General features: G+C 56.1%; 27 protein-coding genes and 1 pseudogene. 18 read left to right on the top strand and 10 right to left on the bottom strand.

Annotated features, from left to right (window positions below):
* The 3 genes and pseudogenes from G491_RS0121255 to G491_RS0121240 all read left to right on the top strand — a co-directional run.
* A pseudogene (locus G491_RS0121255) lies at positions 1–319 on the top strand (IS4 family transposase); the annotation flags it as partial.
* 438 nt (positions 320–757) lie between these two features.
* Positions 758–3,229, top strand: coding sequence for a pyruvate formate lyase family protein (locus G491_RS0121245; protein WP_028316004.1), 2,472 nt, complete (start codon positions 758–760; stop codon positions 3,227–3,229).
* A gap of 205 nt (positions 3,230–3,434) precedes the next feature.
* Positions 3,435–3,746, top strand: a complete 312-nt coding sequence (locus G491_RS0121240; protein ID WP_028316003.1) for a hypothetical protein — start codon at positions 3,435–3,437, stop codon at positions 3,744–3,746.
* A 59-nt stretch (positions 3,747–3,805) separates the two neighbouring features.
* On the opposite strand, the gene rlmD is transcribed toward G491_RS0121240, so the two are convergent.
* Positions 3,806–5,197: a 23S rRNA (uracil(1939)-C(5))-methyltransferase RlmD gene (rlmD, locus tag G491_RS0121235; RefSeq protein WP_028316002.1), complete on the bottom strand. Its 1,392-nt coding sequence runs from the start codon at positions 5,195–5,197 to the stop codon at positions 3,806–3,808.
* 105 nt (positions 5,198–5,302) lie between these two features.
* Between rlmD and G491_RS0121230 the strand changes: the two genes are divergently transcribed.
* From G491_RS0121230 to G491_RS0121210, 5 genes are all read left to right on the top strand, one after another.
* Positions 5,303–6,034 (top strand): alpha/beta hydrolase family protein, encoded by a 732-nt coding sequence (locus G491_RS0121230; protein ID WP_035219699.1) that lies wholly within the window; start codon positions 5,303–5,305, stop codon positions 6,032–6,034.
* A 392-nt stretch (positions 6,035–6,426) separates the two neighbouring features.
* Complete coding sequence (locus G491_RS0121225) at positions 6,427–7,773, top strand: TolC family protein (protein ID WP_028316000.1); 1,347 nt, start codon at positions 6,427–6,429, stop codon at positions 7,771–7,773.
* Positions 7,774–7,775: 2 nt separating this feature from the next.
* Positions 7,776–8,984: an efflux RND transporter periplasmic adaptor subunit gene (locus G491_RS0121220; RefSeq protein ID WP_028315999.1), complete on the top strand. Its 1,209-nt coding sequence runs from the start codon at positions 7,776–7,778 to the stop codon at positions 8,982–8,984.
* A gap of 54 nt (positions 8,985–9,038) precedes the next feature.
* Positions 9,039–9,782, top strand: a complete 744-nt coding sequence (locus G491_RS0121215; RefSeq protein ID WP_028315998.1) for an ABC transporter ATP-binding protein — start codon at positions 9,039–9,041, stop codon at positions 9,780–9,782.
* The gene (locus G491_RS0121210; protein ID WP_028315997.1) at positions 9,779–10,996 is read left to right on the top strand and encodes an ABC transporter permease; all 1,218 of its coding nucleotides are present in this window, start codon (positions 9,779–9,781) and stop codon (positions 10,994–10,996) included. The genes G491_RS0121215 and G491_RS0121210 overlap by 4 nt, the downstream gene beginning before the upstream one ends.
* A 128-nt stretch (positions 10,997–11,124) precedes the next feature.
* Here the strand turns inward: G491_RS0121210 and G491_RS31840 are convergent, their stop codons facing one another.
* Positions 11,125–12,687, bottom strand: a complete 1,563-nt coding sequence (locus G491_RS31840) for a class I adenylate-forming enzyme family protein (RefSeq protein ID WP_051327429.1) — start codon at positions 12,685–12,687, stop codon at positions 11,125–11,127.
* A 421-nt stretch (positions 12,688–13,108) separates the two neighbouring features.
* Between G491_RS31840 and G491_RS31835 the strand changes: the two genes are divergently transcribed.
* The 4 genes from G491_RS31835 (at position 13,109) to G491_RS0121180 (ending at position 18,692) form a co-directional block, all read left to right on the top strand.
* Positions 13,109–14,713 carry a sigma-54 interaction domain-containing protein gene (locus G491_RS31835; protein ID WP_169829490.1) on the top strand — a complete coding sequence of 535 codons (1,605 nt, stop codon included), beginning with the start codon at positions 13,109–13,111 and terminating at the stop codon, positions 14,711–14,713.
* A gap of 259 nt (positions 14,714–14,972) precedes the next feature.
* On the top strand, positions 14,973–15,842 hold the full coding sequence (locus G491_RS0121190; RefSeq protein WP_028315996.1) for a MaoC family dehydratase: 870 nt from the start codon (positions 14,973–14,975) through the stop codon (positions 15,840–15,842).
* Positions 15,843–15,901: 59 nt separating this feature from the next.
* A complete protein-coding gene (locus G491_RS0121185; protein WP_035219698.1) occupies positions 15,902–17,341 on the top strand; it encodes a 3-oxoacyl-ACP reductase in 1,440 nt (479 codons plus the stop codon).
* Between the two features lie 40 nt (positions 17,342–17,381).
* Positions 17,382–18,692, top strand: a complete 1,311-nt coding sequence (locus G491_RS0121180; protein WP_028315994.1) for an acetyl-CoA C-acyltransferase — start codon at positions 17,382–17,384, stop codon at positions 18,690–18,692.
* A 402-nt stretch (positions 18,693–19,094) separates the two neighbouring features.
* Here the strand turns inward: G491_RS0121180 and G491_RS0121175 are convergent, their stop codons facing one another.
* The 7 genes from G491_RS0121175 to G491_RS0121145 form a co-directional block, all read right to left on the bottom strand.
* Entirely contained in the window at positions 19,095–19,637 is a 543-nt protein-coding gene (locus tag G491_RS0121175; RefSeq protein ID WP_169829489.1) for a hypothetical protein, read from the bottom strand.
* Positions 19,627–20,439, bottom strand: a complete 813-nt coding sequence (locus G491_RS0121170) for an alpha/beta hydrolase (RefSeq protein WP_028315992.1) — start codon at positions 20,437–20,439, stop codon at positions 19,627–19,629. The genes G491_RS0121175 and G491_RS0121170 overlap by 11 nt, the downstream gene beginning before the upstream one ends.
* A complete protein-coding gene (locus tag G491_RS0121165; RefSeq protein WP_028315991.1) occupies positions 20,436–24,641 on the bottom strand; it encodes an acyl-CoA dehydratase activase in 4,206 nt (1,401 codons plus the stop codon). The genes G491_RS0121170 and G491_RS0121165 overlap by 4 nt, the downstream gene beginning before the upstream one ends.
* A gap of 174 nt (positions 24,642–24,815) precedes the next feature.
* The gene (locus tag G491_RS35600) at positions 24,816–25,046 is read right to left on the bottom strand and encodes a hypothetical protein (RefSeq protein ID WP_028315990.1); all 231 of its coding nucleotides are present in this window, start codon (positions 25,044–25,046) and stop codon (positions 24,816–24,818) included.
* Between the two features lie 255 nt (positions 25,047–25,301).
* A complete protein-coding gene (locus G491_RS0121155) occupies positions 25,302–27,149 on the bottom strand; it encodes an acyl-CoA dehydrogenase (RefSeq protein WP_028315989.1) in 1,848 nt (615 codons plus the stop codon).
* 409 nt (positions 27,150–27,558) lie between these two features.
* Positions 27,559–29,565: an NAD(P)/FAD-dependent oxidoreductase gene (locus G491_RS0121150; RefSeq protein WP_028315988.1), complete on the bottom strand. Its 2,007-nt coding sequence runs from the start codon at positions 29,563–29,565 to the stop codon at positions 27,559–27,561.
* Between the two features lie 75 nt (positions 29,566–29,640).
* Positions 29,641–30,255: a TetR/AcrR family transcriptional regulator gene (locus G491_RS0121145; RefSeq protein ID WP_028315987.1), complete on the bottom strand. Its 615-nt coding sequence runs from the start codon at positions 30,253–30,255 to the stop codon at positions 29,641–29,643.
* A gap of 330 nt (positions 30,256–30,585) precedes the next feature.
* Between G491_RS0121145 and G491_RS31830 the strand changes: the two genes are divergently transcribed.
* From G491_RS31830 to G491_RS31825, 6 genes are all read left to right on the top strand, one after another.
* Positions 30,586–33,504 carry a DUF2339 domain-containing protein gene (locus G491_RS31830; RefSeq protein ID WP_157468458.1) on the top strand — a complete coding sequence of 973 codons (2,919 nt, stop codon included), beginning with the start codon at positions 30,586–30,588 and terminating at the stop codon, positions 33,502–33,504.
* Positions 33,501–34,913, top strand: a complete 1,413-nt coding sequence (locus tag G491_RS0121135; RefSeq protein WP_028315986.1) for a DUF3999 domain-containing protein — start codon at positions 33,501–33,503, stop codon at positions 34,911–34,913. The genes G491_RS31830 and G491_RS0121135 overlap by 4 nt, the downstream gene beginning before the upstream one ends.
* 12 nt (positions 34,914–34,925) lie before the next feature.
* Positions 34,926–36,044 carry an acyl-CoA dehydrogenase family protein gene (locus G491_RS0121130; protein ID WP_028315985.1) on the top strand — a complete coding sequence of 373 codons (1,119 nt, stop codon included), beginning with the start codon at positions 34,926–34,928 and terminating at the stop codon, positions 36,042–36,044.
* A 41-nt stretch (positions 36,045–36,085) separates the two neighbouring features.
* Positions 36,086–36,487: a DUF8058 family membrane protein gene (locus G491_RS0121125; protein WP_028315984.1), complete on the top strand. Its 402-nt coding sequence runs from the start codon at positions 36,086–36,088 to the stop codon at positions 36,485–36,487.
* 479 nt (positions 36,488–36,966) lie between these two features.
* On the top strand, positions 36,967–38,784 hold the full coding sequence (locus G491_RS0121120) for a 4Fe-4S dicluster domain-containing protein (RefSeq protein WP_157468455.1): 1,818 nt from the start codon (positions 36,967–36,969) through the stop codon (positions 38,782–38,784).
* Positions 38,781–39,590 carry a CoB--CoM heterodisulfide reductase iron-sulfur subunit B family protein gene (locus G491_RS31825; protein ID WP_051327426.1) on the top strand — a complete coding sequence of 270 codons (810 nt, stop codon included), beginning with the start codon at positions 38,781–38,783 and terminating at the stop codon, positions 39,588–39,590. Before G491_RS0121120 ends, G491_RS31825 begins: the two co-directional genes overlap by 4 nt.
* 37 nt (positions 39,591–39,627) lie before the next feature.
* Here G491_RS31825 and G491_RS34350 read toward each other — a convergent pair whose 3' ends face one another.
* Complete coding sequence (locus G491_RS34350) at positions 39,628–40,833, bottom strand: P-loop NTPase (protein ID WP_015949553.1); 1,206 nt, start codon at positions 40,831–40,833, stop codon at positions 39,628–39,630.
* Positions 40,834–41,088: the final 255 nt, after the last annotated feature.

The raw sequence follows: 41,088 nt of genomic DNA, 5'->3' as shown, positions 1-41,088 counted from the left end.
CATGGCGAAGGAGCAGAGCAATAATTTTGATGCATTGATCGCTTGTCATTCTCTGGTCATGATCCGTTATCTTCTGCTCGTGTACATTTTGGGCAAACGACAAATGAGCGGCCCAGTGGGGCCGCTTTTCAGGGAATTGTCCGATGATCAGAATGTATTGGTTGTCGCCCAGTCTTTATGGGAAAAGGTCAAGGAATTGCTTTTGGGATCAAGGCAGGTTCTTTGTTACGGAATTGAGCCTGAAGTCATGAATTACATCCTTGACATTATTGAAAAAACAATAATTGACCAGATGTCTATAGCATCTGCGAAACTTTAGGTCCTAAATCTCCCGGGCCAGCCGCGGCATGCAATGCCGGGGGCCGTAGGGCCAATAAGGCGACCCCGGCGCCTCATAATTCCATTGCACTATGGCGAACCAACGCCATTCCTTATGCCCGAATTCCAAAGGCGTCTCTGGGACGCATGGACATATTGGGTTCCAATCAGTTCCAAGGACGCCCTTATTGCGCTCACGCGCCCCGGCAGGAAAAAGCCCTGCCGCGGCTGGCCTCTCCTTAGGCGCCCTGGCGGATGCAAAACTTTCACCGCAGCAGGCATGAACAATATCCAACCCTCTCCATACCGCACGGCATAAAACCCGGTTTTAAAAAAGAATGTTGTGAGGTTCCAGCGGTTTTGCTACATTAAAAGACAAAGAACAGCCAATGCAAACCCGCGTCGGAAGAGCGGCGCGCCGGGAAATGAGGGAGGAATCATGGGAAAAACCGCGTCTCCCAATTCAGCCATTCAGGAAGCCAATCCTTATTTGGAAAATCCATGCCTGTTTCCCCAGGCCAGCGACCGTATTTTGGCCATCAAGGCGGAATTAATGGCCGAGCCGTACTCCATCTGCCTGGAGCGGCCCAGCCTGTTGTTTGAATTCCGGGAGTCCAAAAACGGCAAGGCCGCCAAAAACCTGCATCCGGCCGAGGCCCGGGCCTTGATGCTGGCCCATATCATGCGCCGCCGCAGGCCCCGCATATACAATCACGAGCTGATTATTGGCAACATGAGCTCCAAGCGCATTGGGGCGAATTTTTATCCGGAAGGCGGCTCCCTCAATATTTTGGAGGATTTGCTCCACCTGGAAAACCGGCAAATCCCCTTTAAACTGGCGCCCATGGAAAAAGCAGAGCTTTTGCGGCTGGGCCTAAAAAGCATTCCGGTCAGCATTGGGGGCAAAGCCCTTTTAAAGCCGGGCAGGTTTTCCCATTTTTTGGATTTCTTTCGCGCCAAACGCTATTTTGTCACCGAAGAAGCCGGCATCAGCCATCAGGCGGGCAATTACAGTGAAGTTGTCAGCCATGGTCTGGTCAAGGCGGATTTGTACGCACGGGACCGGCTGGAAGCCGACGCCCTTGAGGACGGAACCCGGCTGAACGCCGACCAGCGGGCTTTTTACAAAAGCGTACGCACGATCATCCTGGGCATTCGCAACATGGCGTCCAACCTGGCGGCGGAGGCGGAAAAAAAGGCTGCAGCGCAAGGCGTGGCCCTGGAACGCCGCAAGGAGCTTCTGGAGGCCGCCGAAGCCTGTTTGCACGCGCCTTATTATCCGGCGCGGACCTTTAAGGAAGGCCTCCAGGCCTGCTGGCTGGTTCATATGGCCATGAACCTGGAGGATTTCGAACAAGGCTTGTCTTTCGGCCGGCTGGACCGGATTTTACTTCCCCTCTATAAAGCAGACCTGAAAAAAGGCCTATTGACCTACGAAAAGGCCGTGGAAATCATGGCCAGCTTTCAGTTGAAAACCTGCGAGACCATCCCCATTTATTCCGAAAGGATTGACCAGTATTTCTCGGGAAACGGCGTGGCCCAGGGCATTACCGTGGGCGGCGTCAACGGCGGAGGCCGCGATTGCACCAACGAGCTCTCGGGGCTGGTGCTGGACGCCTTCTCCCAAATAAAAACCCGGGAGCCGGCCCTGCACGTTCGGGTGCATAAAAAAACGCCGCCATGGTTTCTGGAAAAAGCTGCGGCAGTGGCCGCCCTGGGATGCGGCAAGCCGTCCTTTTTCGGGGATAAGGCGGTCATCAAGGCATTGGAAAACACAGGCATGAGCAAACCTCACGCCCGGGATTACGCGGTGATCGGCTGCGTGGAAATGGCCAGCCAGGGCCGCACCTACAACTCGTCCGATGCGGCTTTGTTCAATCTGCCCTTGTGCCTGGAACTGGCCTTGAACCAGGGATACCGGTTTGGGTCCCGGCGCATTCCCGCGCTTCGGTTCGGAGCGCCCACCCCGCCCGCGGAAGAGCTGCGCACTTTCGACCACGTCTTAAAAGCCTTTAAAACCCAGGTGCGGGATTCGGTCAATGAAATGGCCAAGGTCATCACCATGATGGAGCAGGCCTATCGCGTGCATCGCACCACGCCGGTCAATTCCGTCATAACCCAAGGATGCCTGGAATGCGGCAAGGACGTGACCTGGGGCGGCGCCATGTACGACCTGACTTCCGTGCAGGTCGCCGGGCTGGCCGACGCCGGGGATTCCTTGTACGCCTTGAAACGGGTGGTGTTTGACGAAAAACGCATGAGCCTGAAGGCTTTTGTTGATATCCTGAAAAGCAACTGGAAAGATCAGGAGAAGCTAAGGCAGGAGGTTTCGCAAAAATTCCCCCGATACGGAAACGGGGATCAGGACGCCGACCGCATGACCCAGATTGCGGCGGACGTCTACACGGAAGCGGTCACGGCCCATAAAAATTCCCGGGGCGGTCAATACATTGCCGGAATCTACTCCATGACCTGCCACCACGGATTCGGCAAGGCCACGGGCGCTCTGCCCAACGGCAGGCCGGCGGGTTATCGCCTGTCCAACGGGTTGTCTCCGGTGGACGGCGTGGACAAAAAAGGCCCCACGGCCGTGCTGCAATCCGCAGCCTCTTTGGACAGCTCCCAATGGGGCAATTGCTGCGCCCTCAACATAAAATTTGACGGAAACCAGTTTAAGGGGACCAAGGGCGCCAAGATTCTATCCGGCCTGATAACCGCGTACATGAACATGGGTGGCATGCAGATTCAGCCCAACATCCTGGACGCCGAAACATTGCGAGAGGCCAAGGAAGATCCCGGCGCCCATCCGGGAATCGTGGTGCGAGTGGCGGGCTATTGCGCGTATTTCAACGATCTCCAACCCATAGTCCAGGACGAAGTTATCAGCCGCACCACCCATATTATTCACTAAATGTTTGTTTTGATAATGTAGAGCAAAAAAATTGACAGGGATGGACGGCCGCATTATTTTGGAATCGTAATACTTATTTTTTTTAGTCTGTTGACGTCAGGTTTTACCCATGAATCAGGTTGATGACGGCTAAAATGGGCGCTTGCATTGAGGCTTCGCCATTTTCAGCCGAAGGCATTCAACCTTCCCCCCAAAGGAGGTAGAAATGGACGTAAAAGACTTTTGCAATGGAATGAGTGCGGAACTGACGGCATGGAAGGCCAAAATGTGGGACGCTATGTCCAAGGTAGATAAACTGGGCACGCCCGAAAGAGAAAAAGTGCTGCCCAATATTGAGGACATTCGCATCATTATGACGGAACTGGAAGACAAGGTGAATTCACTGAACCATGAATGCCCTTCCGACTGGTCCGGGTTGAAGCAGGATATCGAAAAGGGCGCCACGGACGTTCGTTCAAAGTACGAAGAAACCATGGAGTACATAGGCAAGGCAGCTCCCGTTTCGGTTCCAGGATAGCTTCGAATTCCATGTTATGAATGTAAAGCCGGACGCCCCGGAAAAAGGCGTCCGGCTTTTTATTTTTTCACCAGCCTCGCCACGGCCTCGATATGGTGGGTGTGGGGGAACATATCGATAGGCTGGACTTCCTCCACGGAATAGGTCTCGGACAGCAATTCCAGGTCCCGGGCCAGGGTGGTGGGGTTGCATGAGATGTAAACCATCTTGGGCGGGGCCATGGCCAACACCTTTTTGACCACCTTTCCGTGCATGCCCGACCTGGGCGGATCGATCACCAGCACGTCGGGCTTGTGCGCCACTTCGTCCAAAGTCTCCAGGATGTCGCCTACCAAAAACGTGCAGTTGTTCACCTTGTTGCGTTCGCAATTGTCCCTGGCGTCGGCGACGGCCACTTCCACGATTTCAATGCCAAGCACTTCGCCCGCCTTGGGGGACAGCCAAATGGGGATGGCGCCGGCGCCGCTGTACAGGTCCAGGACTCTTTCGCCGCCTTTCAGGTCTGCGTAATCCTCCATGGTCTGATACAAATTTTTGGCCTGGCGGGTGTTTGTCTGGAAGAATGAATTGGCCGAAACCTTGTATTCCCAGGGGCCGATGCTGTCCATAACGTAATCCAGACCCTTCAGGCAAATTTCCTTGTCGCCCACGGCCACGCCGGACTTGCGATCCGTGATGTTGTTGACGATTGCCGTTATCTTGGGAAATTTTTCGGCCAACGCATCGGCCAAGGGCTGGACCGCCGGGAGTTCCTCCCAGGAAGTGACGATATTAATCAGGTACTCGTCCCGGGCCACGGAATGGCGGATGACCGCAAAGCGCCAGAATCCTTCGTGGCTTTTCAAGCCGTAAGCCGGCAAGGGCGAATCTTTCATATAGGCGTGAACCGCCTGCAGGATGTCATTGGCGTCATCGGTCTGCAGCAGGCATTTTTCAATGTCCATGACCTTGTGAAAGGTTCCGGGAACGTGCAGCCCCAAGGCGAAGCTGCGGTCCACTTCCTCTTCCAAAGCGATTTCATCAGGAAGCAGCCACCGGTGGTCGGAGCAGGAGAATTCCATCTTATTTCGGTATCCGTATATCAACTCCGACCCCATGGTCGGATGTACGGGGACGTTTTCCAGCCCGCCGATATGATGCAGGGATTCGGCAACCTGCTCGCCCTTATATTCAAGCTGCTTTTTGTAGTCGATGAACTGCCACTTGCAGCCGCCGCACATGCCGCTGTACGGGCAAGGGGCCTGAACGCGGACGGGCGAGGGCTCCAGGATTTCCTCCACCCGGGCCAGGGCGAAGCTCTTTTTCTTGCGGATAATCCGGGCTTTTACCTTATCGCCGGGGGCCGTTTTCTCCACAAAGACGGCCAAGCCGTCCACGCGGCATAATCCTTGGCCTCCAAAAATTGTCTTTTCTATGCTAAGGTCCAGTATCTGACCCTTTTTAACTGACATATTCGCCTCCGCGGCATGTGGCATATTTCCTGATTTATTGAAAACTTAGGGGAGGATGGGCGTAAGCCGCCCGGATAAACGGCCTCCCCGGACAAAAGGAGTATTATGGCACAAGAAGACTTGCGAGAAAACGAGAAAATTGTTCACTTTCACGTGGACGGACTTTTGCTCCAGGGAACTTTTCACGATCCCGGCGCCGCCAATCCGCCTGTCATCATAGGTTGTCACGGTCTTTTCGCTGATCGCCAGTCGCCCAAGCAGACGGCTCTGGCGCGGGCTTTATGCAAGAACGGCGCAGCCTTTCTTAGGATAGACCACCGGGGATGCGGAGGCAGCCAGGGAAACTTCAAACAGGAAACCACCCTGGCCAATCGATGCCGGGACCTCATGGCGGCCATGGATTTCGTCAAAAACAAAATCGGCCTGAAAAAAAGAATGGGCCTGTTCGGATCCAGCATGGGCGGCGCGGTCTGCTTAAAGACGGCCTTGCAAAATTCCGTGGACTGCATGGTGGTCAATGCCGCGCCCATGGATTTTTCGTCAGTCATCGATGTGTTAAAGAAGGCCAACCAGGACCAATTGTTGAGCAAGGCCTTTTACGAGGAAAACCCCGTGCTGGCGAAGGACGAAGAGCTTCCCATATCCAAGATTTTGATTTTTCACGGCAATCAGGACGAAACCGTGCCCGTGGCCCACGCCCTTGCCTTGCACGCCATGTGCCAGGAGCCCAAGAAGCTGCGCCTGTTCAAAAACGGAGATCACCGCATGTCCAGCTCCCGCGACCAGGGCATTTTCATTGAAGAATCGGTGGATTGGTATAGGGAGCATCTTTTTTAAATTCAGTTGCTCATAGGCATTGGGCGACGCATGCCGCAAACCAAAAAATCCACAAGAATCCACTTCCTGTTTACGCCGCCTCTCTTCGTCATCCCCGTGGAGGGTGCGGCGGGATGATTGCGGCTTTTATGCAATCATCATGACGCACTCCTCGAAACTGGGGCCAATCTTCCTTTTAGAATCCCGCCCATCAAAATGTGACCTTTTTGTCCGCACCTGCGACTGTACTATAGGATTTTTGTCGACTTTCCGGGCCGATTCATCGTCTACTAAATTGACGCGGGTTAATGGAGAAAGTGAAATTTTCCATGGTTAGGCGTTATCAACCCCAAAACGGGAAAGCCGACCAAACATGGGCGCCCGGAAGCGAACCTGGTTTCAGGAGTTTTTAAATGATACATCTAAACGGAAAAATTGGGCGCATTTTGGCTGTGACGGCGGCGCTGGTTCTATGCCTGGCCCCGGCCTTCGCCCAGGATGCCGAGCCTTTGACCCTGAAAAAAGCGGTGGCTCTTGCCTTGGAGCATAACCAGGATCTGCGCATGGCGCAAAACAGCGTAAAAAGTGCGGAGATCACGGTCAAACAGGACAAGGACGACTTCCTGCCCAGCTTGTCGGCCAGTTCTTCCTGGTCCGCCAGTGCGGACCGGACGGACTCCACGGAGGACGACACGTTTCAATCCTTGAACGCCGCCATATCCACGAATCTGAATTTGTTCAACGGGTACGGGGATCAGGCGTCCCTGGAGAAATCCAGGTATTCCCTGTCCGCCGAGGAAAACACCCGGAACAGAACCATGCAAAGCGTGATTTACAATACCATGGAAGCCTTCTTCCAGGCGTATACGGCCCGGGAAAAAATCAAGGTTGCGGAAAACAACCTGGAGGATAACGCCCGGCAGTTGGATGAAATCCAGGCCTTTTACGACGCCGGCAGCAAACCCGTGACCGACCTGTACCAGCAAAAGGCCCAAACCTCCTCCGCCCAGTTGGACTTGCTCACCGCCCAAAGGGATTACTCGGTCAACAAAATCCAGTTGATGGAGGCCATTGGCATGCCGGCAAGCGCGAACTTTGAAATCGCCCCCCCCAGCCTGAGCCGGGATCTGCTGCCGACCGGCGTCACTACGGAGGAGGCCCTGAACCAGGCTCTGGCCCAGCGGCCCGACATCCAGACCCAAAACGAAACCATTTCCGCGGCCCAGGCCTCGATCAGGGAAAACAGGGCAGGATTTCTGCCCAGCCTGGATCTGACCGGCGAAGTGGGCACGAATTATTCCAGCGGCAGCGACTTAGGCTTTGAGGATCAGTTCTGGGATCAAAGCATGGACGCCCGCGTGGGCTTGTCCTTGAGCATTCCCATCTTTGACCGAAACATCACCAGAAACAACGTGGCCAAAGCCCGCATCAGTCTGAACAATGCGGAGTTGGCGCTGGAAAAGATCAAAAGGCAGGTGGAAGTGGAAGTCGGCCAAGCTGTCGCCGACTATCAGACGGCCGAAAAAAAGGTTCAGGTCACCCGCGATCAATTGGAATACGCAACCCAGGCCCTGGATTCCAGCTCACAACGCTATACGGTCGGCGCATCCACCCTGACGGAACTCACCCAGGCCCGCACGACCTTTGTGGAGGCCCAATACGACCAGATTGAAGCGGAAGTCAACTTGCGGATTCAAGCCATGGCCCTGGCGTTCTACTCCGGGACCCTGGACGCCAAAGATATGTCCGCGGAGGATTAGTAATGACGTTTTTAAAATGGATATGGAAAATATTGAGGGTTCTGCTGATGGTTTGCGGAGCGGCTTTCATTGTGTTTGCAGCGCGCAATTTCCTGAGCGCGCCTAAACCTCCTTCGCAGGAAAGGTCTCCCTTCCAAACCGCTATGGTGAATAAAGGCGCCGTGGAAACCCTGGTTTCCAGCACAGGAACCCTGGCGGCCGTGGGCACAGTGGAAGTGGGCACCCAGGTTTCAGGAACCATAGACCGGGTTTTGGCGGACTATAACGACAAAGTGACAAAGGGGCAAATCCTGGCCGAAATGGACACGTCCCTGTTTGAAGCGTCCATCAAGCAGGCGGATGCGGCCCTGGCCCAGGCCAAGGCCAAGCTCAGGCAGGCCAAGGCGGAGTACGACCGCAACAAGCCCTTGTTTGAGAAAGGCCATCTGTCGGCCCAGGAGTTCTTGACTTACGAGACGGAAAAAGAAACGGCTGCGGCCTCCGTGCTCTCCTCCCAGGCCGCCCTGGACACCGCCAAAACCAATCTACGCAATGCGGTCATCAAATCCCCCATTGACGGCACGGTCATAGAGAGGGCCATCGAGGAAGGGCAGACCGTGGCGGCCAGTTACAGCACGCCGACCCTGTTTTTGATTGCTGAGGACCTTTCCGACATGCAGATCGAAGCGGCCGTGGATGAAAGCGACATAGGCCAGATTCGCGAAGGCATGCCCGTGCGCTTTACGGTCCAGGCCTATCCGGACGACGAATTCACGGGCGTGGTCCTGCAAATCCGCCTGAACCCGGAAGTGGTTTCCAACGTGGTCACCTATACCGTGGTGATTGAGGCGCCCAACGAAACCGGCACGCTGCTGCCCGGCATGACGGCCACCATCGAATTTATCGTCCAGCAAATCAAAGACCAGCTTTTGGTTCCCAACTCAGCCTTGTCCTTTGCAAAATCGGAAATGGCGGGACCGGATGCCGGCGCCAGCGACGGTCCGGCCGTGATGATCTCCAATAACGGGAGTATGCCCAGGCGGGTTTCGCTGGAAACGGGAATCACCGACGGGGCCAACACCGTTGTCTTGGCCGGCGCCATTCAGGAAGGCGACAGGGTCGTCACCGGGATAAAAAAGGAGCAAAGCGCCTCCAAGCAAAGCATCTTGTCCAGGCTCATGCCCAGGCCGTCCCGCCGCTCGGGCGGCGGCGGACCGCCTCCCGGCCCCTAAAGGGCCGCGAACCGGTAAGGAAATGTTGGAATTACCCATTGCAAGGATTTAAAAATGGAAACCATATTGCTTAAAGACGCCCAAAAGATATTCACCCTGGGCGGGGAGAAGGTGCACGCCCTGGACGGGGTCTCCCTGTCCATCATGCCCGGGGACTTTGTCGCGGTCATGGGCGCTTCAGGCTCCGGCAAGTCCACGCTCATGAACATTTTCGGCTGCCTGGACACCCTGACTTCCGGGGAGTATCTTCTGGAAGGCCGAAATGTGAGCGGCATGGACAAAAAACATCTGGCGGACATCCGCAATCAGCGCATCGGTTTTGTTTTCCAGGGCTTTAACCTCCTACCCCGGACCAGCGCTTTGGAAAACGTGCAGCTACCCCTGTTTTACAATCGCAATAAAAAAGGATTGAATCCCAAAAAACTGGCGGCCGAAGCCCTGGACAGGGTGGGCCTGGCCAATCGCATGAGCCACGAGCCCAGCCAGCTTTCCGGCGGCCAGCAGCAGCGCGTGGCAATCGCCCGGGCCCTGGTGAACGACCCGGCCATCATCCTGGCGGACGAGCCCACGGGCAACCTGGACTCCAAGACCACCCTGGACGTCCTGACCTTGTTCAAGGACCTCAACCAGCAGGGAATCACCATTGTGCTGGTCACCCACGAAGCGGACGTGGGCGAGCACGCCCGGAGGGTGATCGTTATGCGGGACGGCCGGGTTATCAGCGATGATTGGAACGTAGGGAGCAAGCCCCCAATCCAGGCTGCGGCGCCCCCGGACAGCCGGGAGGCGGCTTCATGAAATGGTTTAAGTTCATCAAAGTCGCGCTCCAAAGCATTCTAAAAAACCGGATGCGCAGCCTGTTGACCATGCTGGGCGTCATCATCGGCGTCGGATCGGTCATCACTCTCATGGCATTGGGCGAAGGCTCCCAAAAGGACATCAAGGCGCAAATTTCCTCCATGGGAACCAACCTGCTCATGATCCACTCCGGCGCTGGCCGGAGCGGCGGCGTGCGCTTGGGATCGGGGTCTCTGGCCACCATCACCATGGACGACGTCAAGGCCCTGCGGGAAAAATCCACCACCCTGATGGCGGTTTCCCCCAATATCCGCGTGTCCGAGCAGGTGATAGCGGGCAACGCCAACTGGAGCACCTCCGTGGAGGGGGTGTCGCCGGATTATCTTACTATTCGGAATTACGAAATCGCCAGCGGGACGTTCTTTACGGAGCGGGACGTGAAAACCCGCGCCAAGGCGGCGGTCCTGGGCCAGACCGTGGCGCAGGAGCTTTTCGGGGACAGGGATCCCCTGGGGGCGAGAATCCGGGTGCGGAACGTGCCGTTTAAAGTGATCGGCGTATTGGCGGAAAAAGGCCAAAGCTCCATGGGCAACGACCAGGACGACGTCATTTTTACGCCGTCCACAACTGCTTTATACCGGCTGTCAGACGGCAAGACCCTTCGGGTGATCATGGCCAGCGCCGTTTCCGAAGAAAAAATGGACGCTGCGGAAAAGGAAATCACCCAAATTCTCCGGGCTCAGCATAAATTGAGCGCCAGCGAGGAGGACGATTTTAACATCCGCAGCCAGACGGAGATCATCAACATGGCCTCCCAGATGACCGGCGCCTTGACCGCGCTGTTGAGCGCCATCGCCGGAGTGTCCCTGCTGGTGGGCGGCATCGGCATCATGAACATCATGCTGGTTTCCGTCACGGAGCGCACCCGGGAGATCGGCATTCGCATGGCCGTGGGCGCCCGGGGCAGCGACATCATGGCCCAGTTTCTGGTGGAAGCCATCATCCTGAGCCTGATCGGAGGGGTGTTCGGCATCGTCCTGGGGCTGGGCCTGGCCTTTGGGCTGGGCGCAATCCTGGGATGCTCCGTAGTGACCAATTTGGCAGTGATCTTGACGGCCGTGGCCTTCACCGCTGGCGTGGGCGTGTTCTTCGGCTTCTACCCCGCACGCAAAGCCGCCGGGCTGCACCCCATTGAGGCGTTGCGGTATGAGTGATTTTTCCCCGATAGAAAACTTTTAGGTATTGATTCACCCCGCACGGCCGTCGCACCGGCCGCCCCCCGTCGACGTTCCGGGACGCCTATCGTCCCGGAACGCATCAAATCCAACAAAAAACCTCGCTGCTACTTCCCCTCCCCCTGCCAAAGGGGCTCGCGAAGGACTTTCTTGAGCAGTTTACCCAGGGCGTTCCGCGGTAAGGGCTGACTCCGGATTTCCACGGCGCTCACACGCTGATGTTTAGCCGAAACCCGCTCGTTGATCCAGGCCTTGATGCCTTCCCCGTCAGCATCGGAGCCCTCACGCAGCACCACAATGGCCACGGGCGTCTCGATCCATTTTTCGTGAGGCGCTGCAATCACCGCGACTTCAGCAACGTCCGGATGGGCCAGGGCCACTTCTTCGATGTCATTGGCGAACACATTGATGCCGCCGGTTACGATCATGTCCTTTTTCCTGTCCATGATGTATAGAAAGCCGTCTTCATCAAACCGGCCCACGTCTCCGGTGCGAATGTAGGTCCGGCCCGCTTTGTCGCGCCAAACGACCTCCTCGGTGGCCTCAGGCCGGTTGTGGTAATGCTTCATCAGTGCGCCGCCCCACCCCACGATCTCCCCGATCTCTCCCCAGGGCAATTCATTGCCGTCATCATCAATTATTTTCAGGTTGCTGCCGCTGATGGCGCTGCCTACAGAGCCGGTTTTTTCCATGACCTGCTCGGGTTTGAGGGTCGTCCCAATGCCTTCGGTCAGACCGTACAATTCAAACAGGCCCGGCCCCATCTTTTCCAGAATATCCTTTTTCCAGGCCAGAGGCAGCACGGACCCCATGGAGACCATGGCCTGCAGGCTGCTTAAATCATAAGCGGCGAACTCAGGCGCGGTGAGCACCGCATGAAACATGGTGGGAACTAAAAACGTATGGGTGATTTTGTGCTTTTGCACCAGATTCAAAAAGCCCTGGGGTGAAAACAGATCCATCAGCAGTACTTCCGCCCCGGCGGAGACGGCTCCCAACAGCATTAACCAGGTGGCGTTAGTGAAAAGCGGCGTGGCGATCAGCATGGTGGATGCGTCTGTAACCCGGAACTCGATGGCGGCGGCGAAGCCGGTCAGGTTACGGGCTTGATGTGTGTGAACAATGCCTTTGGGAACTCCGGTGGTGCCCGAGGAGTAAATAATGACGCACTCGTCTTCGTCGCAAACATCCGCGGGAATGAGATCCTCCGAGCCGCTGGCAATAAAATCCTCATACTCCAGCCAACCCTCCGACCCGAATCCCGCACCGATGCGGTTTTCAACCGGAATGCCCTCCAATTGGCCTTCCAAAGCCGGAATGAGCGAGTTTAGCGGAGAAACGATAAAAAGGAACCTGGCGTCCGCGTCTTTTAGTAAGGCCGCGATCAGGTTCGGGGTTTGCAGCGCGGACAAGGGAACGATAACCCCGCCCGCCCGAATAACCCCGTACATGATTTCCAGGGTGGAAATGCTGTTAAGGGCCAGCAAACCCACCTTATCCCCTTTTTTCAGCCCGGCTTTAACCAGGGAGTCATGCACTTTGGACGCCCTGGCGTCGAATTCCCCCCAGGTCGTTTTGTCGTCTCCAAAAATGAACGCTGTTTTTTTCGGTCTGGCCTGGCTATGAAACCACGGGAAAGCGCCAAGGTGTAATCCGGGAGTCCTTAACATTGAGACGTCTCCTTTCAGAAGTCAGTTGTTGAACAGAATCAATTCGATTGTGAAGAAACAGTGCGTCCCCGGTTGAACGAAAGGCTTTTTGCAGGCTGCTTTATGCGGCGGCCTTTTTCCTTGCTGGTGCGGCATGGCGCCAGCTGATTTCCGGAAAGCTCCCATCCCCTCCGTTAAAATTATAGAGCAACAATCGGACCAAAATTTTAACTAACTGATTTTAATAAATTTTACTATATGATTAAGGTTTTGATGCAAAAGAATCCTTGCATGACGCAAGATATTTTTGCATAATGCAAGAATCCCCCGCTTCCCTTTACTTTAAAGAAAGGCTGCCTCCATGATCCATGCTCAGGAATCCTTCCTCAGACTTGTTGCGAACCCTTTGATTCTTATGGATCATGGCGGAAATGTTCACTTTATGAACGATTCCGCGGCGTCCATGCTGGCTTCCGCAGGCCATGCCTTCGCCCATAAAATTGACAAAATCGATTATTCTTTTGATCCAGGCTCTCTAGGCCAATCCGCCGGGGCGGCTGGAAAGATTCAGGTGGGAGAAAAATGCTGGCGAGCCAGCGTCTTTCCTTTTCTGCTGAATGACGGCCAGGAGGGATTTCTATTCCTTCCTGAGGCGGAAGATATCCTGAAATTGGTGGATTTCGACACATTTCTGAACAGTATCGACGCGGCAATTGTAATTACTGACCAAAACGGGATGCTGGAGCATATAAATGACTCGTTATCCAGGCTCCTTGGCGTGGGCGTCCGGGAATGGGTTGGCCGCAATGTGCAGGAGTGCATTGATCAGAAGGTTCTGACGGATTCCGTGTCGCTAAAAGTCCTGCGGGCCAAAAAGCCCATAAGCATGAACGTAAGTTACGGCGCGGGGGTGACAATCCACTACAAAAGCGTTCCGATCATGGACGGCCATGGCGAAGTTCGGAAAGTCATCAGCACGGGCCGGGACGTCACGCGTCTTATCAACCTGGAAAAGGATCTGTCCAGTTCGGAAACCCTGAAGGATCAGTATTACCAGCGACTGAACACCCTGGAGGTGCTGCTTGGAGGGGAACGGATCGTCTACTCCAGCGAGCCCATGAGAAAAGTGGTCCAGGTGGCCATCAAGGCCGGCAAATTCGACACCCCCGTTTTTCTGTGGGGGGAGTCGGGCGTGGGAAAGGAAATGGCGGCCAGGCTGATTCACCAATCGGGAATCCGGAGCCCGGGGCCTTTTGTGGGCGTCAATTGTTCGGCCGTTCCCTCCGAACTCCTTGAGTCCGAGTTTTTCGGCTATGCTGACGGCGCTTTCACCGGCGCCAGGAAGGGCGGCCAAAAGGGATTGTTCGACGAGGCCGAGGGAGGAACCTTGTTTCTTGACGAAATTACGGAGCTTTCTCTGACCATGCAAAGCAAGCTCCTCAGGGTGATTCAAGAGCATGAGTTCATGCGCGTGGGCGGCCGGAAAAGCATCCGAACAGACGCCCGGATCATCGCCTCCACAAACCTCTCCTGGGAGGAATTGACGGAAGGGTCGGGATTCCGCCGGGATCTGTTTTACCGGCTGAGCGTGATCCCTATTCAAATCCCCCCCCTGCGGGACAGGCGCGACGACATATTGCCATTGATTCGATTCTTTCTGAAAACACTGAACCAAAAATACAAAACCAATATCAAGCTCGCCCACTCCTTGCTCCCGCGATTGTACAATTACGCTTGGCCGGGGAACGTTCGCGAATTGAAAAACGTCATAGAGAGACTCATCGTGGTTGCCGGTGCGGACGAAGTGGGAGAAGAAGAATTAGAACTGCTGAACCAGCTTGACGTCGTCAAGCCTTCGGATCTAAAGGAAGACGTCTCCGTCAATCGCCTGATGCCTTTGCAGGAGGCCAGGGAAAAATTGGAGCAAATACTCTTTAAACGGGCCTACCAGGAGGGCGGAAGCATTGAAAAGGCTGCTGAACTGCTCCAAATAAACCCGTCCACTATTTATCGCAAAATCAAGAAAGGCAGGCTTCAGCCGCCCTGATCTCTAACATCTTTTTTACTTTCTTGCCCCCAAGAAAAAAAGGCTGACTTTGCTTCAACAAAAGGATCGATCCGTTTATTTTAGGCGCAAGTATCTTTATTTATATCATAAAAATATATCTATTCTTATCTTAAAAATTCCCAAAATCAGCAATTACCCATAAACTTCCCTCTTGACAATGCCTAGTTGAGTAATTAGACTGACATGTCAGTTTAAGCAACCGTAGATTTTTATAACCCCCAAAAGGAGCGCGCGCCCCATGCGAGTATCCCCCCTGTATGCAAGACACCAATTCCCGGTGATCATGGCCCTGCTGAAAACCGCGGCGGGACCCGTTTTGAAAAAGGTCAGCCTGAACAACAGCGGACAAACAACCGTGGTGGAGGCGGTGCTGCCGCCGCGGCCCCAAGGTCTGATAGAGGATTATCTCCGGCACGTTGGCGGCGAGCCTTCGTGGTACAAGGGGACGGTGCCCCCCAGCCTGTTTCCTCAATGGGGATTTCCCCTCATGGCTAAAACCCTGACCGGCCTGCCCTACAACCTGACCAAGGTGCTGAACGGCGGGGCTTCCTTTGTGGCGCACGCGCCTATTCCAGGGGACCGGCCTTTGAAGGTTCGGGCGGAACTGGCCCAGGTGGACGAAACCGAATCGCGGGTTGTGCTGCTGCAAAAGATGGTCACGGGCGTGGAGGATAATCCCGAGTGCCTGGAATGCAGGGTCAACGCTATCATCCCCAAAAAGTCGGACAAAAAGGGCGGCAAGCAAAAGGCCCTGATTCCCCAATCAGCGCAGGAAATCGCAACCCTTAACCTGGCTTTGGATTCGGGCATTGATTTCGCCCTGTTGACCGGAGACTTCAACCCCATCCATTGGATTCCATCCTACGCCCGAATGGCGGGATTTCCCAACACGATCCTCCACGGATTTTCAAGCATGGCCCGCACCATCGAGGCTTTAAACCGCAACGTCCTGGCCCAAAACCCTTACGCCTTAAAGAGCTTTGAATGCCGGTTCGTCAGGCCTTTGGTTTTACCTGCGGCGCCGGGCGTTTTCGTGGACAAGGGCGCCGTGTTTTTAGGCGCTGCAACGGGGAGCGCGCCTTACCTTTCAGGCGCATACACCGTCTAAAATGTTATTGAATCACGGAAGATGCGCCGGATTCATCGGCTGCAAAAGGAGAAGGAAAAATGGGAGACATTTTGTTGGAACTGGGAAAAAAAGACGCGGCCAGAAAAGTGGTCAAAAACCTGGGGCTTCCCCTACCGCTGCCCCAGGAGCTTAGCCGCCCCAAGGGGCCGTGGGAGGAAATGCCGCTGCTGGACGTCAACGCGGCCGTGGGGCATTTGCCGGGCTCGGAGCTTGCCCCTCAGATCGCCCAGGCTTTGGGCGGCATGGGCGCGATGGTCCATGCGGCCGCTGACTCCAAAAAATTCAGTCATTACCAAAAGCAAGGGACCGCGCGGGGCAGACTGGCCAAGGCCCTGGACATGGACGCCAAGCCCGAGGGCTTGAATTTTCGGGTATTGATCTTTGATGCGACCGGCGTTTCCGATCCGGCTGAACTGGAAATGATGTACGAGTTCTTTAATACGAAAATCCGCTCCCTAAGCCCTTGCGGCAGGCTCATCGTTCTGGGCCGCCCCGCGGATGAGTTGGAGGACATATCCCAGGCTGCGGCGTCCCGGGCCTTGCTGGGCTTTGTAAAGAGCGCGGGCAAGGAAATCGGCAAGAAAGGCGCAACATCCCAGGCCATTTACGTGGAAAAGGGAGCAGAGGACAGGCTGGAGCCTGTGCTGCGCTTCTTTCTGTCCGACCGCTCCGCTTACGTCTCCGGCCAAATGGTGCGCGTTTCCGCCAAGGTCAAGGCGCCTGAGTCTTTCACCAACATCCGGCCCCTGGACGTCAAAATCGCCCTGGTGACCGGCGCGGCAAGGGGCATTGGGGAGCAGATCGCCCGGACCATGGCCGGAGAAGGCGCCAGGGTGATTGTCATGGATCGCCCCGGCGAGGAGGACCTGACCTCCAAACTGGCCAGGAAAATCAATGGATCCGCTCTGAATTGCGACATCACGGCCTCGGACGCGCCCAAGGCCATTAAGGACCACATTGCGGAGAATTACGGTAAAAAGGGCCTGGACGTGATCGTCCATAACGCCGGCGTGACCAGGGACAAGATGCTGGCGAACATGGATGCGGATCGCTGGAACATGGTCATGAACATCAATCTCCTGGCGCTGATTGCGAGCACCAAGGAGCTTTTGAAGATCATGCCGGACAACGGCCGCATCGTTTGCCTTTCGTCCATTGCAGGCATTGCCGGCAACGTGGGCCAGACCAATTACGCCGCCTCCAAAGCCGGGGTGATCGGGTTTGTGGAAGCCCTGGCGCCCACGGTTGCGGACCGGGGAATCACCGTGAACGCCGTGGCGCCCGGATTCATCGAAACCCAGATGACCGCAGCCATTCCCTTTGCAACCCGCGAGGCCGGACGCCGGCTCGCCAGCCTTTCTCAGGGAGGATTGCCTCAGGACGTGGCCCAGGTCGTGACCTTTTTGGCAAGCCCCCAGGCCAGCGGAGTCACCGGCGGCGTGCTGCGGATCTGCGGCCAAAATTTCATCGGAGCCTGATCGAATTTTCAACGTTTTAATACAAGGGAGACAAAAACCGATGCCAGCAAAGAAGAACACCGCCAAGCCCCGCCGCGCAGTCATCGTGGGCGGCGTGCGCACCCCGTTTATCCGGGCTTTCGGGCCTTTCACCCAACTGGACACCATCGCCCTGGGAACCGCCTGCGTCAAAGGGCTGCTCAATCAATTTCCCGTGGAATGGAAGGAACTGGACAGCTTGGTCTGGGGCGGCACCATCCTGCCCGGCGGCATCGCCGTGAATATCGGCAGGGAGATCATTTTCGACGTGGGCCTGCCCGACACGTTGGAATCCTACACGGTCACCCGGGCCTGCACCACCAGCATGCTAAGCACGACCCTGGCCGCCGCGTCCATTGAACGGGGCGACGCGGAAGTGATCATTGCAGGCGGCAGCGACTCCACCTCCAACGTGGAGGTTCGCATGCCCCCTACCCTGGTGCATAAGGCCGCGCCCGTCGTTATGAGCGCTAAGTCCACGCCTGTGGATTATCTTAAGCTGCTCACGAAAATTCATCCGAAAAATGATATTGTACCTTCCCGCCCCAGCATCCGTGAGAGGACTACCGGCGAACTCATGGGCGAGTCCGCGGAAAAAATGGCGGGCATGCATGGGATAAGCCGCGAGGATCAGGACGCCTTCGCCGTGCAATCCCACTCCCGGGCCGCCAAAGCCCTGGCTGCGGGCCGATTCGCCAAGGAAATCATCCCCGTGGAGACGCCCAACGGAGAAACCGTCTATGCTGACAACATCCTCCGGGGCGATACTTCGGTGGATAAAATGGCCAGGTTAAAGCCCGCTTTTAAGGAAGACGGCACGTTGACCGCCGGCAATTCCAGCGCGCTCACCGACGGCGCCTCCGCCGTGCTCATGATGAGCGAGGAAAAAGCCAAGGCTCTGGGCTTCACTCCACTGGCGGCGGTGACAAGCTGGTCCTACGACGCCGTGGATCCCAACGATCAGTTGCTTATCGGCCCGGCCTTATCCATGCCCAAGGCAGCGGCCAAGGCGGGCATGACCGCGGACGACATCGATATTTTCGACATTCATGAGGCTTTCGCAGCCCAGGTGTTGTGCGTGATCAAAATGCTCGGAAACGACGAGTTCTGCCAGCAGCGCCTTGGCCTGGACAAGGCCTTCAAAAAGCTCGATCCCCAGGACATCAACCTCCTGGGCGGATCGTTGGCCTTTGGGCATCCCTTCGCCGCCACAGGAACCCGGATGATTTCCACCATGGCCAACGAATTGCACGAATCCGGCAAACAATCGGCCCTGCTGGGCATTTGCGCCGGCGGCGCCCTATCCGGCGCTATGGTGCTTGAAGCGGTTTAATAGTTGTCGTGGATGATCTTGGATTTACTCCCCCAAAGAAGCTGGATACCGGCTTATGGCCTGGACATCCAGGGCGGCCCAGGCAGCGTAGTTTGGCTGCCTGGGTTGCTTCAGCAACAAAAGGTGCGGCCGTAAAAGAATGTCGAAGTTGGGGAAGGTCGGCGGGCGTAAGGACTGGATTGAATCCTTGATCTTCAAGTTCTATAGGTCCTTAATGGAACCGAGGACTCGATTTCGGCAACAGTTTAGAATCATTTAATGTTTACGGCTTTTGATGCCTAAAGGTTGAACTACATGTGCTCACGCACCCGGGCAGGATACTACTCTGCCCGGGCTACCCTCTTTCCGTCATTCCCATGAAAGGGTGCGGCGGTATGATTGCGGCAGGAGTAAAAAACTCCTCTAATCAGCCGGAATCTTTACTTCCAATAGTTTGCAATGAACCTGCAGGTGGTTGGCGGAAGGGTAGAAATTAAAGGCGTCCCCGTCGCCGTAGGGATAGGCTAAAATTTGAATTTTGCCTTGAAAACGCGCGTTGGCCGGGGCTTGGTTCACGGTCTGGGCCGCCGCGTCCGGGGTGTAGTCTTTAGGATCGATCCCCACCAAATGCTTGTCCTGGGTGTGGAACAAAAACGTCACAAGAGGATAATTGGGATCGTCTATTCTTTCCTCGCCCCGGCATGTCAGAACAAGCTGATTTTCCGACTCCGATTTTACAAACACGCATGCACCGTCAGCCGCAATCTCCAAGTCCGGGTAGTAGACGTGCTCCAAAATTTCAAAGGCCTTGGCCTGAAGGCGCTCCCGGCACACCCGGCATTCCTCGCCATGGGCTTCGGCCAGCAGATCCAGGGCTTCCTGCTTGGGGTCTTCGGCATAAACCTGAAAAACTCCCCCCAAAAAAAGAAACAGCATCGCCCAACAGGTAACAACTCTAACTCTCATTTTTTCCCATATGCATCTTGATGAACGCGTCCACCGCGTCGGTGTACAAGCGGCCGGATTTCATAAACCCGTCGTTGTGGGAGCCGGAAATCTCTACAAAGGCTTTGGGCTCAGGCGCGGCGTCAAAAAGGGCTTCGCCCTGGTTGAACGGAATAACCTCATCCTGTTTGCTATGGAAAAAGCAGACCGGCGCCTGCACATTGGGAATGCGGGACAGGCTGTCGTATTTCCAGCTATAGAGCAAAAAGCCGGGCGCCCAGGGATAATGGGCTTTGGCCACGTCCTTGGTGGAGGTGAACGAGGAGTCCACAAACAAAAGGCCGGGCTTTACCTGGGTCGCCAACTCAATGGCCACGGCGCCGCCCAGGGACTTGCCGAAGACGATTATCCTGTCCGGCGGAAAGCCTTTTTCCTGAACCAAATAATCCCATGCCGCCCGGGCGTCGTCAAAGGTGCCCTGTTCCGAAGGCCGGCCCTGGCTTTGTCCAAAGCCCTGATAGTCAAAAAGCAGGGCGGACAGCTCCAATTTATGGAACATCCAGGCCTGGGAAACGCGTTCGGAAATGTTCCCTGCGTTGCCGTGGCAAAAAAGAACCACCGCCCGGGCGTTTTCGCAAGGAAAAAACCAGGCGTTGATCTTTTTCCCGTTAGCGCTCGCTATATACAGGTCCTCATGCTCCAGGCCGAGCTCCTGGGGCGTGAAGGAAATTTCCTTGTCAGGATGATAGACAAGGCTGGAGAGGCAGCCGTAAAAAACCAGCGCCAATAGGATCAGGACCGCCGCTTCAACCCATCTTTTCAAAAACTCCTCCTGGTCTCCCGGAGGGATTCGGCCTTTTGCGTTTTGGGGTATTTCAAATACGGAATAATCGCGTCGTTCTTGCTGCCGCCGGTGCCGTCGTACGTAACGGAAACAAAAGGCACACCGGTGATTTTTTCGATCCTGTGCGCCAGGGCTTCCGTCACCATGGAAGGGCAGCAGAAGGCCGGCGAGGTATGGACGATCAAGGCCAGGTCCGGGTACTGTTTTTTCAGGTACCAGGCTTTAACGATATTGTCCATGGTTTCGCCGGTGTTTTCCTTGATTGCGCCGTATTTGGGCAGGATATCCTCGAAAGAATCCTCAAAATTTTCGTTCACGCCGCCCAGCAAGGGGCTGAACAAGCGGTGGTATTTCTTTTCGATCTGCATGGCTGCCGTGAGGAATGCCTTGGAGGATATGGCGCTCATATACATGCCTTCCTTGAACCAACGGCGAAAATAGGCGCCGGCCACCATTTTCAGGTGCGAGCTGTAGGGCGTGGTAACCGCCTCGCCGCCGGCAGCCTCGATCACGCGGACCAGGTTCTGGTTCATGACGTGGTTATCCACCACGTACACGTCGCCCATAAGAGCCGCTTTGGGGCGGCTTTCCGAGCGGTCGACGGGAATGTTCTTGAACCATTCAACCACTTCGGCGGCGGCCTCGTATTCCCCGCCGCCTTCATAAAAGGCCTTGGCGAGAAGGCTGAGGGATTTTTCCATGACGGCGTCGGTCCGGCCTTTTTCAAATTCATAGGGCCGAATGGAGCACGCCGCCCGATTGATGAACCCGCCCAGCATGTAGCACAAGTACACGGATAGAGGCATTTTCACCGAAATGTCCAGGAACGAGGCGTTCCCGGCGTAGACTCCGGCCTTTTCCAGCCCTCCGCCCATGCTGTTGATTGCGTCTTTAAGGAACAGGGGGAACACGCCCAGGTTGCAGGCCCATTTGCCGTCCGGCGCCCAAAGCAGGGTCTGGGCAGGGTCCAGGTTGTGGCGGATGACGTATTCCCTGAATTCCTCGGCGATCACGTTCATGGGCACGCATTGGCCGGAGTTGTGGCGCATGCTTTTCATAATCACGGGTTCGCTTTCCTCCAAAAGCCGGGCGTCAACGCCCCGGCCCCGAAGCGCGGCCGCAACCAAAGGCATGGCAATGGGGTCCCAATTCGGGATGACCAGGGTCTTGTCCCCGACCTTGTCCTCCCGGGGCGCGGACAAAGGAGGCAGAAGCACGGATATCTGCTCGCGGGAATCTTCATAATGGGTCCGGAAGGAACGCACCGCAGCCTCGATGCGGGTTTCGTAGCCCACGGCGGAATCGTGCTCGTCCAGTTGCAGCACCAGGTAGGGCTTGTCAAAAGCCTCCATAACCCGCTTGAAATAGTCAATCACAAAGGCGTCGGGCGAGCACCGGAACGAAGTGACGAAAACCGGATAAGCCCCTTTGGTCTTGGCCACGGCTGCCGCGGCTTCCAGGATTTTGGAGGCGTAATGCCAGTGCAGGCTGTCCAGGATATCCCTGACCATGGACAGGTCCTTGCCTTCCGCGGGAAACATGTCCGAATAGAAAGTCCTGATGCCCATGGAGGAAAATATGTCCGGGATGTTCTTGTTCATGGCCGGGCTCAGGATGGTGTAGGGCCGGCCCAACAGCACCACGTTCAGGTCGGCGGCAGAGGCTTGCTTTTCGTATACGCCGGCCAGGGCCTCTTGGCGTGCGGTTTTTTCCTCCCGGGCCAGGTCATAGGCTTCGGACACCTTCATGAAGCCCGCGTTCACTCCAGGGATGCGTTTGACAGCCTCGTAAAGCTCCTTTTTAACGTGCCAAGAGCTGTACAGGTAATTCACCAGGGGGCTCAGAAAGCGGTCCGGGCTTCCCATGGACTCGACCAGGGCCGGAGCGTATTGGGTGTAATAGCAATACTGCCGCCGGGTTTTACGCGTGTTCTGCTTTTGCTCCAGATAAAAAGGCAGGAACACATAATCGGCCTTATCCAGCAAATGCTTTACATGACCGTGGAGGGCGGTTATGGGCGCGCAAAAGTCGGTCCGGCACAGGCTTTTTCCGTCCTTGATGGCGGTCTTGTAGTTCTGGCTTGTTATCGTGCGAATTCCCAAAAGGTCGAAAAACCGGCGCCACAGGGTCACGTCGTCGAACAGATGCAGGGCCGAGGGAATCCCCACCACCGGGCCTTGTACGGCGGACCGGGAAAAAGCGTGGATCTGCTTCCGCTCCTTGAACAAGTCAAAGCCGGAGGTGTTGGAATCCACCTTTTTTTGGGTGTCGTAATCCCTGCCGCATAAAAATCCGAAAGCCGCTGTGCGGCCGTTAACCACAGCCTTGGTGATCTTGCAGTTATTGCCGCACAACTGGCAGACCTCGGACTCCACGGGGATGTCCTTTTTGTACAAATCCAAGCCCGCAAACCGGGTTTCCTGGGCGGGTGCGTCGGCCAAAGCCAGGGCGCAGCCCAAGGCGCCGGTCAAATGGCAATACCGGGAAACCATGATGGGCTTGCCAAGTTTCTGTTCGAACGCGGCCACCAGGGCTTTGTTCTTGGCCGTGGCGCCGGTGAAGATGATCTTCTTTCCTATCCTGCTGGCGGTGGCTACCTTGGTCAGGTAGTTCTCGCAAATGGAATGGAGGGTGGAAGCCAGCATTTCGTTTTGCGTGCAGCCCGAAGCCAAAAAGTAATTGATGTCCCGCTCCATGAAAACGGTGCACCGGTCGCTGGTGACAGGCGCGGGAGAGCCCATGGCCCTGGCCGGGTAGTCCGGCAGCGGACACCCCAGGCGCTGGGCCTGCTCCTCCACAAAAGAGCCGGTGCCGGCCGCGCACACGGTGTTCATGGTGGAAAAAACCACGGACCCGTTTTTCAGGCAGGTGAACTTGGAATCCTGGCCGCCTATTTCGATGATGGTGTCCACGGCCGGCTCAAGCTCAACCGCAGCCCGGGCATGAGCCGTGATCTCGTCCAGCACAAGGTCGGCGCCGATAATCTGGCCGATAAACTTGCGGCCCGAGCCGGTGGTAGCCGCGCCCGCGATGGTTGCGTCCGGAGCGTACTGGTTCAAAAAATCGTCCACGGCCTGAAAGACTTTTTGCGCGGCGTTCAAAGGCCGGCCCGAAGTGCGGGTGTAAAACCCTCCAACAACCCGCCCGTCCGGCAGAATCAACGCAGCCTTGGTGCTGGTGGAGCCGATGTCCAGGCCGATGGTCAGGGAAGGCTTTTCCGGCAGGTCCGTGGTGTAAGCGTCCACTTCCACGGATTCCGGGGTTTTTGCCTTTTCCCGGGGATACAGATAAGCCTGGGCGGAAAAATCGGGATGGGTGGACAAATTCAATTCCAAAGGCGGGAAGTAGGATGTTTTCAGCTCGTCCTTTTCCCTGAACAAAGCGCCCAGAGGCCGGGACCGGCCCGACCCGGTATACTCGTCCGCCAGAATGCAGGCGGCGCCGATTGCCGGATACGCGCCCGTGGCGTCCGGGGTGATCTGCAAGCCCATGAGGCTTTCCAAATGCCCGAGCACCGCCTTGTTCCGGGACACGCCGCCCGTAAAAACCAAGGGCTCGCACAATTGATCCGCTCCTGAAACCAGTGTGTCGGCGATGTTCTTGGCCAGCCCCATGCACAGGCCATCGCAGATCTCAGGCAACGAATACCCCTCCTGCTGGGCGTGCACCAAATCCGTCTTGGCGAAGACCGCGCACCGGGAGGCGATCTTGGGAATGGCGCCCTGGTTGGACAAGGCCACCCGGCACAGGTCCTCGATGCCGTCCAGGTTCAAACGGTTGGCCTGCTGATCCAAAAAGCTGCCCGTGCCGGCCGCGCAAGAGGTGTTGGATTTGTAGCCCGAATAGTCGCCCTGGTCGTCAAAATGGATGAGCCCGAATTTCTCCGCGCCCACAATCAGGATGGAGCGCACGTCCGGGTGAAACAGCCTGGTTCCGGCGATGGTCGCCACCCGGTTGTCGATACGCGCGTCCGCATTGATGAACCCTGGCGTGGAGGTGGTGGCCGCAATGGCTTCCACGACGGAAAGGTCGAAATTGTCGTTCAGGATCTTGTTCAGGCAGCCGGCGGCGTCGCCGTGATGAAAGCCGTAGGCGGTTTGCACCACATCCTTGCCGCTCGTAATCAAAGCCAGGGAAACCGATACCGAGCCAACGTCTATTCCCAGGAAACACGTGTCCATTTATCATAACTCCCGCGTGAGTTGTTCTTGATCCGTTGGGAGTAATCTTAAAGGGTTTTCCGCCGCCCTGCAAGTTAAAGTATAATTTTATCGGATATTTACCGTGTGTGGAATAATGAAGGAATGACATTTATGTAAGGCTGGCCGGGATGGATTTGTCTCCATGGACGGCGTTTAGCCGCAACTGATAGCGGGTGGCCGCGGCAGAGCAGTATCCTGCCGGGGGGCGCAAGCACATTTTTTCAAACTGTGAGGCAATGAAAACCCGGGGAATCCCGACAACAATCCTGCTGCTGAATACACATAGATTTCAATGAGTTCCATATTCATTCCCACGCGAAGCATGGGAACGAGATTTTTGGCAAGGCCTTTCGCTTGGCGGCCTTGCATGATTTCTAAAATCATTTAGGGCCGCCCCTTTTGCGCTCCGCGCCCAGGCAGGATACCGCGCTCTGCCTGGGCCACCCAAGCAAAGGCGGCATTGCCCTGCACGGTTCAATAGGGAAGGATTTCGGGGGACATGAACGTTATCTCTGCAAAGAAAGATCGTAGGTCGAATGGTTCTGCGTTGTTTAAAGATCGATAAAAATCGCAAATCCGGATGAACCTGCGCCGGAGTAATGGAAAAAACTTCCGTACGCAGGTTCATCCGACATCATATTACCCCATAAAGCAGGCTTCGGGGGTGCTGACCACCGCGTCGTTGGTGTTCGCAATGGCGTTCATCTTGCCGATGGTTCCGGGCAGGATGGAGTTGATGAAGTATTCGGCCGTCTTCAACTGGCTCAGGTAGAAAGCGGCTTCCTTGTTCTTGGCGGCCACTTCGGCGGCGTCCTTGTCGCCCACGATCTTGTCCAGTTTGGGAGCGGCGATGACGGCCCGCCACAGGAGCATCCAGCCCATGACCACGTCGCCCATGACTTCCTGGAACGGAGTGGCGAAGGAGAAGGCTTCCTTGATCTTGCCGGAAGCGGCGGTGGAGCCCAGGTGCATGGCGATTTCGCTCAGGCGTGTGACGGCCTCTTCCAGCTTGGAGGCGTCCTGATCCAGGACGGGATTCTGCTTGGCCTGGGCCACGATCTTGCCGATTTCGGACAGCAGGTTGATGAAGTAGGCGCCTTTTTTCATGCCCATTTTGCGTCCCAAAAGGTCCATGGCCTGGATGCCGTTGGTGCCTTCGTAGATGGAGTTGATCTTGGAGTCGCGCATGATCTGCTCCACCGGGAACTCCTGGGTGTAGCCGTAGCCGCCGTAGCACTGGATGGCCTCGCCGCAAACCTGGAAGCCGCGATCCGTGCAGTAGGACTTGATGATGGGCGTGAGAATTTCAATGACGCCCTGCATATAATCCTTTTTGGCTTCGTCGGTTTCCAGTTCGATCTTATCGAAAAGGTTGGCGCCGTAGTAGCAAAGGCTGCGCATGCCGTCCACGTGGGCCTTCATCCACAAGAGCATGCGCCTGACGTCCGGGTGCTTGATGATGGTTACGGGAGCTGCGTCGTGGTTGAACATGTCGTCCAGGTCGCGTCCCTGGACGCGTTCCTTGGCGTAGTTGACGGCGTACAGGTAGGCTGCGCTGGCGTTGCAGGCGCCGATGGTGCCCACCAGCAGGCGGGCTTCGTTCATCATGTGGAACATGACCTGCATGCCCTTGTTGACTTCGCCCAAGAGCACGCCCTTGCATTTGCCCTGGCCGCCGAAGGTCAGGCTGCATGTGGAGGAGCCCTTGAGGCCCATCTTGTGCTCGATGCCCGTGCAGACCACGTCGTTGGGTTCGCCCAGGGAGCCGTCGTCGTTCACCCAGATTTTGGGAACGATGAACAGGGAGATGCCCTTGGTGCCCTTGGGGGCGCCTTCGATGCGGGCCAGTACAGGATGGATGACGTTGGGGGTCAGGTCCTGCTCGGCGCCTGTGATGAAAATCTTGTTGCCGGAAATGTTGTAGGTGCCGTCGTCATTGGGCGTGGCCGTGGTGGACAGGTTGCCCACGTCAGACCCGGCTTCGGGCTCGGTCAAGACCATGGTGCCGCCCCATTCGGCGGAGTAGAGTTTTTTCAGGTACAATTCCTTTTGCTTGTCCGTGCCGAAGATTTCGATCATCTTGCCGGTGCCGTGGCCTGCATAGCCGTAGGCTGCAAAAGCGAAGTTGGCGCCGATGATGTATTCGATCACAGCCTGGCCAATGGTCAGGGGAAATCCCTGACCGCCCACTTCCGGATCTTCGGTCATGCCGACCCATTCGCCTTCCACCAGCAGTTTGTAAGGCTTTTGGTAGCATTCGGGAACGGTAACCTTGCCGTTATCGAAAATGGCTCCGCCGGCCCGATCGCCCTCAGTCAGGGTGGGCAGGACTTCCTTGACCGCATAATTCCTGGCCTCGTTGATGAGCAGGTCAAAGGTTTTTTTGTTGAATTCCGCGTATTTTTCGTGCTCGCAGAGCTTGTCCGCTTCCAGTTGCTCGAAAAGCACAAAGTCGATATCCCTACGGTCTGCAATATACTGCGCCATGCCTATATCCTCCTCTTATTGTTTTTAATTAAGGCCTATTAACGACAAAACGCCGCCAATATCGTTACGCCGCCAAAGCGGCTTTTCATTCTTTCCAGTTTTTCCGTGTGTACCAAATATCGAGAACAAAGGCCGAGTAAGAGGCTTGGCGCTAATCGAAATCAACGCCCTGGATGCTTCGTCCCTTCCCCCCTGGCGGGGAAGGACAGGATGGGGGGGACGCTTGCATTCAAAAAAGCTCACCCCCACCCCAACCCTCCCCCGTCAAGGGGGAGGGAGTTTTTACTGCCTCTTCACCATCGGAATTTTTCTTATTGTCAGCCATAACAGACGGAGGCGCCAAGAAAAATTTCATTCCCGATAGTTGATTCCCTTATTTACATCCAAGACGGCTAAATCCGTCAATAGATTACACCTCCAGGGCGGCTTCGTATCCTTCGCGCACGGCGTCGCCCAGGTTCCTGGTGGCTTTGGCGTCGCCCAGAAGCAGGACTTCCATGCCGTCGCTCTTGAACTCATCAAACAAGGTCCGGACCGGGGCGGCGCCCACGGCCATGACCACGGTGTCGGCCGGGATGGTTTCCGTCCCGTCCGGGGTTTCCACCACCACGCAGTCGTCCCTGATTTCCACCAGCTTGGTCTGGGGCTTCAAGGTCACGTCCGAGAGCTTGAGGCTCTTCATGAGGGACCATTTGCTGGTGCGGCCCACGTTGGTGGCCATTCTGTCCAGCACGTCGATGATGGTGATGTTACGCAAGGATTTGCGGGACAAGCCGGTGAGGTACTCCGGCGTTTCCGCCTGATGATAGGTCAAAAAGGCCAGGGTGGCTTCGTCCGGAACGTCCATGCAGGCGATGGTGTGGGCGGTTTCGCAGCCGGTGGCGCTGCCGCCGACCACCACCACGTTTTTGCCGATGTGCGGGGTCTTGCCCAAAAGGTAGTCCCAGGCCTGAATCACGTGGGGCTTGTCAGCGCCGGGCACGGGAATGTTGATGGGCAGCGCGCCGGAAGCCACGGCCAGAACGTCGGGCTTTTCCTTTTTGACCTTATCGGGCGTAAGCTCGGTGTTCAGCACAACCTTGACGCCGTAATGGTCCATGCGCTCGATAAGGCTTGTGAGAATCCTTCCGAATTCCTCCTTGCCCGTGGGCGCCATGGCCAAAATCAACTGACCGCCCAAATGATCCTGTTTCTCGAACAAGGTCACGTCATGGCCGCGTCTGGCTGCGGTCAGGGCGAACTGCATGCCGGCCACGCCGCCGCCGGCCACCAGAATCTTTTTCGGGCTGTCCGTGGCCTTCTCCACCAGCGTCTCTTCCAAACCGCACCGGGGATTCATGATGCAGCGGACTGGCTGGCCGCCGAACAGGATGTCGAAGCAGCCCTGGTTGCAGGCGATGCAGGGGATGATTTCCCACTCGCGGCCTTCCTTGACCTTGTTGGGAAGTTCGGGGTCGGCCAGCATGGGGCGGCCCCAGCAGATCATATCGCAGGCGCCGGAGCGAAGCGCCTTTTCCGCCACGTCGGGATCGCCCATGCGGTTGGATGCGATGACCGGGACATTGACCTTTTCCTTGACGCCCCGGGCCAGGTACACATACGCGCCCGAAGGCACGTTGGAGGTCAGTTGGGGAATGTTGGTCTCGTGCCAGCCGCCGGTGACGTTCACGTAATCCACCCCGGCTTTTTCGGCGATGACCGCAAAGTCGGAGGATTCTTCGTTGGTGTGCCCGCCGGGCATGAAGTCGTTGCCGGAGATGCGCAAGCCCACAATATAATCGTCGCCAACCGCCTTGCGGACCGCTTCGATGACTTCCCGCCCGAAGCGGGTGCGATTTTCAAAGGAACCGCCGTATTCGTCTTTCCTGTGGTTGGTCACGGGAGACAGGAACTGGTTGATCAGGTATCCGGTGCAGGCCAGGATTTCCACCACGTCATAATGGGCGTCCTGAACCCTCTTTGCGGCGTCGGCGTACAACTGAATCGTGTTCTTGATGTCGTCGATGGTCATTTCCTTGGGAACTTCCCGGGTGATGGCGCTGGCCAGCGCGGAAGGTGCAAGAGGCGGCAAACCGGTCAGCATGGAATGAGCGTAGCGGCCCTGATGCAAAAGCTGGCCCACGGTTTTGGTTTCCGTTTCCGCGTGAATCTGGTCGTTTAATTCCCTTAACGCGGGAACATTCGTATCGTCAAACAGGCCGACAATAAAAGGCGCCGCGCCCGCCTTCTCAAACCCCAGGGGGCCGATGGTCATAAGGCCGATGCCTCCCCTGGCCCTTTCAAGGTAAAACTCCTTAAGCCGGCTGTTCATATTATAGTCGGTGGTGTACAAAAGCCCCATGGCCGGCATCATTGTACGGTTGCTGATTTGGAGGCCTTTGATGGTGAATGGTTCAAATAATTTGACGTGTTCCATGATGAATCACCCCTCTGTTTGGTGGTTGGAAAGCGTGAACCTTAAATTGCCGGTCCGCTGTTTTTAAGCGCTTTTTTACTCGGGAGCGGAATCCGCATTGAACCCAAACCCCCTGAAAATAAATTCTTCCATGACATCCGCGATTTCCTCCGGCGAAAGACGCCCGGAAGGCGTGTACCACATGGGAACCCAGTTCATGGCCCCCATGGCTGCAAACGCGGATATCCGCCAGTCCTTGCAATGGACCAGGCCCGCTTCCTGCCCTTCCCGAATAAGCTGCTGAATGCATTCCAGAATCTGGTCCCTTTTTTCCACAACCTGGGGACGCATCTTTTTCGGCAAAAACCGGGATTCCATCCTATAGGAGGCCAACACCTCGTTGCGCGTTGCTATAAGCACCAGCGTCCTGATGGCTTTGCGCAGCTTCTCCACTAAAGGCGCTTCCGAATCCACGACTTTCTGCAGCGCGTCCGCGCTTTCGGTCATGGCCTGCATATGGAGTTGAAACAGAATGTCGTCCTTGCTTTTTATATAATGATACAGGCTGGCTTTGGACAATTGGAGCTTGGCGGCGATTTCCTCCAGGGAAACCTCTCCAAAGCCTTTCTGCGCAAAAAGCTGCGCGGCGTTTTCAAGAATTTGCTGCTGCTTCTCGTTATATCTCTGCTGTCTGAAAGACATTTCCGGCATAGACGGTTTTTTCCTACCCATGGTTGATTTTCGACCCTCGGTCGAAAGACTAAAGAAAACCCGACTTCCTGTCAAGTGAAGAAAACGAACGAATCTTCAAAAAAACTCAGCGCAGAAAAATTGACCGCCCGGACCATGCGGCCCCCGGCATTGCATGCCGCGGCTGGCCGGTTAAATACGCTTTAGGCTAATTTCGATACTGGTGGGCGGGGTTTGCCTTGTTCGGTGGCAGTAAAGAAAAAAATCGGCTTTCAAAAAACGGCGGTTTTTTATATGCTTGGGTGAGATTTTCCTCATTTTCAATTCACCCGGCAAAAATAAGGAGGGCGCGTGGCGATTATCTTCGGCTTATCATTCGGAGTGCTATTCATGCTGATTTGCGGCCTGTTAGGCGCCGCCATCGGTTATGAAGTCCTCCATATCGGCTTTAGCCTGGCCTTTGTCTTTGGGTTGGGCGGCTTTGCACTAGGCGCCTACATGGGGGCGATCTTGGGACGAGTCCCGAGGCTGCTTGATAAAATTAGCGCCCTGGAAGCCCGGCTGGCCCAGATGCAGGCAGACATCAGGGCCATGCGTTCGGAGCAAGCCAAGCAAAAGGAGAAGGCTTCGGCCCGGGCGGCCCAGCCCGAACCGCAGGAAGACGTTCGGCCGGAACCCTCCCCTGGCCTTGAAGCACAGCGGCCTACGCCGCAATTTGAAGCCCCCAAAGCCATTGTCAAACCGGCTGACAAGCCTGCCGCCGCCAAACAGGCGACCATGGAAAAGCAGCATGCCAAAGAGACTCCCAGGCCGGCGCCGCCTCCCGTCCCGCCCAGGCCTCAGGCAAGGGCGGTTGCAACCCAGGAGCCGCCTGCTGGACGCCCGATCAACCCCATCGAGCAGGGTGTGAACAAGGCGGCCGAATTCATCAGGAACTTCTTCACCACGGGTAATGTGGTGGCCCGGATAGGAATCATCGTCCTGTTTTTCGGCGTGGCCTTTTTGCTCAAGTACGCCACCACCCGGTATCACGTGGCCATAGAATACCGGTTTATGACCGTGGCCGTCCTCGCCATGGCCATGACCATCCTGGGATTTCGCCTGCGGGAGAGGCGAAGAGGATTTGCGCTTTTGCTTCAGGGCGGCGGCATCGGCATTTTGTATATGACCGTGTTTTTTGCAGCCAAGCTGTACCACCTGATGCCTTTGGGCATGGCTTTCGGGTTGATGGTCGTTTTGGTGGGATTGATGGGCGCCGTGGCGGTTTTTCAGGACGCCCGGGCCACGGCCTTTATCGGCATGGTGGGCGGCTTTCTGGCGCCGGTGCTGACTTCTTCGGGCGCCGGGCAGCACGTCATATTGTTTTCCTATTATGCGGTCCTGGGTTTGGGCATTCTCGGCGTGGCCTGGTATAAATCCTGGCGTGAGTTGAACCTGCTGGGATTTATGTTCACTTTCGGCGTGGCCGGATTGTGGGGGGCCAATCACTATAAGCCGGAGCTTTTCGCCTCCACCGAACCTTTCCTGATTATATTCTTTGTGTTTTACGAGAGCATCGCGGTGTTGTTCGCCCTCCGCCAGCCGGTCCATTTGCGGGGCTTTGTGGACGGGACCCTGGTTTTCGGCACGCCCATCGTTGCCTTCGCCTTTCAATCCGTTCTTGTCAAGCACATCCCCTACGGCCTGGCCTATACGGCTCTGGGCGCCAGCATTTTTTACCTGATTTTGACCAAGGCCCTGTGGAAAAGGCAAATTCCGGGGCTCCAGGTGCTTACGGAATCGTTCCTGGCCTTATGCGTGGTCTTTGTGAGTCTGGCGATTCCTTTGGGGCTTAGCGGCAAGTGGACCTCCGCCATTTACGCCTTTGAAGGGGCCGGATTGATCTGGATAGGCATTCGCCAGAACCGGGTGTTCGCCCGTTTCTTTGGTTTCTTGCTGCAATTGGCCGGAGCCATTTTCCTGGTGGAAAACCTGGGGCATTCCCGCCATTTGACGCCGGTGGTGAACAGCGACTGCCTGGGCTTCGCCTTTGTGGCTCTGGGCGGGTTGTTTTCATCCTATTTTTATTACAAACATAAAGACGCAGCAGGGGAGATGGAAAAGCCCCTGCACCTCGTCTTATTGGCCTGGGGCGTTTTATGGTGGCTGGCCGGAGGCCTGCGGGAGGTGGAACTGCATATTCCTCACACCATGGACTATTGGGAGGCCGCCTCCTACACGGCCAACATGGCCCTGTTGTTTATAACAGCCACGGCTCTGGCCATGCATGCACTCATCAAAAAACTGGATTGGAAAGCCATGGGCTATGCGCTCGTTGGATTCGCACCCGCCCTGACCTTGTTCTACTGGCTTGGACTGGACAAGGGCTTCTACCATGACAACCCATTAGCCAAGCTGGGCTGGGCGGCGTGGCCCTGCGCCCTGGCGGTCTTGTATTTTATTTTAAAGCAGCACGAGGGCGAAGCTCCGGAAAAAGCCTCCAAAATATGGCACGCTTTGGGCTGCTGGCTGGTCATCCTCCTTTTGGCGTCCCAGGCCTCTTGGGGCCTGGATGAATTGGTCAATGGGGCCAAGGTCTGGCCCATGGTTGCCTGGGGCTTGATTCCCGGCCTATTCGCCGGATTGCTGCTCTTTCAAGGAAACAGCCTCGGCTGGCCGGTTTCCTGGAACAGATCCTTTTATCGGGGAGGCGTACTTTGGCCGATCCTGGCCTTTTGCCTCCTATGGTGCATCGCCGCCATTGTGCATCCGGGTGATCCCACTCCCCTGCCTTATATCCCGGTGGTCAACCCCCTGGAGCTTACCCAGGCCTTTGTGCTGACTATTTTATGCGTTGCGGCCGCGGGCTTCAAGCAAAGCCCCTGGAAAACGGTGGACGACCATGGGTTTAAAATTCTTTGCTTTGGGTTTTTAGGGCTGTTGATTTTTATTGTGAGCAACGCGGTTCTCTGCAGGTCCGTGGTGAATTTCGCGGACATCCGTTTTAACAGGCTGTGGGACTCCATGCTGTTCCAGATGGCCCTTTCCCTGTTCTGGACACTATGGGCCGTGGCCCTGACCGGCGCAGCCAGCAAAAAGGGCTGGCGAATCGTATGGTTCGCCGGTGCGGGCCTGATTGGCGTGGTAACGCTCAAACTCATCACTGTGGACCTCTCCCATTCAGGCGCGTTGTGGAGGGTGGCGTCCTTTATCGGGTCGGGAATTCTCATGGTGGTCATCGGATACACGGCGCCGTTGCCTCCCCAGCAAATCAAGGATGACAATTTATGAAGACGCTTGTAAAAACCGCATTGATATTTTTCCTGGCCCTGGCTGCAACCGGCTTTTGCCAGCCTGCACCCAATGATTTCGCCTATGGAATCGCCCTGGAGACTCCGGGGGAATCGGCGATTTACCGGTTTGAAACCCCGGACGAGGTGTACCACTGGATCGTGGACCCGGCTTTGGGAGATCTCCGCATTTTCAACGGCGGCGAGCAGGTGGTTCCCCACACGCTGCTGAAAAGCCCGTCCGAGGTGAAAAGCCTCAAGCCCGTGTACACGGAAAACGCTCTGCCTCTTTTTCCCGTGTTGGCGACGGCAGACGGCAGGGAGTCGTCCGTAAACATCCATATTGAAACCGACGGCAAAGGCGCCCTGGTGAATATTAACGGCGGCGCCCAGGCGGGCGAGGATTCCTACGTCTCCTATTATATCCTGGACGTCTCGGCTTTTATGGATAACAGCGCCGACCGGCAAAAACGCCTGGATAGACTGACCCTGGAATGGTCCCACACCGAAAACGGGTTTGTATCCAAGGTGGACGTTTACGCCAGTTCGGACCTGTCCAATTGGCGCAGGATCGCCCATGACGCGGCCCTGGCAGACATGACTTTCGGCGAGCACAAACTGATTCGCAACGAAATCCCGCTCCCGGAACCCATGGACAAGTATCTCAAACTGACCTGGCCCAAGGGCAAGGATGGGGCTGTCCTGGATAAAGTCACGGCGCGTTTTCGCAAGGACCGTAAAAAGGTGACCAAAACGGAACCCAAGGCGCGAACCATGGATTTGCAGGCGGTGCGCGGGGAGGAGCCCCAGGAGTATCTGTTTCAATGCCCCGGACGTTTTCCGGTCCAAAGCGTGCAAGTGGATTTGCCCCAGAAAAACACCCTGGTCAAGGCCAGCCTGTTTTGCCGGGATGCGGAAGATATGCCGTGGACCAAAACGTTTTCCGGCCTGATTTACGACCTGAACGTGGACGGAACCCGGATCGCCAGCGAAACCATTACGTTCGAGCCCCGGGGCGCCCTGTATTGGAAGCTGGCGGTCAACCAGGGGGAAGGCGGCATGGGGCCCGGCCTGCCGCGCTTTAAGATCGGATACCAGCCCCATACCATATGCTTTGTGGCCCAGGGGGAACCGCCCTTTACCTTGGCCTTCGGCAGTTTTAAATACAAAAGGGGGGACGCCCTGGTGGATCCTTTGCTGTCGGGCCTTTCCCCCGATAACATGCCGAACCTGATTAAGCCCGCCAATGCCAGCCTCCAGTTTGAATTGGGGGGCCAAGCCGCTTTAACGCCGCCCAAGCCCCCTTTGCCCTGGAAACGCATTATTCTATGGGCTGTTTTGTGCCTTGGGGCGGTCGTTGTGGCGGTTATGGCCTGGAAGCTGTCCCGACAAATGCCTGACAAGCAGTAAGGAGCCTATGTTTTGAAAACCGACGAAACTGTGAATAAAATGCAAGCAGCCGTTAAGGAATTTGCCGCCGGCCGCATCGCCCCAGCCCAACTGTATAAGGCCGAAGAATTCCCTATGGAATTGTGGAAGGCCATGGGCGAGGCGGGACTTCTGGGGATTGGAGTTCCCAAGGAATTCGGCGGTCAGGGCGGCGGATACACCGACATAGCCCGGTGCGGCCGTATTCTTGGCGCGGCGGGGCATAGCCTGGGCCTGACGGTTTCGTGGATGCTCCACCTTGCAGCGGCCAAATTTCTTATCATGAACATGGGATCCCGTGAGCAAAAAGAGGATTTGCTGCCTAAGCTGGCAAAGGGAGAAATGACCATGTCCCTTTCCATTTCCGAGCCCAAAACCGGCGCCCATCCCAAACACATGAAAACCCGTGCGCTCTTCGAGGACGGAAGCTACGTGATCTCGGGGGAAAAGGCCTATCTCACCAACGGCCCCATCGCGGGCATGTACGCGGTGATTGCAGTCACGGAAGAAAAGGAGGGGAAAAAGCAGTTTACGGCCTTTTTGGTTCCCCGCGAGACTCCTGGCCTGACCGTGGGCGAAAATATGGCTCTGGACTTTTTCAAGCCGTCGCCCCACGGAGGAATCGTCCTGGAAGCGTGCAAGGTTCCTGAAAGCGCCGTGCTTGGGCCTTTTAACCAGGGTTACGAAACCATCGTCAAAGCCTTCCGGGATACCGAAGACATTTTGATGATGGGGCCTGTGTGCGGCGGCATGGACCGCATTGGGGAATTGCTGGCCGAGCAGTTAAAAAAGGCCGGAGCGCCTTCGGACGATAAGCTGGAAGCCCTGGGGCTTTATCTTTCCCTGTGCAAAGGCCTGTTCGCCCTGGCCCTATACGGCGCGGAAAAACTGGAAAAAGGAGAGCCCGATCCGGACCTGGCCATGATTCCGGTTTCGTTCCGCTTTATGTCCAAAAAGGCTTTGAAAGTGGCTCTCGGCATTTTGGAGGACGTGAATCCGGAGGAAGGAAGCGAACTGGCCGTGACCCTGCACGACCTGATTTTTTCCGGCCGCATTGCGGGAAACGTTTCCAAAATCAAGCAAAAAATGATGGGGAAAGCGGCTTTGATTTAAGTTGAGCCAGACTTAAAAACAACATAATCCGGGGGGATGAAATGGAAAAACCAAAGGCCTTGGCTGTGCTGCAGATCATTACCGGCGCGGGAATTATTTGTTTTTGGATCGCTTTTTTCACGGTCGGACTGGCGCCGGAAAACCCGCCCGACGGCTACTTTGCCTTTGAGCATTCCTTTCCCTTGCCGGACGGAGTGCTTTGCCTGGGCCTGATCGCCTCGGGAATCCTTTTGCTGAAAGGCTCACCAAAGGGCCGGACATTAGGCCTGATAAGCGCGGGCGGGCTGCTTTTTTTGGGATTGATAGACTTTTCCTTCAACATCCAAAACGGCATGTACGCCATGGGGCTTGGTGAATCCCTGCCCAACATGTTCATCAACGCCTGGTGCGTGGGGTTGGGAACAGCCATGGCCGTGCGCCTGGGGAAGCCAATAAGCTGTTAACTTTGTTGGTCAAAAACTAACTTCCGAAACCCAAGAAACTGTCATATTAACCACGGAAGACACGGAAAACACAGAAAACGACCTTTCGGCGCCTTCCGTGTGTTCCGTGGTTCATGTTTTTTCGAACTCGTTCCCATGCTGTCAGCCCGCGCCGCGCAGTAGTTTTTTTGCGATGCTGCTGTCGCGTGGGGGCGAAAACCTAACTTTTGCTTTTCAGGCCCCTCTCTGTGTTTTGAGTAATCATTGAAACTGTTCATACTAAACATCATTGTCTTTATCTTTACGAGTTATTGACTTTTTGACGGGCGGCTCCTAAAATTGAAACGTTCGTATTATCTTGTTTTATATAATTTTGTGCGGTCGCACGCCCATTCGGCCGGCTTATTGCACTATAACATTCTGGACCTCCGTGGAGAAAAATGGGAAAAAGAGAGTCCCGGCGGTAATTTACAATAATCCGTAGGAGGTATGCTCAAACAGTGTTGAACACATTAACGTTGATCAGCCTGGCCGTGTTTGTCGCGGGAGGGGCCTATAAAGTCGGCTCCTGGTTCGGCAAGGACGCGTGGGAGGAAGACAAGTCATCCTTTCTCAAGCGGCTTGCAGCATCCGTCGTGGGCCTGGGGAGCGCATTCTTCAGCCTTAAGCTGCTTGTTCTGGTCAAAGTCTTTTTCCTGGACGTCCTTTTCCAGAGAAAAATTTTGCGTCAAAGCCTGTATAGGTGGGTTTCCCATATGATGATTTTTTGGGGATTTATCTGGCTTTTGGCGTTTCACGCATTGGGAAGCATATTCGCAGAGCCTTTGTTCGGCCCGGACTACATTTGTCTTAATCCCTTGTTTTTTCTTCGCGAGCTAACCGGGCTGATGGTTCTTGCCGGACTGAGCATGGCCTTTTGCCGCCGCATCTGCTCCCGTCAGCCCCGCATGAAGACCGGGAGAGACGACTTGGCGCTCCTGGCCTTGCTGATTTTAGTCATGCTTTCCGGATTTCTGCTGGAATCCGTGAAGATAAGCTCCCATTATGTTTTTATGGACATGGTTGAAAACTGGGCGGGCCTTGACCCTGATGATGACGCAGAAGACATACTGGCCCTGAGGGTTTATTGGGAGAAAAACAACGCCCTTGCTTCCGCCGGGCGGACCCATGATCCGGGACTGGCGGAAGACGGTTTTTACGTGCATGAATCTTATTGCATGTCCTGCCATGTTTCCAATAAGTGGGCTCCGGCAGGCTATCTTCTGGCAAAGGCCATTGGACCGGCTGCTTCCAGGGCCAACGGACCGGGCGCCGTCAGCTTTTTTTACTGGCTGCATGTGGGACTTTGCCTTGCCGGGCTTGCCTCCCTGCCTTTTACCAAGTTGTTTCATGTTTTTTCCACGCCTCTTTCTCTGCTGATCAACTCAGTGACCGACTGGGAGCGGGTGCATCCCGCGAACGCAGCCACAATCCGGGCCATAGAGCTTGACGCATGCGTGCACTGTTCCGCCTGCAATCTTAACGAATCCATGGCTGTGCTTCATTCTCTGACAGGGAACGACTGCATTTTGCCCTCGGAAAAAATCCGCATGCTCAAAGGCGGGCTGCACAAATTGACCGAGCAGGAGAAATGCACGTTTGGCACAGGGCTTACGCTTTGCACTTGCTGCGACAAATGCTCCAACGTCTGCCCGGCCGGCATTCAACTCAAGCAGATATGGAAGTCCACGCGCGGGCTGTTGTTCCAGCAAAAAGACGTGGATTTTTCGCTTTTGTCTCCGCTTTCCTTTCATCCTTCCTTGTCTACGGGCATTGACTCTGACGGAGCTTTAACGGGTCTTATCCAAAGGACAAGGGAGGCTGCATCCTACGGATGGTCCGGTTCCGACCCCGGACCGATTAAGCTGGGGAAAAAGAATCCCAAAAATTCTCTGAAAAGCCTTATGGACAAAACCCTCCCGGGCGCCACGGCGGCCAGATGCATGGGGTGCGAGATGTGCACCAACGCCTGCCCGGTTCCCGGCCTGTGCGACAATCCAGCTGAAACGCTCGGCCTGATGCCTTCCCAGATCATCAGGGCCATAGGGCTGGGACGGGTGGATATGGCTTTAGGCGCGGGCATGCTTTGGTCCTGTCTCAGTTGCTATCGCTGCCAGGACGTATGTCCGGCGGGAGTGCAGGTAGCAGACGCCCTGATCGAACTCAGGAACATCGCTCTCAACACGGCCGGGGCGGAATATGACTCCCGAAGCGAAGCCGCTGACTCTTGTCCAGCCAAGCTTGTTTTCAGGCCGGGTAAAAGGGAGGATCAACAATGAAATACGCCTATTTCGGCGGATGCAACATCCCCTTTCAGATGCCTGAAACAAACGCGGCAATCCACGCCCTTCTGGGGGCCTTTTCCATTGAGCTTGCAGACCTCAGGGAGTTTACCTGCTGCGGATATCCCGTAAAAAAACTCAACACCAGGGCTTGGTTGACTGCCGCGGCCCGAAATCTCGCCCTGGCTGAAAAAAAGCAAATGGACATTGCGACTCTTTGCGCATGTTGCTACCACAGCCTGCGCATGGCAAAGGACAGGCTGGCCCGGGATTCCGCCATGGCTGACGAAGTGAACAAGGTCCTGGCGCAGGAAAACCTGGAGTACCGGGGGCGGGTGCGTGTGGAGCATGCCCTGGCTGTGATCGCCGCCGCCGCCGGGCCGGACGGAATAGCCGGAAAGGTTGTCAGGCCCATGGAGGATTCGAAGGCGGCCTGCCACTATGGATGTCATCTTATACGCCCGGCAAACGTCATGGGTTTTGATGATCCTTTTGTCCCGACCATCCTGGACGAAATGGCCGCGGCGACAGGCGCCACGCCCATTGAATGGAGCCGTAAAATGGATTGCTGCGGCGCTCCTGTACTGGGCGCAGACCGCGACCTGGCTCTGAAACTAGCCAGGGGCAAGCTGGAAAACGCTGCAAACTCCGGAGCTGATATACTTTGCACCGTGTGCCCTTTTTGCCATCTGTTTTTTGAGGATGTGTTGAAAACTCAACCCGCCGGCCCCGGGAATGCCCCATATCCCGCTCTGGTGAATTACGCCGTCTTTTTCTGCCGGGCGCTGGGCCTCAAAATCTAAAGTTTCGGGCGCGGCAGCCCATCCAGCGTATGCCTTTTTAGGCTAACCGGGCGGCCAGGGCCTGAACGCCTTTGCTGTACTCGCCGTGGGGGCATTGGGAGAGAACCGGAACCAGGCAGCGGGCGCTGTTTTCCACTTCCTCCCCGTTGGGAAGGCAGCCGGAGTACTGGACGTCGATGTTCAACATTTTTCGGGAAACCTCCCTGATCCTGTCCACCACGTTCTGGGTCTTGGCGGGCCGATTCTCCCGGTTGATTGCCAAAAACGGGCTGTACCCGGAGACCGCTTTTCTGACTGCCTGGGCGTAGGCCGGCTGCTGGGACTCCACCCGGGACAGGATGTCGGTCACCGTGCAGGCTTTTTGGTCCCCCTTGGGCATGGTCGCCGTGCGAATCAATTCCTCCAGAGGCTTATACCGTTTTGCAGGGACGGGATTTTCCTCTCCGAAAATCCGGTTCAACTTCCTGAAAAGCCCAACCTTGATGAAATTGTAGGCCTCCAAATAGGACGCGGGATCGCAGGTGGTCAAAACCAGGCCCCGGTCCGCGGACAGGAAAAAATCCATGACATTGAAGGAGGTGTCGCCGCCCAGGTCCAGGATGACGTGATCCGCGTCCAGGCTTTTGATGGCCTTGATCAGGCGCATCTTGACCGCAAACGGAATGTTTCCGGCGCCCAGCCGGGAGCTGTCCCCGCCGATCAGCCAGGGGCCGTGCTTGGTCTGCGCCATGATGCTTTCCAGGGTCGGGGCGGTCCGATCCAAATAATCGTTGATGCTGCGCTGCATGCGAGTCATGCCCATGTACAAATGCAGGTTGGCGCCGCCCAGGTCCAGGTCCACCACAACGGTCTTTCGGCCCAAACGCGCCAAATGCACGCCCAGATTGGCGGCCAGGATGCTTTTTCCTATGCCGCCCTTTGCGCCGCCCACGGCGATGATCCTGGGGAGAGGCCTCCGGACCGCCGTCTCCTCTTTGGGAATGCAGTCGATAATCAGCTCGTAGGCCTGACGGGCTCTCATGAATTGCTCGGACCATCGCGCCGCGGCCAGGCTGGATTCCCCCCGATGCAGGTCAGGGTGGCAATGCCGGGCTTTTTCCCGGAAGGCCTTGCGCACTTGCTCCATGTCAAGGGAGCGTAAAAAGACATCGTCATTTGCTTGACGAGGCGAAAAGAGACAAGCGCAGGCAGCACGCATCTGGCGCAGCTTGTCCGCCGAAATATCGATAGAGGCGCTGTTCATGTAACTTCCTGATTTTTTGAATATGTGTAAAACAGCCCCGCATTTAGGGCGGGACGTGCTGATTTCCTCCCTTCAAACAAAGCAAGGTCCATGCCATGGCCGGGGCGGATACGGCCCATTTGATGGGCGGACACAAGGTCTTCCATCCCATGTTTTTGCAAGCCCTATTGGCGCCGGAAATAGCCTCCCTATTCTCAGCAGACGCCAAAATTCTGGCGTCAAAATGAATCCTGAAAACAACGGCGTCAAGATTTC

Source organism: Desulfatibacillum aliphaticivorans DSM 15576, from assembly GCF_000429905.1.
Classification (GTDB): Bacteria; Desulfobacterota; Desulfobacteria; order Desulfobacterales; family Desulfatibacillaceae; genus Desulfatibacillum; species Desulfatibacillum aliphaticivorans.
This window is presented reverse-complemented; position numbering and strand designations above follow the sequence as displayed.

Bases quoted from the DNA above. Each gene is read 5' to 3' on its own strand.
- G491_RS0121150 (WP_028315988.1), bottom strand. From the start codon at position 29,565: ATGGAACACGTCAAATTATTTGAACCATTCACCATCAAAGGCCTCCAA.
- G491_RS31825 (WP_051327426.1), top strand. From the start codon at position 38,781: ATGAAATACGCCTATTTCGGCGGATGCAACATCCCCTTTCAGATGCCT.
- G491_RS0121230 (WP_035219699.1), top strand. From the start codon at position 5,303: ATGGCACAAGAAGACTTGCGAGAAAACGAGAAAATTGTTCACTTTCAC.
- G491_RS0121155 (WP_028315989.1), bottom strand. From the start codon at position 27,149: ATGGCGCAGTATATTGCAGACCGTAGGGATATCGACTTTGTGCTTTTC.
- G491_RS0121210 (WP_028315997.1), top strand. From the start codon at position 9,779: ATGAAATGGTTTAAGTTCATCAAAGTCGCGCTCCAAAGCATTCTAAAA.
- G491_RS31840 (WP_051327429.1), bottom strand. From the start codon at position 12,687: ATGTTAAGGACTCCCGGATTACACCTTGGCGCTTTCCCGTGGTTTCAT.
- G491_RS0121240 (WP_028316003.1), top strand. From the start codon at position 3,435: ATGGACGTAAAAGACTTTTGCAATGGAATGAGTGCGGAACTGACGGCA.
- G491_RS0121185 (WP_035219698.1), top strand. From the start codon at position 15,902: ATGGGAGACATTTTGTTGGAACTGGGAAAAAAAGACGCGGCCAGAAAA.
- G491_RS0121145 (WP_028315987.1), bottom strand. From the start codon at position 30,255: ATGCCGGAAATGTCTTTCAGACAGCAGAGATATAACGAGAAGCAGCAG.
- G491_RS0121135 (WP_028315986.1), top strand. From the start codon at position 33,501: ATGAAGACGCTTGTAAAAACCGCATTGATATTTTTCCTGGCCCTGGCT.
- G491_RS0121190 (WP_028315996.1), top strand. From the start codon at position 14,973: ATGCGAGTATCCCCCCTGTATGCAAGACACCAATTCCCGGTGATCATG.
- G491_RS0121175 (WP_169829489.1), bottom strand. From the start codon at position 19,637: ATGAGAGTTAGAGTTGTTACCTGTTGGGCGATGCTGTTTCTTTTTTTG.
- G491_RS0121180 (WP_028315994.1), top strand. From the start codon at position 17,382: ATGCCAGCAAAGAAGAACACCGCCAAGCCCCGCCGCGCAGTCATCGTG.
- G491_RS34350 (WP_015949553.1), bottom strand. From the start codon at position 40,833: ATGAACAGCGCCTCTATCGATATTTCGGCGGACAAGCTGCGCCAGATG.
- G491_RS0121165 (WP_028315991.1), bottom strand. From the start codon at position 24,641: ATGGACACGTGTTTCCTGGGAATAGACGTTGGCTCGGTATCGGTTTCC.
- G491_RS31835 (WP_169829490.1), top strand. From the start codon at position 13,109: ATGAACGATTCCGCGGCGTCCATGCTGGCTTCCGCAGGCCATGCCTTC.
- rlmD (WP_028316002.1), bottom strand. From the start codon at position 5,197: ATGTCAGTTAAAAAGGGTCAGATACTGGACCTTAGCATAGAAAAGACA.
- G491_RS35600 (WP_028315990.1), bottom strand. From the start codon at position 25,046: ATGATTTTAGAAATCATGCAAGGCCGCCAAGCGAAAGGCCTTGCCAAA.
- G491_RS0121125 (WP_028315984.1), top strand. From the start codon at position 36,086: ATGGAAAAACCAAAGGCCTTGGCTGTGCTGCAGATCATTACCGGCGCG.
- G491_RS0121245 (WP_028316004.1), top strand. From the start codon at position 758: ATGGGAAAAACCGCGTCTCCCAATTCAGCCATTCAGGAAGCCAATCCT.
- G491_RS0121215 (WP_028315998.1), top strand. From the start codon at position 9,039: ATGGAAACCATATTGCTTAAAGACGCCCAAAAGATATTCACCCTGGGC.
- G491_RS0121220 (WP_028315999.1), top strand. From the start codon at position 7,776: ATGACGTTTTTAAAATGGATATGGAAAATATTGAGGGTTCTGCTGATG.
- G491_RS0121225 (WP_028316000.1), top strand. From the start codon at position 6,427: ATGATACATCTAAACGGAAAAATTGGGCGCATTTTGGCTGTGACGGCG.